The sequence below is a fragment of the Pseudomonas sp. CHM02 genome, assembly GCF_000612585.1.
In the GTDB taxonomy this organism is placed as follows: domain Bacteria; phylum Pseudomonadota; class Gammaproteobacteria; order Pseudomonadales; family Pseudomonadaceae; genus Aquipseudomonas.
On the sequence record NZ_JFCA01000031.1, the window covers coordinates 1 to 55,433 of the forward strand.

The 55,433-nt window shown below is 60.9% G+C and carries 55 protein-coding genes, 1 other RNA gene and 1 pseudogene (1 of these 57 running past the window's edge); 25 read left to right on the top strand and 32 right to left on the bottom strand.

Going from position 1 to position 55,433, the window contains the following annotated elements:
- Window positions 1–12 precede the first annotated feature (12 nt).
- The 6 genes from BM70_RS0118605 to ssuE all read right to left on the bottom strand — a co-directional run bounded on the left by BM70_RS0118605 (window position 13) and on the right by ssuE (window position 4,688).
- A complete protein-coding gene (locus tag BM70_RS0118605) occupies window positions 13–228 on the bottom strand; it encodes a molybdopterin-binding protein (protein WP_003213899.1) in 216 nt (71 codons plus the stop codon).
- 28 nt (window positions 229–256) lie between these two features.
- Window positions 257–1,063, bottom strand: coding sequence for an aliphatic sulfonates ABC transporter ATP-binding protein (gene ssuB, locus BM70_RS0118610; protein WP_025857375.1), 807 nt, complete (start codon window positions 1,061–1,063; stop codon window positions 257–259).
- Window positions 1,060–1,848 carry an aliphatic sulfonate ABC transporter permease SsuC gene (gene ssuC / locus BM70_RS0118615; RefSeq protein WP_025857376.1) on the bottom strand — a complete coding sequence of 263 codons (789 nt, stop codon included), beginning with the start codon at window positions 1,846–1,848 and terminating at the stop codon, window positions 1,060–1,062. The genes ssuB and ssuC overlap by 4 nt, the downstream gene beginning before the upstream one ends.
- A gap of 9 nt (window positions 1,849–1,857) precedes the next feature.
- Window positions 1,858–3,006, bottom strand: coding sequence for an FMNH2-dependent alkanesulfonate monooxygenase (ssuD, locus tag BM70_RS0118620; protein ID WP_025857377.1), 1,149 nt, complete (start codon window positions 3,004–3,006; stop codon window positions 1,858–1,860).
- A 25-nt stretch (window positions 3,007–3,031) separates the two neighbouring features.
- Complete coding sequence (locus tag BM70_RS0118625; protein ID WP_025857378.1) at window positions 3,032–4,000, bottom strand: sulfonate ABC transporter substrate-binding protein; 969 nt, start codon at window positions 3,998–4,000, stop codon at window positions 3,032–3,034.
- A gap of 94 nt (window positions 4,001–4,094) precedes the next feature.
- Window positions 4,095–4,688 carry an NADPH-dependent FMN reductase gene (gene ssuE, locus BM70_RS0118630; RefSeq protein WP_015886424.1) on the bottom strand — a complete coding sequence of 198 codons (594 nt, stop codon included), beginning with the start codon at window positions 4,686–4,688 and terminating at the stop codon, window positions 4,095–4,097.
- On the opposite strand from ssuE, the gene BM70_RS33135 reads away from it, so the two are divergent.
- Window positions 4,687–4,884 (top strand): hypothetical protein, encoded by a 198-nt coding sequence (locus BM70_RS33135; protein WP_155952172.1) that lies wholly within the window; start codon window positions 4,687–4,689, stop codon window positions 4,882–4,884. The genes ssuE and BM70_RS33135 overlap by 2 nt on opposite strands.
- Before the next feature lie 96 nt (window positions 4,885–4,980).
- Here the strand turns inward: BM70_RS33135 and BM70_RS0118635 are convergent, their stop codons facing one another.
- Window positions 4,981–5,619 carry a peroxiredoxin gene (locus BM70_RS0118635; RefSeq protein WP_025857379.1) on the bottom strand — a complete coding sequence of 213 codons (639 nt, stop codon included), beginning with the start codon at window positions 5,617–5,619 and terminating at the stop codon, window positions 4,981–4,983.
- A 291-nt stretch (window positions 5,620–5,910) separates the two neighbouring features.
- Window positions 5,911–7,266: an OprD family porin gene (locus tag BM70_RS0118640; RefSeq protein WP_025857380.1), complete on the bottom strand. Its 1,356-nt coding sequence runs from the start codon at window positions 7,264–7,266 to the stop codon at window positions 5,911–5,913.
- Between the two features lie 370 nt (window positions 7,267–7,636).
- On the opposite strand from BM70_RS0118640, the gene tauA reads away from it, so the two are divergent.
- Complete coding sequence (tauA, locus tag BM70_RS0118645) at window positions 7,637–8,623, top strand: taurine ABC transporter substrate-binding protein (protein WP_025857381.1); 987 nt, start codon at window positions 7,637–7,639, stop codon at window positions 8,621–8,623.
- Between the two features lie 88 nt (window positions 8,624–8,711).
- On the opposite strand, the gene argA is transcribed toward tauA, so the two are convergent.
- Together argA and argE are read right to left on the bottom strand one after the other, a co-directional pair.
- On the bottom strand, window positions 8,712–10,013 hold the full coding sequence (argA, locus tag BM70_RS0118650) for an amino-acid N-acetyltransferase (protein WP_025857382.1): 1,302 nt from the start codon (window positions 10,011–10,013) through the stop codon (window positions 8,712–8,714).
- 135 nt (window positions 10,014–10,148) lie between these two features.
- The gene (argE, locus tag BM70_RS0118655) at window positions 10,149–11,297 is read right to left on the bottom strand and encodes an acetylornithine deacetylase (RefSeq protein WP_025857383.1); all 1,149 of its coding nucleotides are present in this window, start codon (window positions 11,295–11,297) and stop codon (window positions 10,149–10,151) included.
- A 158-nt stretch (window positions 11,298–11,455) separates the two neighbouring features.
- Between argE and BM70_RS0118660 the strand changes: the two genes are divergently transcribed.
- The gene (locus BM70_RS0118660; RefSeq protein ID WP_025857384.1) at window positions 11,456–12,823 is read left to right on the top strand and encodes an inorganic triphosphatase; all 1,368 of its coding nucleotides are present in this window, start codon (window positions 11,456–11,458) and stop codon (window positions 12,821–12,823) included.
- 110 nt (window positions 12,824–12,933) lie between these two features.
- Here BM70_RS0118660 and BM70_RS0118665 read toward each other — a convergent pair whose 3' ends face one another.
- The gene (locus BM70_RS0118665; protein WP_025857385.1) at window positions 12,934–13,404 is read right to left on the bottom strand and encodes an Lrp/AsnC family transcriptional regulator; all 471 of its coding nucleotides are present in this window, start codon (window positions 13,402–13,404) and stop codon (window positions 12,934–12,936) included.
- A gap of 127 nt (window positions 13,405–13,531) precedes the next feature.
- Here BM70_RS0118665 and BM70_RS0118670 point away from each other — a divergent pair, with 127 nt between their 5' ends.
- The 7 genes from BM70_RS0118670 (at window position 13,532) to BM70_RS0118700 (ending at window position 19,629) form a co-directional block, all read left to right on the top strand.
- Window positions 13,532–13,870, top strand: coding sequence for a hypothetical protein (locus BM70_RS0118670; RefSeq protein ID WP_025857386.1), 339 nt, complete (start codon window positions 13,532–13,534; stop codon window positions 13,868–13,870).
- A gap of 84 nt (window positions 13,871–13,954) precedes the next feature.
- Window positions 13,955–15,634 (top strand): GspE/PulE family protein, encoded by a 1,680-nt coding sequence (locus tag BM70_RS0118675; protein ID WP_025857387.1) that lies wholly within the window; start codon window positions 13,955–13,957, stop codon window positions 15,632–15,634.
- 77 nt (window positions 15,635–15,711) lie between these two features.
- Entirely contained in the window at window positions 15,712–16,632 is a 921-nt protein-coding gene (locus BM70_RS0118680; protein WP_010207363.1) for an SPFH domain-containing protein, read from the top strand.
- Between the two features lie 10 nt (window positions 16,633–16,642).
- The gene (locus BM70_RS0118685; RefSeq protein ID WP_025857388.1) at window positions 16,643–17,089 is read left to right on the top strand and encodes an NfeD family protein; all 447 of its coding nucleotides are present in this window, start codon (window positions 16,643–16,645) and stop codon (window positions 17,087–17,089) included.
- Window positions 17,090–17,158: 69 nt separating this feature from the next.
- Window positions 17,159–17,473: a DUF2388 domain-containing protein gene (locus BM70_RS0118690; protein WP_003176799.1), complete on the top strand. Its 315-nt coding sequence runs from the start codon at window positions 17,159–17,161 to the stop codon at window positions 17,471–17,473.
- A 188-nt stretch (window positions 17,474–17,661) separates the two neighbouring features.
- Window positions 17,662–18,327: an outer membrane protein gene (locus BM70_RS0118695; RefSeq protein ID WP_025857389.1), complete on the top strand. Its 666-nt coding sequence runs from the start codon at window positions 17,662–17,664 to the stop codon at window positions 18,325–18,327.
- Between the two features lie 159 nt (window positions 18,328–18,486).
- Entirely contained in the window at window positions 18,487–19,629 is a 1,143-nt protein-coding gene (locus BM70_RS0118700) for a DegT/DnrJ/EryC1/StrS aminotransferase family protein (RefSeq protein ID WP_025857390.1), read from the top strand.
- Between the two features lie 122 nt (window positions 19,630–19,751).
- Here BM70_RS0118700 and gcvH read toward each other — a convergent pair whose 3' ends face one another.
- From gcvH to BM70_RS0118745, 9 genes are all read right to left on the bottom strand, one after another.
- Entirely contained in the window at window positions 19,752–20,135 is a 384-nt protein-coding gene (gene gcvH, locus BM70_RS0118705) for a glycine cleavage system protein GcvH (RefSeq protein WP_025857391.1), read from the bottom strand.
- A 53-nt stretch (window positions 20,136–20,188) separates the two neighbouring features.
- Window positions 20,189–21,271, bottom strand: a complete 1,083-nt coding sequence (gene gcvT / locus BM70_RS0118710) for a glycine cleavage system aminomethyltransferase GcvT (RefSeq protein ID WP_025857392.1) — start codon at window positions 21,269–21,271, stop codon at window positions 20,189–20,191.
- Between the two features lie 156 nt (window positions 21,272–21,427).
- Window positions 21,428–23,044 carry an iron ABC transporter permease gene (locus tag BM70_RS0118715; RefSeq protein ID WP_025857393.1) on the bottom strand — a complete coding sequence of 539 codons (1,617 nt, stop codon included), beginning with the start codon at window positions 23,042–23,044 and terminating at the stop codon, window positions 21,428–21,430.
- A gap of 224 nt (window positions 23,045–23,268) precedes the next feature.
- Entirely contained in the window at window positions 23,269–24,273 is a 1,005-nt protein-coding gene (locus BM70_RS0118720; protein ID WP_025857394.1) for an extracellular solute-binding protein, read from the bottom strand.
- A gap of 161 nt (window positions 24,274–24,434) precedes the next feature.
- The gene (locus BM70_RS0118725) at window positions 24,435–25,652 is read right to left on the bottom strand and encodes a 2-octaprenyl-3-methyl-6-methoxy-1,4-benzoquinol hydroxylase (protein WP_177326566.1); all 1,218 of its coding nucleotides are present in this window, start codon (window positions 25,650–25,652) and stop codon (window positions 24,435–24,437) included.
- Window positions 25,653–25,661: 9 nt separating this feature from the next.
- Entirely contained in the window at window positions 25,662–26,147 is a 486-nt protein-coding gene (locus BM70_RS0118730; protein WP_025857396.1) for a DUF4442 domain-containing protein, read from the bottom strand.
- A complete protein-coding gene (ubiH, locus tag BM70_RS0118735; RefSeq protein WP_025857398.1) occupies window positions 26,140–27,327 on the bottom strand; it encodes a 2-octaprenyl-6-methoxyphenyl hydroxylase in 1,188 nt (395 codons plus the stop codon). The genes BM70_RS0118730 and ubiH overlap by 8 nt, the downstream gene beginning before the upstream one ends.
- The gene (pepP, locus tag BM70_RS0118740) at window positions 27,324–28,646 is read right to left on the bottom strand and encodes a Xaa-Pro aminopeptidase (RefSeq protein ID WP_025857399.1); all 1,323 of its coding nucleotides are present in this window, start codon (window positions 28,644–28,646) and stop codon (window positions 27,324–27,326) included. The genes ubiH and pepP overlap by 4 nt, the downstream gene beginning before the upstream one ends.
- Window positions 28,647–28,666: 20 nt before the next feature.
- Entirely contained in the window at window positions 28,667–29,224 is a 558-nt protein-coding gene (locus BM70_RS0118745; protein WP_025857400.1) for a YecA family protein, read from the bottom strand.
- A 138-nt stretch (window positions 29,225–29,362) separates the two neighbouring features.
- Here BM70_RS0118745 and BM70_RS0118750 point away from each other — a divergent pair, with 138 nt between their 5' ends.
- From BM70_RS0118750 to BM70_RS0118760, 4 genes are all read left to right on the top strand, one after another.
- Complete coding sequence (locus BM70_RS0118750; RefSeq protein WP_007982902.1) at window positions 29,363–29,572, top strand: TIGR02449 family protein; 210 nt, start codon at window positions 29,363–29,365, stop codon at window positions 29,570–29,572.
- Window positions 29,569–29,886, top strand: coding sequence for a cell division protein ZapA (locus BM70_RS0118755; protein WP_010207385.1), 318 nt, complete (start codon window positions 29,569–29,571; stop codon window positions 29,884–29,886). The genes BM70_RS0118750 and BM70_RS0118755 overlap by 4 nt, the downstream gene beginning before the upstream one ends.
- 30 nt (window positions 29,887–29,916) lie before the next feature.
- Window positions 29,917–30,095, top strand: a non-coding RNA gene (gene ssrS, locus BM70_RS32525) — 6S RNA.
- 56 nt (window positions 30,096–30,151) lie between these two features.
- On the top strand, window positions 30,152–30,781 hold the full coding sequence (locus BM70_RS0118760) for a 5-formyltetrahydrofolate cyclo-ligase (protein WP_025857401.1): 630 nt from the start codon (window positions 30,152–30,154) through the stop codon (window positions 30,779–30,781).
- Window positions 30,782–30,788: 7 nt separating this feature from the next.
- Here the strand turns inward: BM70_RS0118760 and BM70_RS33355 are convergent, their stop codons facing one another.
- Complete coding sequence (locus BM70_RS33355) at window positions 30,789–30,938, bottom strand: hypothetical protein (RefSeq protein ID WP_010207387.1); 150 nt, start codon at window positions 30,936–30,938, stop codon at window positions 30,789–30,791.
- Window positions 30,939–31,133: 195 nt separating this feature from the next.
- On the opposite strand from BM70_RS33355, the gene BM70_RS0118770 reads away from it, so the two are divergent.
- The 4 genes from BM70_RS0118770 (at window position 31,134) to BM70_RS0118785 (ending at window position 36,450) form a co-directional block, all read left to right on the top strand.
- Window positions 31,134–31,583, top strand: coding sequence for an EVE domain-containing protein (locus tag BM70_RS0118770; protein WP_025857402.1), 450 nt, complete (start codon window positions 31,134–31,136; stop codon window positions 31,581–31,583).
- 69 nt (window positions 31,584–31,652) lie between these two features.
- A complete protein-coding gene (locus BM70_RS0118775; RefSeq protein WP_025857403.1) occupies window positions 31,653–32,618 on the top strand; it encodes an HlyD family secretion protein in 966 nt (321 codons plus the stop codon).
- Window positions 32,615–35,332, top strand: a complete 2,718-nt coding sequence (gene rbbA / locus BM70_RS0118780) for a ribosome-associated ATPase/putative transporter RbbA (RefSeq protein ID WP_025857404.1) — start codon at window positions 32,615–32,617, stop codon at window positions 35,330–35,332. Before BM70_RS0118775 ends, rbbA begins: the two co-directional genes overlap by 4 nt.
- Window positions 35,332–36,450, top strand: coding sequence for an ABC transporter permease (locus tag BM70_RS0118785; protein WP_025857405.1), 1,119 nt, complete (start codon window positions 35,332–35,334; stop codon window positions 36,448–36,450). The genes rbbA and BM70_RS0118785 overlap by 1 nt, the downstream gene beginning before the upstream one ends.
- A 179-nt stretch (window positions 36,451–36,629) precedes the next feature.
- Here the strand turns inward: BM70_RS0118785 and BM70_RS0118790 are convergent, their stop codons facing one another.
- A complete protein-coding gene (locus BM70_RS0118790; protein WP_025857406.1) occupies window positions 36,630–37,037 on the bottom strand; it encodes a flagellar basal body-associated protein FliL in 408 nt (135 codons plus the stop codon).
- A gap of 150 nt (window positions 37,038–37,187) precedes the next feature.
- Between BM70_RS0118790 and BM70_RS0118795 the strand changes: the two genes are divergently transcribed.
- Both BM70_RS0118795 and glpT read left to right on the top strand, forming a co-directional pair.
- On the top strand, window positions 37,188–38,165 hold the full coding sequence (locus BM70_RS0118795; RefSeq protein WP_025857407.1) for an NADPH:quinone oxidoreductase family protein: 978 nt from the start codon (window positions 37,188–37,190) through the stop codon (window positions 38,163–38,165).
- Window positions 38,166–38,432: 267 nt separating this feature from the next.
- Entirely contained in the window at window positions 38,433–39,770 is a 1,338-nt protein-coding gene (gene glpT / locus BM70_RS0118800) for a glycerol-3-phosphate transporter (RefSeq protein ID WP_025857408.1), read from the top strand.
- On the opposite strand, the gene BM70_RS0118805 is transcribed toward glpT, so the two are convergent.
- Window positions 39,767–40,420: a gamma-glutamylcyclotransferase gene (locus BM70_RS0118805; RefSeq protein WP_025857409.1), complete on the bottom strand. Its 654-nt coding sequence runs from the start codon at window positions 40,418–40,420 to the stop codon at window positions 39,767–39,769. The two genes, glpT and BM70_RS0118805, sit on opposite strands and share 4 nt — an antisense overlap.
- Window positions 40,421–40,446: 26 nt before the next feature.
- A complete protein-coding gene (locus tag BM70_RS0118810; protein ID WP_025857410.1) occupies window positions 40,447–42,834 on the bottom strand; it encodes a TonB-dependent siderophore receptor in 2,388 nt (795 codons plus the stop codon).
- A gap of 327 nt (window positions 42,835–43,161) precedes the next feature.
- Here BM70_RS0118810 and BM70_RS0118815 point away from each other — a divergent pair, with 327 nt between their 5' ends.
- Entirely contained in the window at window positions 43,162–43,644 is a 483-nt protein-coding gene (locus BM70_RS0118815; protein ID WP_025857411.1) for a hypothetical protein, read from the top strand.
- A gap of 106 nt (window positions 43,645–43,750) precedes the next feature.
- Here the strand turns inward: BM70_RS0118815 and BM70_RS0118820 are convergent, their stop codons facing one another.
- The 6 genes and pseudogenes from BM70_RS0118820 to BM70_RS31395 all read right to left on the bottom strand — a co-directional run bounded on the left by BM70_RS0118820 (window position 43,751) and on the right by BM70_RS31395 (window position 51,024).
- Complete coding sequence (locus BM70_RS0118820) at window positions 43,751–44,719, bottom strand: CDP-6-deoxy-delta-3,4-glucoseen reductase (RefSeq protein ID WP_025857413.1); 969 nt, start codon at window positions 44,717–44,719, stop codon at window positions 43,751–43,753.
- Complete coding sequence (ubiD, locus tag BM70_RS0118825; RefSeq protein WP_025857414.1) at window positions 44,719–46,185, bottom strand: 4-hydroxy-3-polyprenylbenzoate decarboxylase; 1,467 nt, start codon at window positions 46,183–46,185, stop codon at window positions 44,719–44,721. The genes BM70_RS0118820 and ubiD overlap by 1 nt, the downstream gene beginning before the upstream one ends.
- 59 nt (window positions 46,186–46,244) lie before the next feature.
- Window positions 46,245–48,227, bottom strand: coding sequence for an acyltransferase family protein (locus tag BM70_RS0118830; RefSeq protein ID WP_025857415.1), 1,983 nt, complete (start codon window positions 48,225–48,227; stop codon window positions 46,245–46,247).
- A gap of 155 nt (window positions 48,228–48,382) precedes the next feature.
- Complete coding sequence (rho, locus tag BM70_RS0118835; protein ID WP_016973082.1) at window positions 48,383–49,642, bottom strand: transcription termination factor Rho; 1,260 nt, start codon at window positions 49,640–49,642, stop codon at window positions 48,383–48,385.
- Window positions 49,643–49,876: 234 nt separating this feature from the next.
- On the bottom strand, window positions 49,877–50,206 hold the full coding sequence (gene trxA / locus BM70_RS0118840) for a thioredoxin TrxA (RefSeq protein WP_025857416.1): 330 nt from the start codon (window positions 50,204–50,206) through the stop codon (window positions 49,877–49,879).
- 121 nt (window positions 50,207–50,327) lie between these two features.
- Window positions 50,328–51,024, bottom strand: a pseudogene (locus BM70_RS31395) (FadR/GntR family transcriptional regulator).
- Between the two features lie 264 nt (window positions 51,025–51,288).
- Between BM70_RS31395 and BM70_RS0118850 the strand changes: the two are divergent.
- The 4 genes from BM70_RS0118850 to BM70_RS0118865 are packed head-to-tail and all read left to right on the top strand — an operon-like array spanning window position 51,289 to window position 54,131.
- Complete coding sequence (locus BM70_RS0118850; RefSeq protein ID WP_025857417.1) at window positions 51,289–52,074, top strand: transporter substrate-binding domain-containing protein; 786 nt, start codon at window positions 51,289–51,291, stop codon at window positions 52,072–52,074.
- Window positions 52,075–52,091: 17 nt separating this feature from the next.
- Window positions 52,092–52,760: an amino acid ABC transporter permease gene (locus BM70_RS0118855; protein ID WP_017736949.1), complete on the top strand. Its 669-nt coding sequence runs from the start codon at window positions 52,092–52,094 to the stop codon at window positions 52,758–52,760.
- The gene (locus BM70_RS0118860) at window positions 52,757–53,407 is read left to right on the top strand and encodes an amino acid ABC transporter permease (protein ID WP_025857418.1); all 651 of its coding nucleotides are present in this window, start codon (window positions 52,757–52,759) and stop codon (window positions 53,405–53,407) included. The genes BM70_RS0118855 and BM70_RS0118860 overlap by 4 nt, the downstream gene beginning before the upstream one ends.
- Complete coding sequence (locus BM70_RS0118865) at window positions 53,394–54,131, top strand: amino acid ABC transporter ATP-binding protein (RefSeq protein WP_025857419.1); 738 nt, start codon at window positions 53,394–53,396, stop codon at window positions 54,129–54,131. The genes BM70_RS0118860 and BM70_RS0118865 overlap by 14 nt, the downstream gene beginning before the upstream one ends.
- On the opposite strand, the gene BM70_RS0118870 is transcribed toward BM70_RS0118865, so the two are convergent.
- The gene (locus BM70_RS0118870) at window positions 54,112–54,642 is read right to left on the bottom strand and encodes a hypothetical protein (protein WP_025857420.1); all 531 of its coding nucleotides are present in this window, start codon (window positions 54,640–54,642) and stop codon (window positions 54,112–54,114) included. The two genes, BM70_RS0118865 and BM70_RS0118870, sit on opposite strands and share 20 nt — an antisense overlap.
- On the bottom strand, window positions 54,632–55,433 hold the end of the coding sequence (locus tag BM70_RS0118875) for a fimbria/pilus outer membrane usher protein (protein ID WP_256220915.1). 1,715 nt of this gene lie beyond the right edge of the window; the window shows 802 of its 2,517 coding nt (coding positions 1,716–2,517); its start codon lies beyond the right edge, outside the window; it ends in the stop codon at window positions 54,632–54,634. The genes BM70_RS0118870 and BM70_RS0118875 overlap by 11 nt, the downstream gene beginning before the upstream one ends.

Below are 55,433 nucleotides of genomic sequence, written 5' to 3' on the forward strand. Positions count from 1 at the left end.
CGGCTTGTGCAATCACAACTTGGCGATCGACACCTCGGTGGACTTCACGAAGGCAATCACTTCGCTGCCAATCACCAGTTCCAGCTCTTTGACCGAACGGGTGGTGATCACGGACGTGACGATACCGGATGCAGTCTGCACATCGATTTCCGACAGCACGTCGCCTTCGACGATTTCCTTGATGGTGCCTTTGAACTGGTTACGCACGTTGATGGCTTTAATAGTCATGTTGTTCTTCCTTCATGGGACAAGTGAGTTATTGAGCCCAACGCAATTGCGTAGGCAGCGGTGAAACAGGTTCGGGTTCCGGCGGTGTGCCGGGCAACGACAGCACACGGTTGAGCACTTCGGCTTCCAGCGCGGCCAGGCGATGTGAGCCCCGGGCGCGTGGGCGCGGCAGGTCGACGATCAGGTCGAGGCCGATTTCGCCGTCTTCGATCAGGATGACGCGGTCGGCAATCGCCACGGCTTCGCTGACATCGTGGGTTACCAGCAACACGGTGAAGCCGTGCTTCTGCCACAGGTTTTCGATCAGTTGCTGCATCTCGATGCGGGTCAGGGCATCCAGTGCGCCCAACGGCTCATCCAGCAGCAGCAAGCGCGGTTGGTGGATCAGCGCACGGGCCAGGGCCACGCGTTGCTTCTGCCCACCGGACAGCGCCGCCGGCCATTCATTGGCACGCTCAGCCAGGCCGACCGCTTCCAGGGCTTCCAACGCTTTGGGGCGCCAGTTGCCTTTAAGGCCCAGGCCGACGTTGTCGATGATCTTTTTCCACGGCAGCAAGCGCGCTTCCTGGAACATCAGCCGCGTGTCTTCAATCGCTTCGCTCAGCGGTGCAGAACCGGCCAGCAGCTCACCGCCGCTGGCTTTGTCCAGGCCGGCCAGCAGGCGTAGCAAGGTACTTTTACCGCAACCACTGCGACCGACCACCGCGACGAATTGGCCGGCGGGGATATGCAGGTCGATTTCCTTGAGCACTTCGCGTGCGCCAAAGGCCTTGCGCAACTTGCGTACTGCGAGGGGAATGCCCTTGAGCAGGCGCGGGGGTTGTTGAGCTGTCATGCCGCACCTCCCTTATGCACTTGATACGCCGGGTGCCAACGCAGCCACACACGCTCCAGGCCGCGAGCGGCCAGGTCAGCAAGCTTGCCGAGGATGGCGTACATGACGATGGCCAATACCACCACGTCGGTTTGCAGGAATTCACGGGCGTTCATCGCCAGGTAGCCAATGCCCGAGCTGGCGGAGATGGTTTCCGCCACGATCAGCGTCAGCCACATGAAGCCCAAGGCAAAGCGCACGCCCACCAGGATCGACGGCAGCGCGCCCGGCAGGATCACCTGGCGGAACAGGCTGAACCCGGACAAGCCATAGCTGCGGGACATTTCCACCAGCGCCGGGTCGACGTTGCGAATGCCGTGATAGGTGTTGAGGTAGATCGGGAACAGCGTGCCAAGGGCGACCAGGAAAATCTTCGCGGTTTCGTCAATGCCGAACCACAGGATCACCAGCGGGATCAGCGCCAAATGCGGCACGTTACGGATCATCTGCACCGAGCTGTCCAGCAGGCGCTCGCCCCACTTCGACAAGCCGGTGATAAAGCCCAGGGCCAGGCCGATGCTGCCGCCGATCAGGAAGCCCAGGCCGGCACGCCAGCCGCTGATGGCCAGGTGGGTCCAGATTTCGCCGCTGGCGACCAGGTTGACGCCGGCTTCAATCACGGCGCTGGGAGCCGGCAGGATACGGGTCGACAACCAGCCCGCCGACACCGACAACTGCCACACCGCCAGCAATAGAATCGGCAGTACCCAGGGCGCCACACGGTGGCTCAGTTTTTCATAGTTCATGGCGCTGCCTCAGCTCTGTGACGCAGCTTTGGGAAGGATGTCGTTGGCGACCATTTCGCCGAACGGGCTCACGTAGCCGGCGCTTTTCGGCAGCTCGGGACGTTCGATATCCAGGTGGGGGAACAGCAGCTCAGCGACACGATACGACTCTTCCAGGTGTGGATAACCGGAGAAGATAAACGTGTCGATGCCCAGCGCTGCGTATTCCTTCACGCGTTCCGCCACGGTGGGGCCATCGCCCACCAGCGCGGTGCCCGCACCGCCACGCACCAGGCCGACGCCGGCCCACAGGTTGGGGCTGACTTCGAGGTTGTCGCGGTTGCCACCATGCAAGGCCGCCATGCGTTGCTGGCCGACGGAATCGAAACGCGCCAGGGAGGCCTGGGCACGGGCGATGGTGTCGTCGTCCAGGTGAGAGATCAGTTTGTCGGCGGCTTTCCACGCCTCTTCGTTGGTTTCACGCACGATCACATGCAGGCGAATGCCGAAGCGCACGGTGCGACCCAGCTTCGCGGCCTTGGCCCGTACCTGTTCGATTTTTTCCGCGACAGCCGCTGGCGGCTCGCCCCAGGTCAGCACCATTTCTACCTGTTCGGCTGCCAGGTCCTGGGCCGCTTCGGAAGAGCCACCAAAGTACAGCGGCGGACGCGGTTGCTGGATCGGCGGGTAAAGCAGCTTGGCGCCTTTGACACTGATGTGTTCGCCGTCGTAATCCACGGTTTCGCCTTCCAGCACACGACGCCAGATGCGGGTGAATTCCACCGAGGCCTGGTAGCGCTCTTCGTGGCTGAGGAACAAGCCATCGCCGGCCAATTCTTCCGGGTCACCGCCAGTCACCAGGTTGAACAACGCACGGCCACCGGACAGTCGGTCCAGGGTCGCGGCCTGACGCGCAGCCACTGTCGGGGAAATGATCCCGGGGCGCAGCGCGACAAGGAATTTCAAGCGCTGGGTCACGGGGATCAGCGAAGCCGCCACCAGCCACGAATCTTCGCAGGAGCGTCCGGTAGGGATCAGCACCCCGCCGAAACCCAGGCGGTCAGCGGCCTGGGCCACTTGCTGCAGATAACCGTGATCAACGGCGCGAGCGCCTTCGGCGGTGCCAAGGTAATGGCCGTCGCCGTGGGTAGGCAGGAACCAGAAAATATTGAGGCTCATGGAGTTGTCTCCTGAAGAAGTCGGATTACGGCGCTTTGGCCACGGCGGCAGGTGGCGTCCAGATCACGTCCTTGATGTTCAAGGGTTTGGGGATCAATTTGAGTTGGTAGAAGCTGTCGGCAATCTTCTGCTGGGCGGCGACCACTTCAGGGGTCAGGAACAGTGCGCCGTAGCCCTGGCGTTTCACCGAGGTCAGGGTGATGTCTGTCGGCAGGCCCAACAGCGGAGCCACTTGTTCGGTCACTTCCTGTGGGTTGGCCTTGGACCATTCGCCCACGGCGCGCACTTCTTCGATCAGGGCCTTGACCACTTCAGGGTGTTTTTCGGCGTAAGGCTTGGTCGCCAGGTAGAACTGGTGGTTGTCGGCGATGCCGGTACCGTCACGCAGGGTGCGGGCTTGCAGTTGTTTCTCGGCAGCGGCCTGGTACGGGTCCCAGATTACCCAGGCGTCCACGCTGCCACGCTCGAAGGCGGCACGGGCGTCGGCAGGCGGCAGGAACACGGTCTGCACGTCGGTGTATTTCAGGCCGGCATCCTCCAGGGCACGCACCAGCAGGTAGTGCACGTTGGAACCTTTGTTGAGCACGACTTTCTTGCCCTTGAGTTCGGCCACGGACTTGATCGACGAATCTTTCGGCACCAGGATCGCTTCGCTGGTCGGCGCTGGCGGCTCGTAGGCTACGTAGACCAGATCGGCACCGGCTGCCTGGGCGAAGACCGGTGGAGTTTCGCCGGTCACGCCGAAGTCGATGGAACCGACGTTCAGGCCTTCAAGCAGTTGCGGGCCGCCAGGGAACTCGGTCCATTGGACGTTGACGCCCTGGGCCGCCAGGCGTTTTTCCAGGGTGCCCTTGGCCTTGAGCAGCACCAGCGTGCCGTACTTCTGATAACCGATACGCAGGGTCTCGGCGGCTTGAGCTTGAACTATGGCGCCGAAGGACACAGCCGCAGCAAACAGTGCGACCAGACCACGACGCAAGATGACAGTGCGCATGGCGCTCTCTCCAAATAATGCGATGAGGGGGTTGGCTGCACCTGCTTGGCCGTTGGCGGCTGAGTAAGGTGAGTACTACAAAATCCGGTAAGGCTCAGATGCTCCAGCGAGCACTCAACAAACGTTCATTCAACACATGAGGGTCCAGCGGTTTCGGGCGACGGGCCATGGCGCCGTAAAGCGTTTCCAGGGCCTCGTGCAGACGGTGTTCGAGCACCGGCACCAGTTGTGCCTGGGCGCTGCCTTCGCCGTAAGCGATCTGGCTGTCTTCGGCAAAGATGCCGTGCAGCAATTCCTGGGCTTTGAGCGCCGACAGCACCGGCTTCAAGGCGTAGTCCACCGCCAGCATGTGGGCGATGCTGCCGCCGGTCGCCATCGGCAACACGATCTTGTGGGCCAGGGCGCGCTCGGGCAGCAGGTCCAGCACTGTCTTCAGCGCGCCGGAGAACGACGCCTTGTACACCGGCGTGGCGATCACCAGGCCATCGGCGTTAGCCACTTGTTGCAGCAGGTCGATGACCTTGGGGCTGTCGAAGCGCGCGTGCAGCAAGTCCTCCGCCGGGAAGTCCCGTATCTGGTAACTCACCACTTCTACGCCTTTGTCTTGCAACCACTGACGGGTTTTATCCAGCAACACCCCGGAGCGGGAACGCTGGCTGGGACTGCCTCCAAGTGTTACGACCAACATGCAGGAATTCCTTGAGCAGGTGTCGGCGGTTCGCTGTGTGGCGATGGCGCCAAGATGGAACAGACCTTATCAGCAGATTTATATATCTTTAAATCTTATTTTTTCATGTGTTTATTCTTTAAATGCATATGAGAGCGATCAAATCCCAGGCGAAAAAAAAGGCCGTGAAAACGGCCTGAAAACCCCTGCTATGTGATTCGTCAGAACTATCGCCATCGCCGGCAAGCCGGCTCCTACAATTGGAATGTGATCACCTGTAGGAGCCGGCTTGCCGGCGATAGCGACATCAGCATCAACGGTTGGGCTGAGGGGTGAGCCGCAGGTACGGCTTCACCGCCCGGTAACCCTTCGGAAAGCGTTTCTTGATCTCGTCCTCATCCTTGAGCGACGGCACGATCACCACCTCGTCACCGTCCTGCCAGTTGGCGGGCGTGGCGACCTTGTAGTTATCGGTCAACTGCAGCGAGTCGATGACCCGCAGGATTTCGTGAAAGTTGCGCCCGGTGCTGGCCGGGTAGGTGATGGTCAGGCGGATCTTCTTGTTCGGGTCGATCACAAACAAGGAACGCACGGTGAGGGTGTCACTGGCGTTGGGGTGGATCAGGTCATACAGGTCAGACACCTTGCGATCGGCGTCGGCCAGGATCGGGAAGTTGACGAGGGTGTTCTGGGTTTCATTGATGTCTTCGATCCACTTGTGGTGCGAGTCCACCGGGTCTACCGACAGTGCGATGGCCTTGACGCCACGCTTGGCGAATTCGTCCTTGAGCTTGGCAGTGAAGCCCAGCTCGGTGGTGCACACCGGGGTGAAGTCCGCCGGGTGGGAAAACAACACACCCCAGCTATCGCCCAGCCATTCGTGGAAACGAATCTTGCCGGCGCTGGAATCCTGTTCGAAGTCGGGGGCGATATCGCCCAGTCTTAGGCTCATGGTGTGGCTCCTGGTGAGTGCTTATGGAGCCCACTGTGCATGCATTGTGGATTATTTAAAAAGAATAAATATCGATTTATCTAGACGATAAAGGAATATTAAAAATCTGTTCATTGGACGCGGACAAAGGCGAGGAGCAACATCGCTTCCAAGGTTCGAGAAGGCCTTGAGACGCTGTACACAGAGGGGTTCAGGAAGGGCTTGCGGGGGTTTGGCCCGACTTGAAAGCAAGACACCTTGCCCGGCGTCGCGCCGGGCAAGGCTTTACACACTTACAACCGCTTCACGCTACTAGAACAGTGGCAGCGAGTAGCTGACGATCAGACGGTTTTCGTCCTGGGAACGGGTGTTCGCCAGATCGGTACGCCACATAGCGTTTTTCCAGGCGAAGCCGAGGTTTTTCAGCGGGCCTTCTGGAATCACGTAGGCAACGGTGATGTCGCGTTCCCACTCGGACTGGCCGGTGGTTTCAGCACGACCAGCGTTGTTGGCGATGGTGTCGATGTCGGTACCCTTGAGGTAGACAACACCGGCCGTCAGGCCAGGTACGCCAACCTTGGCGAAGTCGTAGGCGTAACGTGCTTGCCAGGTGCGCTCGCCGGCACGGGCGAACTTCTGGATTTGCATGTCGGTCGTGATGTAAGCCGACGAGCCATCACCCTGGTTCAACCAAGGGAAGTCGCTGCTGCCATTGCTGACTTGGTAACCACCACCGAAGGTGTGACCGCCAACGGTGTACAGGAACAAGCCGCTGTACAGGTTGTTGTCGACCTTGCCTTTACCGGCGTTGAAATTGTTGTAGTTACCGCTGGAGAAGTAAGCAGCGGTGTCGCTGTTCTTACCGTCGTCAGAGCTGTTGAAATAACGCAGGTCAGACTTCAATACGCCCGGGCCGATTGCCCAGTTGTGGGTCAGACCCAGGAAGTGCTGCTTGTAGAAGTCTTCCAGATTGCCGTAGTAGTACTGGGCAGTCAGGTCTTTGGTCAGTTTGTAGTCACCACCAGCGTAGTAGAACTTGTTCGAGAACTTGCCAGCGTTGTAGTTCGAGCCACCGTTGGCACCGCCGATCGACAGGTTTTCGTTGTTGCTGGAGTTACGGCCCTTGGCTTTTTCGATCTGGCCGGCAACCAGCGTCAAATCCTTGATGTCGTTGGTAGTGATCTGGCCACCCTGGAAGGTTTGCGGCAGCATACGACCATCGTTGGTCACGATAACTGGCAGCTTAGGCTGCAGGGTGCCCAGCTTCAGTTCGGTTTGGGAGATTTTGACCTTACCGGTTACGCCCAGGCTCGCGAAATCGTTGACCGCGCGGTTGCCGTCGCTCGGGAACACAGTACCGCCGGACGAAGTGCCGGTGATGTTACCGCTGGTGCCACGGCCAGAATCGAGACGCACGCCGTACAGGCCGATTGCGTCAACGCCGAACTGAACGGTGCCTTGGGTATAGCCCGAAATGAAGCGCAGATCGAAGCCTTGGCCCCACTCTTCGTTCTTGGACGGCTTTGCAGCGCCATCACGGTTATCGGTGTTGATGTAAAAGTTACGCAGCCCCAGTGTTGCCTTGCTGTCTTCGATGAAACCGGCGGAGTTTGCCTGTTGGGCAATCGCAGCTACAGCCACGGCCAACGCCAATGTTGACTTCTTCATGTACCGCTCCTCTCATTTCTAATTTTTGTATTTCTTTGGTCTCGGGTCTGACGCCCTCGATCCACAGATGCGCGATTAGCGCCAGATAGTGACTACCAAGTCAATCGTAACCTTGTATGTCTACTACCTTCGTCTAATCGCAGTTGATTTGGTCCCTGCAGGGTAATGAGTTTTTCATACACCCAAAAAGAATTGTTTCATTCTTTTTCATACGATTCGGGAATAAGGCTTTCCATGACGCGGACAAGTCAGGGTAGACGAACCGCTCCATAAGCTAATTCCTAAAGGGTATTTGTTGGCGCTTTTTTAGATCGTTTAGTGTGGCCGTACTGTTGCATACGTCACCCACGATCAAAAAGGCGACGCCATCATGGCCAAACGCACATCCTCCCGTCAATTTGTTACAGTTTTTGTGTCACTAATACTTTCTTTTGGTGTCAAAGCGGCCGATTTAACCGTCGGTTACCAGACCGGCATCGATCCCAGCAAAGTCCCACAGGCCGACGGCCTCTATGAGAAAGCCATTGGCGAGAAAATCGCCTGGCGCCGGTTCAACAGTGGGCCGGAAGTCGTCACCGCCATCGCCTCCGGCGACGTGCAAATCGGCAACCTCGGCTCCAGCCCCCTCGCCGCAGCGGCTTCGCGCAATCTCCCCATCGTCGCGTTCATCGTATCGGCCCAGATCAATACTTCTGAAGCATTGGTGGTGCGTAACGGCAGCCACATTGACACCCCCCAGGATCTGATCGGCAAAACCATCGCCACACCGTTTGTCTCAACCTCTCATTACAGCCTGCTGGGCGCGCTGAAGCACTGGGGCCTGGACACCAAGCAAGTCAAAGTGGTGAACCTGCAACCGGCCGAAATTGCCGCCGCGTGGAAACGTGGCGATATCGACGGTGCATTCGTGTGGTCACCGGCCCTGGGCGAAATCCGCAAGACCGGCAAGACCCTGACAGACGCGGCCCAGGTGGGTCAGTGGGGCGCGCCGACGTTCGAAGTGTGGGTAGCGCGCAAGGACTTTGCGGAAAAACATCCTGACGTAGTGGCCAAGTTTTCCAAGGTCACGCTGGATTCGTTTGCCGACTATGCGGCCCATAAAGACCAGTGGACGGTGGACTCCGAGCCGGTACAGAAAATCGCCAAATTGACAGGTTCAAATGCTGCCGACATTCCTGAACTGTTGGCCGGCACCACGTTCCCCGATGCCCAGGCACAGCAAACCGACGCGCTGCTCAAAGGCGGCACGGCGAAGGCGATTGGGGAGACGGCGAAGTTCTTGAAGGAGCAAGGCAAGGTCGAGGCGGTGCTGCCGGACTATTCGGCCTATGTGACCGACAAATTCGTCAAGCCCTAGAACAACGCCCACTGTAGGAGCTGGCTTGCCGGCGATGGCGTCCCTGAAATCGCCATCGCCGGCAAGCCGGGTTCCTACAGGATTGGGGTTACAGCGCTTTTTCGAAAATCTTCGAATTACGCTGATAGTTGTACAGCGAAGCCCGCGCCGACGGCAGACGATCCACGCTGCTCGGCACAAACCCCCGCTCACGGAACCAGTGGGCGGTGCGGGTGGTGAGCACAAACAAAGTCTTCAACCCCTGCGCACGAGCGCGGGCCTGGATGCGCTCCAACAACACATCGCCCCGCGCGCCATGACGGTATTCCGGATTCACCGCCAGGCACGCCAGCTCACCTGCGTCCGAATCTGCGATCTGATACAGCGCCGCGCAGGCGATGATCATGCCTTCGCGCTCCACCACGCTGAACTGCTCGATCTCACGTTCCAGTACTTCCCGCGAACGGCGCACCAGGATGCCCTGCTCTTCCAGCGGGCTGATCAGGTCGAGCAAACCACCGACATCTTCAATCGCCGCTTCGCGTACCAGTTCGAATTGCTCCTGAGCCACCAGCGTACCGCCGCCGTCGCGGGTGAACAGTTCGGTGAGCAGGGCGCCGTCTTCGGCGTAGCTGACAATATGGCTGCGCCCTACTCCGCCACGGCACGCCTCGGCGGCCGCATCCAGCAATTCGGCCTGGTAGTTGCTGCTGCCCAGGCGTTGCAGATGAGCCGGCACTTGTTGGGGGCGCAGTTCGCGCACAAGGCGACCATTTTCATCGATCAGGCCCATCTCTGCGCCGAACAACAGCAGCTTGTCCGCGCCCAGGTCGATGGCGGCACGGGTGGCGACGTCTTCGCAGGCCAGGTTGAAGATCTCTCCGGTCGGTGAATACCCCAGCGGCGACAGCAACACGATAGAGCGCTCGTCCAGCAGGCGGTTGATGCCTTTGCGGTCGACGCGGCGCACTTCACCGGTGTGGTGATAGTCCACACCTTCCAATACGCCGATAGGGCGCGCAGTCACCAGGTTGCCACTGGCGACTCGCAGGCGCGAACCCTGCATCGGTGACGAAGCCATGTCCATGGACAGGCGCGCTTCAATGGCGATACGCAGGTGACCGACCGCGTCGATCACACACTCCAGCGTCGCGGCATCGGTGATGCGCAAGCCTTCGTGGTAGGCCGGGGTCAGGCCACGCGCTTCAAGGCGTGCCTCGATCTGTGGGCGCGAACCGTGGACCAGTACCAGCCGCACGCCCAGGCTGTGAAGCAGCACCAGGTCGTGGACGATATTGCCGAAGTTGGGATGTTCCACACCATCGCCGGGCAGCATCACAACAAACGTGCAGTCCCGGTGGGCGTTGATGTAGGGCGAAGCGTGACGAAGCCAATTAACGTAGTCGGGCATTGAACCTGGGCCTGTAATAAAAAGCAGCCGAAAAAGGATGAGTCGTGAAAACGCACAGCGGGCTGATGGTTATCGTCGGAACAGGCTTGGCGACACGCTCACTCTCCTTCTATGTACGAACAGGCAGGGGTTAATTTATGCGGGTTTCAGGCAGTAATGTTCGATCAGTTCCCGCAATAGACGCACTGTAGGCGTCAAGCGTGACATTTCGAGGTACTCGCCCGGCTGGTGGGCACAGGCAATGTCGCCGGGGCCGAGCACCAGGGTTTCACAACCAAGGCGCTGAAGATAAGGCGCTTCGGTGCCGAACGCTACTGCTTCGGCACGATGGCCAGTCAAACGTTCCGCGACCCGAACCAACTCGGCATCTTCCGGCTGCTCGAAGGGCGGCACTTCGGGGAACAGTGGCGCGTAGTCAATCTTGACCTGATGGCGCTCGGCCAAAGGCTGCAGCTTCTGGCGGATGGCATCGCGCAGCGCCTGCGGGTCCATGCCCGGCAGAGGACGCAGGTCGAACTCCAGGGAACACTGGCCGCAGATGCGGTTCGGGTTGTCACCGCCATGGATGCAGCCGAAGTTCATGGTTGGCTGCGGCACACTGAATTGCGGGTTGCGGTACTCGCGCTGCCAGGCCAGGCGCAGGCCGCGCAGCTCACCGATGGCGTCATGCATGGCTTCGAGGGCGCTGTGTCCCAGGCTTGGGTCCGACGAATGGCCACTTTGGCCCAGAATATCGATGCGCTCCATCATCACACCTTTATGCAGCCGGATCGGCTTGAGCCCGGTCGGCTCGCCGATCACCGCGGCACGGCCCAGCGGGCGCCCCGCCTCGGCCAATGCGCGGGCGCCGGACATGGAGCTTTCTTCGTCGCAGGTCGCGAGGATCAGCAGCGGCTGCTTGAACGGTTGATCCAGCAGCGGCAACACCGCTTCAATGGCCAGGGCGAAAAAGCCCTTCATGTCGCAGCTGCCCAATCCTACCCAGCGGCCGTCGACTTCCGTCAGCTTGAGCGGATCGGTCTTCCACAGCGCGGCGTCATAGGGGACGGTATCGCTATGGCCTGCCAACACCAGCCCACCGGGACCGCTGCCGAAGCTGGCCAGCAAGTTGAACTTGCCAGGGCTGACTGGCTGGATATCGATGGCGAAACCCAGGTCCCCCAGCCAACTGGCGAGCAAATCGATGACTGGGCGGTTGGTCTGGTCGAGAGACGCTTGGGTACAACTGACCGAAGGCGCGGCGATCAATGCGGCGAACTGCTCTTTCATGGACGGTAACGGCATGCGCGGTCTCTCAACTTCCCGGATGAACCTCACTATAGAGCCATCTGCACGACACAATAAACCGTTGCGGCACGTTGCCGGGCTCAGTCCTGTACACTGCACGACCTTGGCAGCCACTCTTTTCCCCGGCTGCGCTCCCGATCCTGGATTTTCCGGCCATGCAGAAAGAAACCGAAATCAAGCTCCGCGTCAGCCGCGAAACACTCGCCGCGCTGCGTGAGCACCCGCTACTGAAAAAACGCAACAAAAGTGGCTGGGAACGCCGTGAGTTGATGAACCAGTATTTCGACACCCCCGAACGCGACCTGGCCCAAGCCAAAGTCGCCCTGCGCTTGCGCAAGGACGGTGACGACATCATCCAGACCCTCAAGACCCGCGGCCAGAGTGTCGCCGGCTTGTCGGAACGTAACGAATACAACTGGGAACTGCCCAAAGCCAAGCTCGACGTGAAGAAGCTCGACGGCGAATGCTGGCCCGAGCAACTGGCCGAGCTGGACAAAAAGACCCTCAAGCCGATCTTCACCACCGACTTCGTGCGTGAACGCGCCGAAATCGCCTGGGGCCGTGGCAAGGCCAAGGTGGTGATCGAAGCAGCCCTGGACCTGGGCCACGTAGTCGTCGGCAAGCAGAAAGAAGAAATCTGCGAGCTGGAACTGGAACTGCGCGAAGGTGAACCGGCCGCGCTGCTGGAACTGGCCGCCGAACTGGCCGCCACCCTGGCGCTGATGCCGTGCGACATCAGCAAAGCCGAGCGTGGCTACCGCTTGTACGACGCCAGCAGCTATTCCCTGAGCTTGCCAGCGCCACAGCTGCACGCCGAAATGCCATTGGACGATGCCTTCGCCGCGATCATGTGGCACCTGCTGGGCAGCAGCCAGCGCCTGGCCGAGCAATACCGTTTCAATGGCCACTGGCGCCTGCTGCAAGACTGGGTCGACAACCTCGGCGAACTGCGTGCCCTGGTCGGCAGCCTCGGTCAGGCGGCACCGCGTCAATCCACCAGCGAACTGCGCAGCGCACTGGATGCACTGCTGGAAGACTGGCGCCCACTGGTGCAAGCCGGTGACGACGATGAAGACATTCGCAAAGCGGCGCCGGAGCAGTTCATCGAAGAACTGGACGACGTCCGCTGGGGCCTGTTCTCACTGAACGCTTCGCGCTGGCTCCTGGCCCGCACCTGGACTGCCGACCGCAACGTACGTGGCAACCGCCAGGGCGCTGCGCAAATCACCAACTGGCTGCCGCGCCTGCTGGCCGACGATGCCGTCGCCCTGCAACTGCCGCGCTACCAGCAACAGCCGGAAGACCTGGCTGAGCAACTGCCGCGTATCGAGCGAATCCAGGCCTGGCTGCACCATGCGCGTCAGGTGGTGGACATCCCGGAACTCGACCGTCTGTATGGCGAGCTGAACAAGCTGGCACAACTGGCCAACCAGCCGATCACCGATGAGTCGCTGGATGCGCGGATGCATCAGGCGATTGCGGTGTATCAGAACCGGGCGTGGAAGACCTTGCTGCGCCTGTAAGGACGCTTTCGCGGGCAAGCCCGCTCCCACACTGACTGGGTTCACACATAGAAATCTGTGAACCCAATCCAATGTGGGAGCCGGGCTTGCCCGCGATGACGCCATCCCTGTCAGCGCAATACTGGCAGGCTGGTCGTGGACTTGATCTCGGACAACGCCACAATCGAATTGACCTCCTGAATCCCCGGCACCATCGACAGCTTCTCAAAGAAAAACCGCTCATAAGCCTCGATGTCCGAGGTGACGATACGCAGCAGAAAATCCACCGATCCCATCAGCACATAACACTCCAACACTTCCGGGAAGCCGCGAATCGCGTCGGTGAATTCGGTGAAGTTGGAGCGGCCGTGGGCGTTGAGTTTCACCTCGGCGAAAATCTGCGTGTTGAGGCCGATCTTCTTGCGATCCAGCAAGGTGACCTGGCCGCGAATCACGCCCTCTTCCTTGAGCCGCTGGATTCGCCGCCAGCATGGCGACTGGGACAGGCCAACCTGTTCGGCGATCTGCGCGCTGGAAAGCGAGGCGTCCTCTTGCAACAGGGCCAGGATACGGCGATCGTAGACATCCAGCTCGCTGTGCATATAAATACCTTCTATGGTGCTTTTCTTGAATTACACGATTCGATTAGTCGAAAAACTGGCTCATCTTAGATAAGAAATCTCCCAGAGCGCATGCAAAAATTTCTTCAATCGAATCTGGAGAGTCAGCATGCACGCCGTCGAAACCACCCACCCAGCTACCCGCGTTGATGCGTGGGCCGTCAACAGCGCCCATTGCCAGGCGCATTACCAGATCGTCGCCGAAGCGGAACCGGATGTGGTGTGCCGGGTACTCAACTATTTCGCCCTGCAATTCCTCACGCCGCGCCAGGTCACGGTGAACCGGGAAGGTGGCCTGCTGAATATCGATATCGTGATGGATGGCTTGAGCTGGCACCGCGCCCAGGTGATCGGTGAAAAGATTCGAAACCTGATCAGCGTGTGCGCGCTGGACGTGTGGTCGGCTGATGCGGCGGGGCCTCAGGCGGTGGTGGCCGTCGCCCAGTAAAAACCTGCAATACACCCTGGGAGGAGAATATTCGGGGGCTGGCTAGCCTGGGACCTACACCCATTGCGACCCAGGAAAACCTTCATGCCTGTCGATCAACGATTGGAACTGCATCGGCTGTTGCCGGCTTTGGTCGAAGGGCGACTGATCACACCCGACATTGCGCAGCGCTTGTCGGCGCTGCCGGCCAGCAATACCCAACATCCACTGGAGAGCATCGCCGCCCAGGGCCCCGACCTGGAAACCCTGACGGCGTGGCTCGCCCAGCATGCCGGGCAACCTTATCTGCGTATCGATCCGTTGAAGATCGATGTGGCAGCGGTGGTCCCGCTGATGTCCCACGCGTTCGCCCAACGCCATGCCATCCTCGCGGTGGCGGTGGACGCGCAGACGGTGACCATTGCCAGCGCCCAGCCCTATGTCACCGGTTGGGAAGCCGGGCTGGCGCAGGTGCTCAAGCGCTCGATCAAGCGCGTGGTCGCCAACCCTCAGGACATTGCGCGCTGTGTCAGCGAGTTCTACCGGCTGACGAAGTCCGTCAGCGGCGCCGATCAAAAGGTCGCGGCGCCTGGCAATGTCGAATGGCTCCACCTCGGTGCCAGCGAGCAGGAGCCGGATGCCAATGACGCGCATATCGTCAACATCGTCGACTGGTTGCTGCAGTACGCCTTCGGCCAGCGTGCCAGTGATATCCACATTGAACCGTGCCGTGAACAGGGCCGCGTACGCTTTCGCATCGATGGGCTGCTGCATGACGTCTATCAGTTTCCGCCCCAGGTCACGATGGCGGTGGTCAGCCGCCTCAAGAGCCTGGGCCGCATGAATGTGGCGGAAAAGCGCAGGCCCCAGGACGGTCGAGTCAAGACCAAGAGCCCTGCGGGAGCGGAGGTGGAACTGCGCCTTTCCACCCTGCCCACGGCGTTTGGCGAAAAACTGGTGATGCGGATTTTCGACCCGCAGGTGCTGTTCAAGGGCTTTGACCAGTTGGGTTTGTCGGTGGATGACCAGCAGCGCTGGCACGCCATGACGAGCCAGACCGCCGGCATCATCCTGGTCACCGGCCCTACCGGTTCGGGCAAGACCAGCACCCTCTACACCACGCTCAGGCACCTGGCGACCCGCGAGGTCAACCTGTGCACGGTAGAAGACCCGGTCGAGATGGTCGAGCCGGCGTTCAACCAGATGCAAGTGCAGCACAATATCGACCTGACCTTTGCAGCGGGCATCCGCGCCCTGCTGCGCCAGGACCCGGACATCATCATGGTCGGCGAAATCCGCGACCAGGAGACCGCCGAAATGGCGATCCAGGCCGCGTTGACCGGACACCTGGTGCTGTCGACCCTGCATACCAACGATGCACCCAGCGCTATCAGCCGGCTGCAGGAGCTGGGCATAGCTCATTATTTGATCAAGGCCACGCTACTGGGCGTGATGGCGCAGCGATTGGTGCGGGTTCTGTGCCCTCACTGCAAGCAGGCGCAGGGTGATGTCCACGAGGCGGTCGGGTGCGTTGAATGTCGCAACAGCGGTTACCGGGGGCGAGCCGGCGTTCACGAAATCATGGTGTTGAACGAAGCACTCAAGGCGCTGATCACGCCCGGCGCCGACGTACAGGCCCTGCGCCAGGCGGCGGTGGCACAAGGCATGTGCAGCCTGCGCAGGGCCGGTCTGCAAAAAGTCGAGGCAGGGCTGACCACGATGGCGGAGGTAGTGCGGGTGACGCCTGGAGATTCGGTAACAAATCCTTTGTTTGTTACGCGGTGAAACCGTTCTTATCGGTGACAACACCGTTACAATCGGCTGAACGTCGTTTCACTGACACCATCAGATAGGGAATCGCTATGCAGATCGGAACCGTACTGCTTCTTTTCGTGGGCTTGGCCATCGCCATCCTGTTCATGGGCTTCAAGGTCGTCCCCCAGGGTTACCAATGGACGGTCGAACGTTTCGGCCGCTACACCAACACCCTCAAGCCTGGCCTGAACATCATCATCCCGGTCATGGACCGCATCGGTCGCAAGATCAACGTGATGGAAAGTGTGCTGGATATCCCGCCCCAGGAAGTCATCACCGCCGACAACGCCACCGTGCAGATCGACGCCGTGTGCTTCTTCCAGGTGGTCAACACTGCCCAGGCCGCCTATGAGGTCAACAACCTCGAACATGCCATCCGCAACCTGCTGCAAACCAACATCCGTACCGTGCTTGGCTCCATGGAGCTGGATGCGATGCTCAGCCAGCGCGACGGCATCAACGAAAAACTCCTGAAAACCGTGGACGAAGCCACCGCGCCGTGGGGCATCAAGATCACCCGTATCGAGATCAAGGACATCAGCCCACCCGCCGACCTGATGGCCGCCATGTCCGGCCAGATGAAAGCCGAACGGATCAAGCGCGCGCAAATCCTCGAAGCCGAAGGCCTGCGTGCCTCGGCGATCCTGACGGCCGAAGGCAAGAAACAGGCACAGATCCTTGAGGCCGAAGGTAGCCGGCAGGCGGCGTTCCTTGAGTCGGAAGCCCGTGAGCGTCAGGCCGAAGCAGAAGCCCGCGCTACACAGGTCGTGTCGGAAGCAATTGCGTCGGGCAACGTGCAGGCGGTCAACTATTTCGTCGCGCAGAAATACATCGACGCCCTGGGCAAGCTGGCCTCGGCCAACAACAGCAAGGTGATCCTGATGCCGCTGGAGGCCAGCCAGGTGATCGGCGCGGTCGGCGGTATCGGCGAGATCGTCAAGGCGACGTTCGACAACAAGAAAGGCTGAGGCCAGCGCCATGTGGGATTTCCTGCAGCATCTGTCGTTCTGGGATTGGCTGGCACTGGGCACCGTGCTGTTGATTCTTGAGGTATTTGGCGCCGGCGGTTACCTGCTGTGGATGGGTATCGCAGCGGCTGCCGTGGGCGTGATCAAGTTTCTGGTGCCGCCCCTGGGGTTGGAATGGCAACTCCTGCTGTTTGCCGTGCTGTCGATCCTGACGGCGGTGTACTGGTGGAAGCGCCAGCGCAGCAGCGCCAAGGCCAGTGACCAACCGAGGCTGAACGAGCGTGGCTCTGAGCTGATCGGCCGCACCTTCGTGGTGCACCAGGCGATTGTGGAGGGCCGCGGCAAGGTAAAGGTCGGCGATGGCGTGTGGATGGTGACCGGCCCGGATAGCCCTGTAGGCGCTCAAGTACGGGTGGTTGGCCAGGAAGGCGTGATTTTGAAGGTTGAAACTGTTTAGTCAGCGATGGAACTCGGCTGAGCTAACTACAATCATAAAGTACAGATAACCCACCCGGAGTCACCCATCATGCGTCTCAAATATGCTGTCGCAACCCTTGCTGTGCTTTCCTTACCTGTCGGTTCAGCCATGGCCGACAGCTTCTGGCGCAATGTCATCTCGTCGGGCGCCACTACCGGCTCGACGTACCTGACCTTCAAGGACCACAAGCTGGTGGTCGCCGCACAAGACGACGCCGGCAGCTTCGTTGCCAGCGACGGCGGCATCCGTGGCCCATACCTGGAAGCTGCGATGCAGAAAGTCCGCGCCGACAACCCTGGCCTGCAGGCCACGGACATGGAATTGGCCAACGCCATCCTGGCGAAAAACGCAGTTACCGAATAACTCGGGCCGGATAAAAAATGCCGCTTTAAACAGCGGCATTTTTTTGTCTTCAATTCCTACGGTCATCGCGGCTGAGCACTACGTAAGCATTCCTGCTTTCACAGCTGACTAAAGATAAGTCCTGTCGAGCCTCATCCTGCCAGGCAACAAGCTAAAGATTCCTTTTTAAATAAAGCGAATCACTGCCCATGCACAAGATTGCCTACGCACTGCTGCTCTCTGTCTTTGCTACCGCCTACGCCCAGGCAGAAAGCTGGTACGGATCAGCCAAATTCAACAACGCTCGCCAGAACCTCTCCAGCTCACTGCTCACCAGCCCTCGCGTGACTGAACGGGTGGACGCGCCGGATAGCAGCAAGTCATTCGTGGCCTCTTTCGCCGCTGGTTATGCCTTTGAGAATGGCTGGCGCATGGAGGGGGAATACACAATGCCGAACAACTCGACATTCAAATCCTACTGGGCCCCCTTCAATGCCAACGTCAACAGCCTGCATGTCCAGAGCCAACGCTTGATGCTCAATGGCTATAAAGACATCCCTATAAACCAGTGGTTGTCGTTTTACGGTATGGCCGGTGTGGGTGTCGCTCGCATTGAAGCCGAAGGCTATCAAACCAACGAGACCCGTCGCTTTGCCAATAATCGCCAACACAACTTTGCCTACAGTGTAGGCATGGGGCTGGAAGCCAAGGTCAGTGAGCAAATCACACTGGGGGCTGGTTATCGTTACATCGCCATGGGCGATATTGAAACCGGCTACAACACCTTCGCAAACCGGGTGAACGCGCGGGATGAGCAGCTCAAGGGCAAACTCAAGGAACAAAATGTGTTCCTGGAAGCGCGCTACACCTTCTAAAGCCCGGTAGAGAATGCCGCTGTTGAAGCGGCATTTTTTTGCCCGGTCGGTGACGATTCATTCACAGACGACAGGCTATATTCAGTCAAGCCGTGCAACCATGCCGGTACTGATACCTCGCCTACTCATCGCCAATCTGAAACGGATGCCTTCGTCGTCATGAGCCAACAGCCCTTCCTGCCGTTCTCCAAACCCACCATTGATGAAGCCACCATCTCGGCGGTCGGCGATGTACTGCGCTCAGGCTGGATCACCAGCGGGCCGAAAGTGCAGGCATTCGAAGCTCAGTTGTCGGAATACTTTGGCGGCCGGCCGGTGCGCACCTTCAACTCGGGGACCTGCACCATGGAGATTGCCTTGCGCATTGCCGGCATCGGGCCGGGCGATGAGGTCATCACCACACCGATCTCCTGGGTGGCCACGGCCAACGTGATCCTGGAAGTCGGCGCCACGCCGGTGTTTGCCGATATCGACCCGATCACCCGCAACATCGACCTGGCTCAGGTGGAAGCCGCGATTACCCCGCGCACCAAGGCGATCATCCCGGTTTACCTGGCCGGCCTGCCACTGGATATGCCGATGCTGTATGCACTGGCGAACAAGTACAACCTGCGCATCGTCGAGGACGCTGCCCAGGCGCTGGGTTCCAGCTGGGATGGCGAGCGTATCGGCGCCACGGGGGATTTTGTCTCGTTCAGCTTCCAGGCCAACAAGAACATCACCTCTTCCGAGGGCGGTTGCCTGGTCTTGAACAACGCAGAAGAAGCGCGGCTGGCAGAAAAATATCGCCTGCAAGGCGTTACGCGTACCGGTTTCGACGGCTTGGACGTGGATGTGCTGGGCGGCAAATTCAACATGACCGACATCGCCGCCGCCATTGGCCTGGGGCAATTTGCCCATATCGAGAAGATCACCGCTCATCGCCAGAACCTGGCGCGGCACTACTTCAAATGTTTTGGCAGTGACTTTGAAGCGCAATACGGCGCGCAACTGCCGCCGGACGACTTCGAAAACAGCAACTGGCACCTGTTCCAGCTGGTGTTGCCGGAGCGCCAGGACGGCCTGCCCGCCCGCGCCACCTTCATGGAGCAGATGCAGGCCCACGGCGTCGGCATTGGCTATCACTACCCGCCGATCCACCTGCTGAGCCTTTATCGGGCACAGGGGTTCAAGGAAGGCATGTTCCCGGTGGCGGAGAGAGTTGGACGTTTGATCGTGTCGTTGCCGATGTTCACGGCGATGACAGAGGCGGATGTGGAGCGGTCGGTGGCCGCGGTCAAAGCGGTCCTGAAAGCCCGCTAACCACAATCGACTGTGGGAGCTGGCTTGCCTGCGATTGCATCACCTGGATATCACTGATACACCGAGGTGCCCGCATCGCAGGCAAGCCAGCTCCCACATTGTTTCCGTTCCAGCTTTGGCGTTTACTCGCCGATGGCGGCTTTGTAGCCGGCAGCATCCAGCAGGTTTTCCAGGTCAGCCGGGTTGCTTGGCTTGAGCTTGAAGATCCACGCGCCGTAAGGGTCGGAGTTCAGCAGCTCTGGTTCGCCGCTCAAGGCTTCGTTCACCGCGATGACTTCGCCAGCAATCGGCGAATAGATATCCGAAGCGGCTTTCACCGACTCAACCACACCCGCCTGGTCCGCCGCGGCAAATACGTTGCCCACTTCAGTCAGCTCAACAAACACCACATCACCCAACGCTTCCTGAGCATGGTCGGAAATACCGACGGTCACGGTGCCGTCAGCTTCCAGGCGCGCCCATTCGTGGCTTTCGGCAAAACGCAGGTCGGCAGGGATATCGCTCATAGTCTGTGTCCTCAAGAAGAAATGTCAGCGGCCTTCGGCCTGCCGGAAATAGGTTAGATCAAGGTTTTACCATGGCGCACGAAGGTCGGTTTGACCACTCGAACCGGGTACCACTTACCGCGGATTTCCACTTCGGCCCGATCGGCGGTTGCCATCGGTACACGCGCCAGGGCAATGGATTTGCTCAGCGTAGGAGAGAAACTACCACTGGTGATCTCCCCTTCGCCAATATTGGCGATACGAACCACCTGATGAGCGCGTAAAACCCCGCGTTCTTCGAGTACCAGCCCGACCAGCTTGAACTGCACGCCGGCGGCTTTTTCCGCTTCCAGCGCGGCGCGGCCAATAAAATTACGCTCGGCGGGCTCCCAGGCGATGCTCCAGGCCATGTTCGACGCCAAGGGCGAAACATCCTGGTGGATATCCTGGCCGTACAGGTTCATGCCAGCCTCCAGGCGCAGGGTATCGCGGGCGCCGAGGCCGATGGGTGAAATGCCAGCACCCACCAGGTCGTTGAAAAAGCCCGGGGCCTGATCGGCCGGCAAGACAATCTCCAGGCCATCTTCGCCGGTGTAACCCGTGCGCGCGATGAACCAATCGCCATCGGCCTGGCCTTCAAAGGGCTTGAGCTGGTGAATCAGGGTGCCGCGAGACTGGGTGACCAGCTCGGCAATCTTCTGCCGGGCGTGGGGACCTTGAATGGCGAGCATGGCCAACTTGGGCCGTTCATGCAGTTGCACCTGATAGTTGCCCAGTTGCGCCTGCATCCAGGCCATGTCTTGATCGCGGGTGGCGGCATTGACCACCAGCCGATAAGCCGCCTCAGTGCGGTAGACAATCATGTCGTCCACCACGCCGCCCTTTTCGTTGAGCATGGCGCTGTACAACGCACGGCCGCAGCCGTGCAGACGTTCGACATCATTGGCCAGCAGGTGCTGGAGCCATTCCTTGGCCTGGGGGCCGGTGACATCGATCACGGTCATATGAGATACATCGAACACCCCGCAGTCACGTCGCACCTGATGGTGCTCTTCAACTTGCGAGCCGTAGTGCAAAGGCATATCCCAACCGCCAAAATCGACCATTTTCGCGCCGAGGGCGAGATGCAGGTCATACAGAGGCGTACGCTGTCCCATGGGTTTCTCCTTCCGGGCTTGGCGAAGGTGCGCAGCGTCGCTGTTCGTGCCGGGCACCTTGAATTACAAGGCCTGCAGCCACGTCCAGCGACTCGATCCGAAAGACGGACCGCACCGAATGCCGCGCATTGTAGCCGCAAGCCGTAGGACTGGCACCTAACCGATTTGTCGGGCAGAGCGTCGAATCAGCCCGATCACGGGCAAGAGCCCCACCAGAACCAGGGTCAACGCCGGCAAAGAAGCCCGCGCCCACTCGCCTTCGCTGGTCATTTCAAAGATCCGCACCGCCAGGGTGTCCCAACCGAATGGGCGCATCAGCAGGGTAGCCGGCATTTCCTTGAGCACATCGACGAACACCAGCAGCGCTGCGCTCAAGGTCCCCGGCAGCAATAACGGCAGATACACTTTGCAAAACAGTCGTGGGCCACTCACACCCAGACTGCGTGCAGCTTCCGGCAAGGAGGGGCGGATGCGCGCCAGGCTGTTTTCCAGCGGCCCATGGGCCACCGCCAGGAAACGCACCAAGTACGCCAGCACCAGAGCCGACAGGCTGCCCAACAGCAACGGCTTGCCCGCACCACCGAGCCAGCCGGACAGCGGCACCACCAGTTCACGGTCCAGGTAGCTGAACGCCAACATGATCGACACTGCCAGCACTGAACCCGGCAGGGCATAGCCGACATTGGCCAGGCTGATGCCGGAGCGGATCGCCCGTGTCGGTGCCAACCGGTTGGCGAACGCCAGCACCAACGCCACGCTGACCGTGATCAAGGCGGCAATGCCGCCCAGGTACAAGGTGTGGATGATCAGGCCGGAATAACGCTCATCCAGGTCGAAGCGCCCGCGCTGCCAGAACCAGGCGACCAGTTGCAGCATCGGGATGACAAAGGCGCAGGCGAACACCAACACACACCAGCTACTGGCCGCTGCCGCCTTGAACCCGCGCAGGTGGTACAGCGCCTTGCCCCGCGGGCGCTCATTGCTCGGTCGGCTGGCGCCCCGGGCGCGACGCTCGCCATACAGCACCAGCATCACCACCAGCAGCAACAGGCTGGCCAACTGCGCGGCGCTGGAAAGGCTGAAAAAGCCGTACCAGGTCTTGTAGATGGCGGTGGTGAACGTGTCGAAGTTGAACACCGAAACCGCACCGAAATCCGCCAGGGTTTCCATCAACGCCAGCGCGACCCCGGCACCAATCGCCGGCCGGGCCATGGGCAAGGCCACGTGCCAGAACGCCCGCCATGGCGATTGCCCAAGCACCCGCGCCGCTTCCATCAGCCCTTTGCCCTGGGCCAGGAATGCAGTGCGCGCCAGCAAGTAGACGTAGGGGTAGAACACCAGCACCAGGACAATGATCACACCGCTGGTGGAGCGCACCCGTGGCAGACGCAGCCCGGTGCCGAACCATTCGCGCAGCAGGGTTTGCACCGGGCCGGAAAAGTCCAGCAGGCCCACAAACACGAACGCCAGCACATAGGCCGGGATGGCGAAGGGCAGCATCAGTGCCCAGTCGAGCCAGCGCCGGCCAGGGAATTCGCACAGGCTGGTCAGCCAGGCCAGGCTGACACCCAGCACGGTTACGCCAACACCGACACCCAATACCAGGGTGAGGGTGTTACCCAGCAGGCGCGGCATCTGGGTTTCCCAGAGGTGCGACCAGATCTGGTTGTCGATGCTTTGCCAGGACAGCAACAGCACGCTCAGCGGCAGCAGCACCAAGGCGGCGACGGTGAAGACCGGCAGGTACCAGCGGCGTTGGGCGGGGTGGGCCAAGGAGAAGCTCTCAGAATAATAAAGACTTTCAAGGCGTCGCTAACCAATATGGGAGCGGGCTTGCTGTGGTGAGGGGGCTTGCCCCCCGACGGGTTCACCGCAGAACCATTGGGGCTGCTGCGCAGCCCAGCGCGGGGCAAGCCCGCTCACCACAGCAAACCCACTCACCACAGCAAGTCCGCTCACCACAGCAAGCCCCCTCACACATTTTGACCAGTAGTGTGTCAGTTCCAGCCAGCCCGATCCATCAACCGAATCGCCTCGGCCTGGCGCTTGCCCGCCACTTCCACCGGCAAGGTGTCTGCCACGAACTTGCCCCAGGTCGCCACTTCGGCCGACGGCGGTACTGCCGGGTTGGCCGGGAATTCCTGGTTCACATCGGCGAAGATCTTCTGCGCCTCAGGCGTGGTCATCCACTCCACCAGTGCCTTGGCCGCTTCCGGGTGCGGCGCGTGCTTGGTCAGGCCGATGCCCGACAGGTTCACATGCACGCCACGGTCGCCCTGGTTCGGCCAGAACAGCTTCACCGCCAGGTCTGGCTTCTGCTTGTGCAGGCGACCGTAATAATAGGTATTGACGATCCCCACGTCGCACTGCCCGGCGTTGATGGCTTCGAGCACGGCGATGTCATCGGAGAACACATCGGTAGAGAGGTTGTTGACCCAACCCTTGACGATTTCCTCGGCCTTGGCCGCACCGTGGGTTTCGATCAGGGTAGCGGTCAGCGACTGGTTGTAGACCTTTTTCGCTGTACGCAGGCACAAGCGGCCTTCCCACTGTTTGTCGGCCAGGGCTTCGTAAGTGGTGAGGTCAGCCGGTTTTACCCGGTCGGTGGAATAGGCGATGGTCCGCGCGCGCAGGCTCAAACCGGTCCAGGCATGTGCCGATGAGCGATATTGCAGGGGAATGTTCTTGTCGATCACTGCGGAGGTGAACGGTTGCAGGATGCCCATTTGCTCGGCTTGCCAGAGGTTGCCGGCGTCAACGGTGAGCAGCAGGTCGGCGGTGGCGTTTTCGCCCTCGGCCTTGATGCGCTGCATCAGCGGGGCTTCCTTGTCGGTGATGAACTTCACCTGCACGCCGGTCTTCTTGGTGTAGGCGTCGAACACCGGCTTGATCAGTTCGTCGATGCGCGAGGAGTAGACCACCACTTCGTCGGCAGCCTGCACGGTGGTGCTGCCGATCAGGGTGAATGCCAGAGCAGTCAGTAGGCGCTTGGATGCCAACATGGGGGCGGTCTCTCATTTGCAAAAAGAGGGCAAATGATAAGGACTCACATTTGGTAGCGCTTGGTGGAGGCGTTACCAGATGTTGCATGACCGGGATTTGCAGTGCGGCTTATAGCCTCATCGCGGACAAGCCCAGCTCCCACAGGGATCGTATTTCAATGTCAGGGTTTCGCAAGGTCCGGGAGATCACCGGTCAGTCCTAGAGCCTGGCGTACGAACACGGCCTTGGCTTCCGGCATCTGGTCGACCAGCTTCAGCCCGGCATTGCGCAACCAGCGCAGCGGCAGTTGATCGGCCTGGAACAGGCGTTCGAAACCCTCCATCGCCGCCATCAACGCCAGGTTGTGCGGCATGCGCCGACGCTCATAACGGCTCAGCACTTTCACATCCGCCAGGCGCTCGCCACGCTCGGTGGCCGCCAACAGCACTTCGGCCAGCACCGCCGCATCGAGGAAACCCAGGTTCACACCCTGCCCCGCCAACGGGTGGATGACGTGGGCCGCGTCGCCGATCAACGCCAGGCCTTCAGCCACATAGCGCTTGGCGTGACGCTGACGCAATGGGACACACACGCGTGGGTCGGCGCTGATAACGTTGCCGAGCCGCCCTTCAAAGGCGCGCTCCAGTTCACCGCAGAAACGTTCATCATCCAGCGCCATCAGGCGCTCGGACTCGGCCGGCGTGGTCGACCAGACGATCGAACACCAATCCTCCTGCCCATCCCGCTCCAGCGGCAGGAACGCCAGCGGGCCGGTATCGGTAAAGCGTTGCCACGCCGTGCGCTGGTGCGGCTGGCTGCTGCGCACGCTGGTAACGATGGCGTTATGCAAGTAATCCCATTCGCGGGTCGCGGTGCCGGTCAGCCGGCGCACGGCGGAGTTGGCGCCATCGGCGGCCACCACCAGCGGCGCGCGCAGCTTGCGGCCATCGGCCAACGTCAGCAGCCAGTCATCACCAGAGCGGCGCATCTGTTCCAGGCGTGCATTGGCCAGCAGGCCCAGGTCGCAGTCGTGCAGACGGTCGAGCAAGGCATCCTGGACCACGCGGTTCTCGACGATATGCCCAAGCACCTCGGCATGCACGCTGGCCGCCGAGAAGTGGATCTGCCCGGTGCCGCTGCCGTCCCACACCTGCATCTCACCGTAAGGACTGGCGCGCCGCGAGACAATGCCGTCCCACACGCCCAGGCGCTCGAGAATGCGCTGGCTGGCAGCCGACAAGGCGCTCACCCGTGGCTCGAAGGCCGCGTCGCGGTCGAACGGCTTGACGCTCAGCGGGCTGCCGTCGAGCAGCAGCACCTGCAGACCACTGCCCTGCAACGCCAGCGCCAGGGCGCTTCCGACCATTCCGGCCCCGACAATCAGCACATCTGCGCGCATGTCCATGCTTTAAGCCTGTCTCACTGGCGGCTTGCGCCGCACGTAAAGGGTTTTGTCGACCCGCGCCACCAGGGTGCCGGAGCCGTCATGAATCTGCACCTTGAGGTGGGGCAGGTACTTCTCGCCACCTTCGGTGTGTCGACGGATCTCGTCCAGCAAGGCCTCGTCGATGGAAAATTCGGCATACACCGGGCCTTTGCCCGGCGAGATAAAGTCGATGCTCGCGGCCTTGTCCCACACGATGTAGTCGCGGCCCAGGTTCTCCATCAGCATCAGCATGTAGAACGGATCAACCATCGAATACAGGCTGCCGCCGAATTGCGTGCCGACATAGTTGCGGTTGTACCAGCCCAGGCCCATGCGCACTTTGACCTGACGAAAATCGGCGCTCATGTACCGCACGCTGACCCCCGCGCCCAGGTAGGGCGGATACAGAGTCATGAACCAACGCAACAACCGCGCCTTGCCCAGGCGCTCGATCAACCACTTACGCATCGGGACGCGTGCCCAGGCCCATGGCCTGACGGGCGAACCAGCGCTTGGCCGGTGGCAACAGGTCCAGGCCCAGCAGGCCCATGTTACGGCCCAGCGCGACCAGCGGCTGCGCGCTGCCAAACAGGCGCGTGACCTGGTCGGAGAAGCCCACGGTGAGTTTCTGGTCCAGGCGCTGACGCTCGCGATAGCCCTGCAAGGTTGCCAGGTCACCCGGCACGTGCGGCCCGGCCAGCAAGGCCTCGGCCAAGGCATTTGCATCGCGCAGGGATAGGTTGAAGCCTTGCCCGGCAATCGGATGCAGGCTGTGGGCGGCGTTGCCGAGGACCGCCAGGTGGGAGCGCACTTGTTCCTCGGCTTCCACCAGTGTCAACGGATACAGGTGACGCGCCCCAACCTGCTTGAGGGTGCCCAGGCGGTAGCCGAACACGCCCTGCAACTCACTCAAGAAGCTGCGTTCGTCGAGGTTGGCCAGGCGCTGCGCATCCATGCCGATGCGGGTCCAGACCAACGCGCAGCGGTTGTCCGGCAGTGGCAACAGGGCCATCGGGCCTTCATCGGTGAAGCGCTCGAACGCTTCGCCATTATGGGATTCGCTCGGGGTGATGTTGGCGATCAGCGCGCTCTGGTTGTACGGGCGGGTTTTCACGCCGATGCCCAGCTGTTCGCGCAGTCCGGAGCGACCACCATCGGCCAGTACGGCGAGGTCGCACTCCAGCACGGTTTCATCGTTGAGGGTCAGGCGATAGCCATCGGGCAGCGGCTCCATGCGCGTGACTTCCGCCGGGCAACGCCAGCTGACCACGTCTTTGTCCAGGCCTTGCCACAGGCATTGGCCCAGCCAGGCGTTTTCCACTACGTAACCGAGGGCCGGCACGCCCTCCTCCATGGCAGACAGGCGTGCGGTGGAAAAACGCCCGCGGTCCGACACGTGGATCTGCTTGATCGGCTCGGCGCGACGGGAAATATCCTGCCAGATGCCCAGGCGCTGATAGATCTGCCGGGCGCCGAAGGACAGCGCCGAAGAACGCGCATCGTAGCTCGGCTGGTAGCTGTCACCCGGTGCGAAGGGTTCGATCAATACGATCTTCCAGCCACGCGCCTTGGCCCCGGCCTGCAATGCCAGCGCCAGGCTGGCGCCCACCAGGCCGCCACCGATGATCGCCAGGTTGACCCGGCTCATCGGGCAGCCGCCATCAACGCTTCGATGTCGGCGACGGTCTTGGGCACGCCGCCGGTCAGGATTTCACAGCCTTGCTTGGTCACTACCACGTCGTCCTCGATGCGTACGCCAATGCCACGCCATTTCTTTGCCACGTTCTGGTTGTCCGGCGAGATGTAGATCCCCGGCTCCACGGTCAACGCCATGCCGACTTCCAGCACACGCCATTCACCGCCCACTTTGTACTCGCCCACATCATGCACATCCATGCCCAGCCAATGGCCGGCGCGGTGCATGTAGAAGGCTTTATACGCCTCGCTGGCGATCAACTCGTCGACGTCACCCTGCAACAAACCAAGCTTTACCAGCCCGGCGGTAATCACTTGCACCGTCGCCTCGTGGGCCTGGTTCCAGTGTTTGTTCGGCGCGATTTCGGCAAAAGCGGCTTCCTGGGAGGCCAGCACGATCTCGTAGATCGCCTTCTGTTCCGGCGAAAACCGGCCATTCACCGGCCAGGTGCGCGTGATGTCGCTGGCGTAGCAGTCGATCTCGCAGCCGGCGTCGATCAGCACCAGGTCGCCGTCCTTGAGCACTGCGTCATTCTGCTGGTAATGCAGGATGCAGCTGTTGCGCCCGGCGGCGACGATGGAACCATAGGCCGGCATCTTCGCGCCGCCCTTGCGGAACTCATAATCCAGCTCGGCTTCCAGGCTGAACTCGTGCAAGCCCGCACGGCTGGCCTGCATCGCCTTCACGTGGGCCGCGCAGGAGATGCGCGCGGCCTCGCGCATCACCTTCACTTCTGCCGCCGATTTATACAGGCGCATGTCGTGGAGCAGATGATCCAGGGCAACGAATTCGTTCGGCGGCTGGGCGCCCAGGTGCGCTTTGGAGCGGATCACGTTGATCCACTCCATCAGGTGCCGGTCGAATTCAGCGTTGCTGCCCATGGCCGAATACACCCGGTCGCGGCCTTCGATGAGGCCGGGCAAGATGTCGTCGATATCGGTGATGGGGAAAGCATCGTCGGCGCCAAAGTCACGGATCGCGCCTTCGGTGCCGGCGCGCAAGCCGTCCCACAGTTCGCGTTCGGCATTGCGCTCGCGGCAGAACAGCACGTACTCGCCATGCTGGCGGCCAGGCATCAGCACGATCACCGCTTCCGGTTCGGGGAAGCCGCTCAGGTACTGGAAGTCGCTGTCCTGGCGGTATACATGTTCGACATCACGGTTGCGGATCGCCACGGCGGCGGCCGGCAGGATCGCGATGCTGTTGGGTTCCATCTGCGCCATGAGCGCCTTGCGGCGTCGGGTGTATTCCGCTCTGGGGATATGGATCATGGGCAGATAGGCTTCCTTTCTTAGTGCAGCGACGGCTTGGGGGCTGCAGGCTCAGCGGACTTCTTGGTCTCGGTGAACAGCAGCAGCGGCGCGACGCGCAGGTATTCCATCACTTCCATATAGTCGCTTTCGCCATCTTCGGACTCTTCCAGGGCATCTTGCACCTGAGAGATGGCCGCCAGATCCTGCAACACTTCCTGGGCGTCTGTGCTCAGTTCCAGGCCGCCGGCGTTGACGCCGAAACCGTGGAGGAAACCTTGGCACCATTGGCCCAGGGCGGCGGCGCGCTCGGTGAGCGGCGCATCGTCGGTCGGCAGCAGCAGGACCACGGTGACGTCGTCACCGGTCAACTCGCCCTTGACCATTTCTTGCAGGCCGATCAGCGCGTTACGCACGTTCTCGGTCGGTTCGGTTTCCAGCAGCTCGGCCACATCGGCCAGCCAGTTGTCGGCATCAAAGCCAACGCCGGTGCAGCTGCGGCCCAATAGCACGCCGTGCAGTTCGGCAGGCGAGCAAGGATGGCCGCTGGCGCTCAGCAGTTTGGAAAAAGCATCGTACGGGGAGTTCTGAATGGGCATGGTGAGCTAGGCGCCAGACGGCGCAATGTCTAGAATGGAGCGCTGTATCCTAGCACCGGCAGACGTACCAAGACTATCAAGGGCGTCAGATCGTTTATCCTGCAGTTGCCATTCATCAGACAAATCCAGTGGAACCCAATGGAAGACACCGACCTGCAAGCGCTGATGGCCAGACTCGAACTGCTAATTACTCGGGTCGAGCAACTTAAGAGTCAAAACGGACTCCTATTAGCTCAGGAAAAGACCTGGCGCGAGGAACGCGCTCACCTCATTGAAAAAAACGAAATCGCCCGGCGTAAGGTCGAATCGATGATTTCGCGCCTGAAGGCCCTGGAGCAAGACTCATGAGTTCAAGCAATAGCGTCACCGTGCAGATCCTCGATAAAGAATATTCGATCATCTGTCCCCAGGAAGAGCGCAGCAACCTGGTGAGCGCCGCACGCTACCTGGATGGCAAGATGCGTGAGATCCGCAGCAGTGGCAAAGTGATCGGCGCCGATCGCATCGCCGTGATGGCCGCACTGAATATCACCCACGATTTGCTGCATAAGCAGGAACGCCCTGACGTGCAGGCCAGCGGCTCGACGCGTGAGCAGGTGCGTGACCTGCTGGAACGCGTTGATCTGGTGCTTTCCAGCGACTCAGACGCACCCAAGGGCTGATTGCCGCGACCGTTTAAGGTATACTCGCCCGACTCCCTGGCGTGTTTGCCAGTCGGCGATGTCCCTGAGCCGATTCGCACTACCCTGGAAGTTGCACGTTGGGCTGGTGTGCATGTCCGCTAGACGGAAAGCCTTAAAGCCTACTGCATCTTCCACCTTGAACTTTCGGGTTCAAGGGCTAAGTCGACAGCGGCTCTGTCGGGGAGCCTGAATTCCCAAACTCAATGCCAGTCCTCGGACTGGCATTGTTTTATGAGCCCAAACCATGACCGAACCTGCGCCGCTTTCCCGTCCGCAACTTCGACGCATGTTGCGCAAAGCACGCCGCGCCCTCACGCCGAGCGAACAGCGCAAGGCCGCCCAAGGCCTGTATCGGCAACTGGCACAGCACCCGCTGTTTCGCCGGGCCAAACATATCTCTTTGTATCTACCGACGGACGGTGAAATCGATCCGCGCCTGCTGCTGCGCGCGGCTCAGCGCCGGGGCAAGGCCACCTACCTGCCGGTGCTCAGCGCGTGGCCGCGGACCAAGATGGTGTTCCAGCGCGTAAGGCCTGGGGAAAAGCTGCTGCCCAATCGCTTTCGCATCCTGGAACCACGGGTGAATATCAGCCGACAACGCAAGGTCTGGGCGCTGGACCTGGTGCTGCTGCCATTGGTGGGGTTCGATGATGCCGGGGGCCGCCTGGGCATGGGCGGTGGGTTCTACGATCGCAGCCTGGCTTACCTGGCGCGTCGTCAGAGCTGGCGCAAGCCGACGCTGCTGGGCCTGGCCCATGAATGTCAGAAGGTAGAACGCTTGGCACAGGCAAGCTGGGATGTGCCGTTGGCGGGCACCGTCACCGATAAGCATTGGTATATTGCGAAGACGCCACTGGAGTCAGCGGCGCCTTGAAGAAGGGTCAGCGCTTGAACGGTTGTGGCTGCTGCTGAGCGAGTTCAACGGGAGCATCGGTCTTGTTCGACCACAAGCTTTGCGCATACCCGGTGGTCACGACGCCCAGACCAAACAAAATCACCAAAATCCATAGTAAATCCGGTTTACGTTGCATCGATTGCCCCCCTTCAGGCACCTCGTACACGATGACAACAACGTTCCAAAGTAGTCCGTTGCAGCTGCGTCAAGCTTTAAAAGCCGGCATTCTGCGGTAACGTGAACCAACACGCAAACCTTGGCGTCAACCGACTGTCGGTTTGTCATCAAATTGCCAGACAACTTGCCCACGCCCTTTTTCAGGAGCCCAAAAATGGCCTATTGGCTGATGAAATCCGAGCCCGACGAACTCTCCATCAAAGGCCTGGAAAAGCTCGGCGAAGCCCGCTGGGATGGGGTGCGCAACTACCAGGCGCGCAACTTCCTGCGCGCCATGGCGGTAGGTGACACGTTTTTCTTCTATCACTCCAGTTGCCCGGAGCCGGGTATTGCCGGCATCGGAAAAATCGTCGAGGCGGCCTACCCGGACCCTACCGCGCTCGAACCAGAAAGCCATTACTTCGACGCCAAGGCCACCCCGGAGAAAAACCCGTGGAGTGCGATCAATGTGGCGCACGTGCAGACCTTCCCCAAGGTGCTCGGCCTTGGCTACCTGAAGCAGCAGACTGCCCTTGCCGAGCTGCCCCTGGTGCAAAAAGGCAGCCGGCTATCGGTGATGGCCGTCACGCCAGAGCAATGGGCTGCCGTGCTCAATTTGCTTTAACTGACCGGTATCAAGGCCCCGCCGGGGCAAACCGTTCAAACTAGGACGCTAATGCCGCAGGAAGCAGCCATGTCTACGAACCACCACACCTCCCGCCTTTTCGCCGTCGCACTCATCGTCCTGTTACTGGGCGCCGGCGCTTTCGGTTACTGGCGTTCCACCCAGGACCGCCTGCCCGAAGGCCTGAGCATGGGCAACGGCCGCCTGGAATCCACCGAAGTGCAGATTGCCGCGAAGATCCCCGGCCGCCTGGCCGAAGTGCGCGTGGACGAAGGCGACAAGGTGCTCAAGGGCCAACTGCTCGCACGCATGGACACCCGCACCCTCGAAGCCCAGCGCGCCCAGGCCGAAGCCGAGGTGCTGCGTGCCAAGGAAAACTTCGCCGCCGCCGAAGCCAACGTGCAACTGCGCCAGAGCGAACAACTGTTGGCCAACCAGGAACTCAAGCGCACCCAGGAGCTGTACAAGCGTGGCTTCGCCAGCAGCCAACTGATTGACCAGCAGCAGGCACGGCAAAATACCGGCAATGCCGCTGTGATTGCCGCGCAAGCCCAGGTCAACTCCGTGAAGGCCGCCATCGGCGCCGCCGAGGCCCAGGTGGCCCAGCTCACCAGCGAGATCGACGACAGCAGCCTGCGCGCGCCTATCGACGGCATTATCCAATTGCGCCTGGCCGAGCCGGGTGAAGTGCTGGGCGCGGGTGGCCGTGTACTACTGTTGATTGACCCCAATGATCAATACATGAACCTCTACCTGCCCGCCTCCGTCACCGGTCGCCTGACCGTCGGCAGCGACGCGCGCATCCTGCTCGACGCCCTGCCCGACCAGCCACTGCCGGCCAAGATCAGTTTTGTCGCCGCCAAATCCCAGTTCACGCCCAAGGAAGTGGAAACCCGCGACGAACGCCAGAAACTGGTGTTCCGCGTCAAACTGCGCCTGACCCAACCCAGCGCCGTGCCTCAAGCCAAACCGGGCATGCCCGGCGCAGGCTATGTGCGCACGGCTGACATTGACTGGCCGGCCAACCTGCAATGACCGCCCTGGCGCTGCAGGCGACGGGGATCAACCACCACTACGGCAAGCAGCAGGCACTGGTCGACATCGTCTTCAGCCTGCCGGCCGGTACACGCTGCGGGTTGATTGGCCCGGATGGCGCGGGCAAGTCGAGCCTGCTGGGTTTGATCGCCGGGGTCAAAAAGCTCCAGGATGGCCAGTTGCAGGTGCTCGGCGGCGCCATCGACGACCGCCGCCACCGCAACAGCCTGTACCCGCGCATTGCCTTTATGCCCCAGGGTCTGGGCGGCAACCTGTACCCCGAGCTGTCCATCAGCGAAAACATCCGTTTCTTTGCCACGTTGTTCGGCCTGTCGAAAGCCGATTGCGATCAGCGCATGCACAACCTGCTGCTGGCCACCGACCTCGCGCGCTTCGCCGATCGGCCGGCCGGCAAGCTGTCCGGTGGGATGAAACAGAAGCTTGGACTGTGCTGCGCGTTGATCCACGACCCGGACCTGTTGATCCTCGACGAACCCACCACCGGCGTCGACCCGCTGTCACGCCGGCGCTTCTGGGAACTGGTCGAAAGCGTACGCAGCGAACGCCCGCAACTGACGCTGCTGGTGGCCACGGCCTACATGGAAGAAGCCGAGCAGTTCGAACACTGCCTGATGCTCGATCGCGGCAAGCTGATCGCGGACGGCCTGAGCAGTGAACTGGCCGGCGCAACATCCAGCGGCAAATTAGACGAGGCGTTCACTCACTTCCAGGGCGACAGCGCCCACGACAACCAGCCGCTGGTGATCCCGCCGAGGGAAAGCGCCCACGCCGATATCGCCATCGAAGCTCATGACCTGACCCTGCGTTTCGGCGATTTCACTGCCGTGAACAAGGTCAGCTTCGCCATTGGCCGCGGCGAGATTTTCGGTTTCCTCGGCTCCAATGGTTGCGGCAAGACCACCACCATGAAGGTCCTCACGGGACTGATGCCGGCCACTGAGGGCAGCGCCACGCTGCTGGGCAACCCGGTGAACGCCAAGGACCTCGCCACCCGCAAGCGTGTGGGCTTCATGTCGCAAAGCTTTTCGCTGTATGGCGAGCTCAGCGTGCGTCAGAACCTGGTGCTGCATGCGCAATTGTTCGACTTGCCCAAGGCCGAGAGTGGCCCGCGCATCGATGAGCTGATCCAGCGCTTCGACCTTGGAGGCGTCGCCGAGCAGCCGTCCGGCGAACTGCCCCTCGGCCTGCGCCAGCGCTTGTCACTGGCCGTGGCGGTGCTGCATCGCCCGGAAGTGCTGATCCTCGATGAGCCCACCTCGGGTGTCGACCCGGCCGCACGAGATGACTTCTGGCGGTTGCTGATCGAGCTGTCCCGCGAACAAGGCGTGACCATCTTTCTGTCCACCCATTTCATGAACGAAGCACAGCGCTGCGACCGCATCTCCCTGATGCACGCGGGCAAGGTGCTGGCCTGCGATACGCCAGACGCACTGCAACGGCAATTCCATGGCGATACCCTGGAGGCCGCGTTCGTCAGTTGCCTGGAACAGGCCCAGGGCGAAGCCGAGCCCGCTGCACCCACCGCAACCGTCAGCGAAACCAGCGCGCCGCCTGTGAGCAAACGCGGTTTCAGCCTGGCTCGCCTGCTGGCCGTGGCCAGCCGCGAAGGCAAGGAACTGCTGCGCGACAAAGTGCGCATGGCCTTCGCGCTGCTGGGCGCGATGTTCATGATGGTGATCTTCGGCTACGGCATTTCCCTGGATGTGGAAAACCTCGCCTTCGCGGTCTACGACCAGGACCAGACACCCCAAAGCCGCGCCTACCTGGAGGCCTTCCGCAGTTCACGCTATTTCGCCGAGCAGTCGCCCATTCAGGACCCGAATGAACTGCACCGGCGACTGCAACGTTCGGAAATAAAACTGGCCCTGGAGATCCCGCCCGGTTTTGGCCGCGACCTCTATGCCGGTCGCCAACCCACCGTGGCCGCGTGGCTCGATGGCGGCATGCCGTTTCGCGCGGAAACCAGCCGCAACTACGTCGAGGCCGTGCACCAGGGCAACCTCGCGCAACTGGCCGAACTGAGCAGCCTGCCACACGGCAAGCCGGCGGCCGCCAAGCTGGAAACACGCTTTCGCTACAACCAGGACGTGGTCAGCGTAAACGCCATCGGCCCCGGCGTGATGGCGCTGATCCTGGCGTTCATCCCGGCGATGCTCACCGCCCTCGGCATTGTGCGCGAGAAGGAGCTGGGCTCGATCACCAACTTCTACGCCACGCCGCTGACCCGCCTGGAGTTCCTGCTCGGCAAACAGGCGCCGTACCTGGCCGTGAGCCTGGTCAACCTGGCGGTATTGGTGGCGATGAACCGCTGGCTGTTCGGCGTGCCGTTCAAGGGCAGCGCCCTCACACTGGCGTTCGGTGGCCTGTTGTATGTGCTGGCGACCACCAGCATGGGCCTGCTGATTTCTGCGTTCACCCGTACGCAGATCGCAGCGATCCTCGGCACCATGATCATCACCAGCCTGCCGACGATCCAGTTCTCCGGGCTGATCGTGCCACGCTCGTCGCTGGAAGGTGCGGCGGCCTTGATGGGCATGCTGTTTCCGGCCGGGCATTTCCTGGATATTGCCGTGGGCACCTTTACCAAGGCCCTGGACCTGCGCCAATTGTGGCCACAATGCCTGGCGCTGTTCGGGTTCTTCGTCGGGTTTACCGGGCTGAGCCTGATCATGCTCAAGAAGCAGGAGGCCTGATGCATAAGTTCGCGCACATCCTGCGCCTGGGGATCAAGGAACTGACCAGCCTGCGACACGACAGCGTATTGCTGCTGTTTCTGTTCTACGCCTTCACCGTCGCCATCTATATGCCCGCCGCCGGTTCGGTGATCGGCGTGCACAACGCCAGCGTCGCGTTTGTCGATGAAGATCACAGCTCGCTCTCGCGCCAGATGGCCGAGGCGCTGCAACCGCCCGAATTCCAGGCACCGGCGCCGCTGGCCTACGACCAATTGGACAAGGTGATGGACAGCGGTGAATACACCTTCGTGATCAATGTGCCGGCGAATTTCCAGGCCGACCTGTTGGCGGGGCGCCAGCCGGGCGTGCAGGTGAATGTGGATGCCACGGCAATGAGCCAGGCGTTCATGGGCGCGGGCTATATCGGGCGAATTTTCCAGCGCGAACTGCTGACCTACAGCGGACAAGCCGATGTCGCCAGCCAGGCGCCCGCGCTGCTTACCACTCGAGCGCTGTTCAACACCAACCTGGAAGGCGGCTGGTTCCTGGCGGTGATCCAGATCGTCAACAACATCACCATTCTCGCCATTATCCTGACCGGCACCGCCCTGCTGCGCGAACGCGAGCACGGCACCCTCGACCACCTGCTGGTGCTGCCGCTGACTGCACTGGAGATCATGCTGGCGAAAATCTGGAGCAACATGCTGGTGGTGGTGCTGTGCACCTGGCTGTCGCTGGAAGTGGTGGTCAAAGGTTTGCTCGACGTGCCGTTGGCCGGGTCGCTGAGTTTGTTTCTGTTGGTGACGGCGCTCTACCTGTTTGCCAGCACCGCGCTGGGCATCTTCCTCGCCACCCTCGCCCGCTCGACGCCGCAGTTCGGCCTGCTGGCAATCCCGGTGATCATCCCAATGCTGCTGCTCTCGGGCGGCAGCACGCCGCTGGACAGCATGCCTGAGTGGTTGCAGTGGGTGATGCAGGGCTCACCGTCGACGCATTTTGTGAGCTTGAGCGCGGCGATCCTGTTCCGCGATGCGGGCATGAGCGTGGTGTGGCCGGACTTGCTGGCGCTGGTGGGGATTGGGTTGCTGTTTTTTGCGGTGGCGTTGGCGAGGTTCCGTAAAAGCCTTGCCTCATAAGCCAGGAGCCGGCTTGTTGTGGTGAGCCGGCTTGCCCCGCGCAGGGCTGCGCAGCAGCCCCATCAGACTCACCACACTTCTTCAGGCACACCGGGGTGTATGGTTTTGGGGCGGCTTCGCCGCCCAGCGCGGGGCAAGCCCGCTCACCACAGAAGCCAGGCCCATAATACTTAGGTGGCTTACTGGATGATCAGGTTGTTGAACAACAGGTCTTCCACCACCGGCTTGCCCGTCTCGTCATTCATCACTTGCTGGGTCTGCTTCAGGGCTTCCTGGCGCAGTTTTTCCTTGCCTTCAACGGTGCTCATGGCCTCGTTGGTCTGCTGGGTGAACAGCGCCACCAGCTGGTTGCGGATCAATGGATCGTTGGCTTTGACCAATGCGGCGGCTTCGGGCCCGGTCACGCGCAAGGCGATGTCGGCCTTGAACACCTTGAGTTTCGCCGTACCATCCAGGCCATAGTTACCCACGAACGGCGGGCTCAGGCTGATATAGCTGACCTTCGGCGCCTCGCCTTCTTTGGCTTCTTCGGCCTGGGCTGCCATTGGCAACGTCAGGGCCAGCATCAACAGGATCCACGCTTTCACAGTTCATTCCTCACATTCGGTTGCCAGGTAGCATAACGCTAGCAAGGCAGAGCACAAGCTTATGGCGGCTTATCAGGCCCGGGCATACTCGTTGACCCACGGGCGTAGCCTCCTACACTTATCGGCCACGACGCCAAAAGGAATAGTCCGATGAAAGCTGTGCTGTGCAAAGCCTTCGGCCCCGCCGAAACCCTGGTGCTGGAAGAGATCGCCAGCCCGGCGATCAAGAAGAACGAAATCCTGCTGGACGTGCATGCCGCCGGGGTCAATTTCCCGGACACGCTGATCATCGAGGGCAAGTACCAGTTCAAGCCGCCCTTCCCGTTCTCGCCGGGTGGCGAAGCGGCAGGCGTGGTGAGTGAAGTGGGGGAAAAGGTCAGCCACCTGAAGGCCGGTGACCGGGTCATGGCGCTGACCGGCTGGGGCAGCTTTGCCGAACAGGTTGCGGTGCCGAGCTACAACGTGCTGCCGATCCCGCCGAGCATGGACTTCAACACCGCCGCCGCGTTCAGCATGACTTACGGCACTTCGATGCACGCGCTGAAACAACGCGCCAACCTGCAACCCGGCGAAACCCTGCTGGTGCTCGGCGCCTCCGGTGGCGTTGGCCTGGCCGCCGTGGAAATCGGCAAGGCCATGGGCGCCCGGGTGATCGCCGCCGCCAGCAGTGCGGACAAACTCGCGGTGGCCAAGGCCGCCGGCGCCGATGAATTGATCAACTACAGCGAAACCAGCCTCAAAGACGAGATCAAGCGCCTCACCGATGGCAACGGTGCCGATGTGATCTACGACCCGGTGGGCGGCGACCTGTTTGACCAGGCCATCCGGGCTATCGCCTGGAACGGTCGCTTGCTGGTGGTAGGGTTTGCCAGCGGGCGCATTCCGGAACTGCCGGTGAACCTGGCACTGCTCAAGGGGGCGGCGGTGGTCGGGGTGTTCTGGGGCTCGTTCGCCCAGCGCCAGCCACAGGACAATGCGGCGAACTTCCAGCAATTGTTCACGTGGTACGGTGAAGGCAAGCTCAAGCCGCTGGTGTCGCAGGTGTATCCACTGGAACAAGCCGCCCAGGCGATCAATGACCTGGGGCAGCGTAAGGCGGTTGGTAAAGTGGTTGTCCAAACCCGATAACACACCTGAAATGCAATCCATGTGGGAGCTGGCTTGCCTGCGATAGCGGTGGGTCAGCTGCTACAGATGAACCTGAAGGACCGCCATCGCCGGCAAGCCGGCTCCAGGTTTATTTACGACTATCACTTATCTATTCGCGACATGTTCATAAGAGAACATGCAATTGCTCTCATTTCCTGTGTTTGCAGATAAGAGGCGATGCTATTTTCGGTAACGAAACTGTAACATTCGCATCCGCAGTCAAAACAAGAAATTTGGAGCTCTTGAATGTTTGCTTTCTTTCGTCCTGCCGCACACCAGGCGCCCCTGCCTGAAGAAAAAATAGACAGCACCTACCGACGGCTGCGCTGGCAGATCTTCGCCGGTATTTTCTTCGGTTACGCCGGGTACTACCTGCTGCGCAAAAACTTCTCCCTGGCCATGCCCTACTTGATCGACGAGGGTTACACCCGCGGCGAACTGGGCCTGGCGATGTCGGCCATCGCGATTGCCTACGGCTTGTCCAAGTTCCTCATGGGCCTGGTGTCCGACCGCTCCAACCCCCGCTACTTCCTGCCCTTCGGCCTGCTGGTTTCAGCCGGTGTGATGTTCATTTTCGGTTTCGCACCTTGGGCCACGTCCAGCGTGACCATGATGTTCATTTTGCTCTTCATCAACGGCTGGGCCCAGGGCATGGGCTGGCCCCCGAGTGGGCGCACCATGGTGCACTGGTGGTCGCAGAAGGAACGCGGCGGCGTGGTGTCGGTGTGGAACGTGGCACACAACGTCGGCGGCGGCCTGATCGGCCCGCTGTTCCTGCTCGGCATGGCCTGGTTCAACGACTGGCATGCCGCGTTCTACGTACCGGCCACCGTGGCCTTGCTGGTGGCGGCGTTTGCCTTCATCACCATGCGCGACACCCCGCAATCGGTGGGCCTGCCCCCGATCGAGCAGTACAAGAACGACTACCCGGAAGGCTACGACGCCAGCCACGAAGACGAATTCAGCGCCAAGGAAATCTTCGTCAAGTACGTGCTGCGCAACAAAATGCTGTGGTACATAGCATTCGCCAACGTCTTCGTCTACCTGCTGCGCTACGGCGTACTCGACTGGGCGCCGACCTACCTGAAAGAAGCCAAGCACTTCACGGTGGATAAATCGTCGTGGGCGTACTTCTTCTACGAGTGGGCCGGTATTCCGGGCACGCTGCTGTGCGGCTGGATGTCGGACAAAATCTTCCGCGGCAACCGTGGCCTGACCGGCATCGTGTTCATGGCCCTGGTGACCGTGGCGACCCTGGTGTACTGGCTCAACCCGCCGGGCAACCCGATGATCGACATGATTGCGCTGTTCTCCATCGGCTTCCTGATCTACGGCCCGGTGATGCTGATCGGCCTGCAGGCGCTGGAGCTGGCACCGAAGAAAGCCGCGGGCACCGCTGCAGGTTTCACCGGTCTGTTCGGTTATCTGGGGGGGTCGGTGGCGGCCAGTGCGGCCATGGGCTACACCGTGGACCATTTCGGCTGGGACGGCGGTTTCGTACTGCTGATCGGCGCGTGCCTGCTGGCGATCGCCTTCCTGATCCCGACACTGTGGCACACCAACAGCGTCAGCTCGGCGCGTTAACCGCCTGGGCAATCCTTTGCACAACGCTTGAGCCGCGCCTCCAGATTCTTATCTGGCATGGCGTGGCTACGCAGGGCGTTGACGGTCTGCTCGACATAATCGCGAGTGGTGCCGTAACGCCCACAAGCGCTTTGCAACACATGGTTCAGCACGATGTCCGGCAAGTTGCCGGCGTAACTGGGCAAGTGCCGCTCCAAGACAAACCCCAATGCCTGCACGGTACTGCCATCTTCCAGACGGCAGCTGAGCCAGTGCGGCCGGTAGGACGGGTAAGGCATCTCGCGCTGCCACAGGGCATACAGCGAGGCCTCCAGCTGATCTTCCGGCAAGCGGTAGGCAAACCCGCTGCAAGAGCCGCCACGATCCAGGCCAAACACCAGCCCCGGCAGCTCCGGCGTACCCCGGTGCTCGTGCGACCACAGGTACAGGCCCCGGTGATAACCGTGGACCCGTGCCCGCACCCGCTCGGTCGAAGAGCATTCAGGGCGCCAGATCAGCGAACCATAAGCGAATAACCAGACCGGCCCACCCTTATGCCGCGCCATCGTGGCCTGCATCGAGCTCATCAACTGTTCGTGAGTGAGTTGCGGCCCAAGATCGAGCCGCGGAGGGTAAGCCAATTGCAAAAGATCAGATTCAATGACGGTCATGGCAAATCGCTTAGGTCTCCTGTGCTTTACCAGTTGTAGGCAACTTTACCGTAATAGAACGCGCCGCTGTAACCGTACGGCGAAAAAGTGCTATAGGCCAAATTGCCACCACTGCTGGCGAACGCATTGACCTTTTCCGGGTATTTATCGGTGACGTTGTCGCCGCCCAAGGTGAAGGTCCAGTTCTTCAGCTTGTAGTCTGCCGACAGATCCAGCACCCACGCAGCCTTGAAGGTCTGGTCATTGACCTTGTCGGCCTGGTAGCTGGTGAACTCACCATAGCGCACCAGATTGCTGTGCAGCGCCCAGTTGCCAAACGTGAAGTCGTTACCCAGGCTCAGCTTGTGCTCGGGCGTGGTATCGCCCAGCAAACCGCTTTTCTCGCGACGGTCCACCCGCAACAGGTTCACACCCAGGCTGTCGAGGATCGCCGGGTTGGCCTTCACGTCGGTGACTTTGGTGTGGTTGTAGTTGTAGCCCACGGTGCTGTTCCAACGAATACCGTTATCGAACTGATAGCGATAGTTGGCCACCAGGTCGACACCGTCGGTACTGGTGTCGGTGGCGTTGGTGAAGTAACGGGCGCTGGTGTAGTTGATATTGCCCACGCCATTGGCTTGCAGGTAGGCAATCGCCGCCGGGTTGAGGTTCAGGTTTGACGACAGGCTGATGCGGTCGCGGATGTCGATACGGTACACATCGAGTGTCACGGTCAGGTCATCGGCGGGCTCCAGCACTAGGCCGAGGCTGTAGTTGCGCGATTTTTCAGCCTTGAGGTCTTCGGCCCCGAGCAAGCGCGCCACCTGGCTGTTGGCCGGGAAGGTGCCCGCTTCCTGGATGGTACTGCCGATCAGCTGCGACGAGGTGTAGGCGAAGTTCTGCTGGGCCAGGGACGGCGCGCGGAAACCATTGGAAATACTGCCGCGCAACGCCACTTGCGGGGTGAAGTCGTAGCGGGCCGACAGCGAGCCACTGACGTTGGAACCGAAGTCACTGTAGTCCTCATGGCGCACGGCGGCCGAAGCGCTGAGTTTTTCGGTGAAGTTGGTTTCCAGGTCCAGGTACTGCGCCCAGTTATGCCGTGTGCTGGTGCCGGCGTCGGCATCGCGGAAGCCGCCCAGGCCGGAGCTGCCGGTCTGGTAGTAAGACGCCGGCTCACCTGCCTCGATCTCATACCCCTGGTGCAGGTATTCGCCACCAAAGGCCACGGACACCGGATAGGGCAGGAAGCCCACGTCGAATTCACGGGACAGGTCCAGGCTGACTTGCTTCTGGTCGTTGCTCAGAGTGCCGTTGTTGAACTTGCGCGGCGTGGCCAGGCCCAGTGAGGTGTTGATGGTTTCAGTGCCCAGCTCGTACTGGTTCTTGCCGTAGTTGGCCGACAGGTCGTAATGCCAGTCATAAGCCAGTAAGCCGCGCAGGCCCACTACCAGCGAGGTGTCTTCCAGGTTGCCCTTGATCAGCGGCAGGTAGCCATTGGGGTTGAGCGCCGGGATGTTGTTGGAGGCGTTGCTCGCCCGGTAGAACGCCGCCGTCTCGCCGCGGCGCTTGCTATAGCCACCGAAGGTGTAGAACTCGGCCGCATCGTTGAAGGAATACTCCGAGTTGAACTGGAATTTTCCTTCATTGGTGGCCGGTTCGCCCTGGCGGAACACACGCTGGCCGTAGGTGGTGGAGCCAATACTGGCCGGGCGGTAATCATTGCCGGCACGGTTGGTGTAATCGTTATCGGCGCCTTCGGCCGACAGGTTGATGAAGCCGTTATCGCCCAACGCCAGGCCGGTATTGCCGCTGACATTACGCTGGATTCCGTCGCCCTTCTTGTATTCGCCGAACTTGGTGGAGATCGAGCCGCCATGGTCGGCGTGCTTGAGGATGACGTTGATCACCCCGGCAATCGCATCAGAGCCATAGCGGGCGGACGCGCCGTCACGCAGTACTTCGATATGGTCCACCGCCGACAGCGGGATCGCGTTCAAATCCGCCGGGGCCGACCCACGGCCCACCGCGCCGCCAAGGTTGACGAAAGCACTGGTGTGGCGACGCTTGCCATTGACGAGCACCAGCACCTGATCCGGCGACAGACCGCGCAACTGCGCAGGGCGCACCAGTTCAGCGCCGTCCACCAGGCTTGGACGCGGGAAGTTGATCGACGGAATCAGCCGCGCCAACACCGCGCCCAGTTCATCGGAGCCGGAACTGCGCAAGGAGTCGCCGGAAATCACATCGATCGGAGACAGCGACGCACTGGCGGTACGCTCTTGGGCGCGGGTGCCGGTGACGATCACGGTGTCGAGTTTAGGTGCATCGGTGGCGGACGTTTCGGCCGCGAAGACTGGATTGAATCCCACGGAGGTCAGCAAATTGGCCGACAAAATCGCCGTGTACAGCGCGTGTTTCTTGTAGCTCCCCATACCGCTCCCCTTGGATTCCAAACCCAGAACCTCGTGCTCTGGGCTCATACGATCGATCCGGCTGGCGGGCGGTGGCGGTCAGTTGTTGGTTGTTGTGAATGAGTCGGTAGTCCGTTGAGATATAGCTTAATGATATTTATGTAACAAATTAAATACCTTTAAAGAATAAGCAAAAGCATAAGCAACCCGCCCACTCGTCAGGATTGGGCGCGCCAATCCCGCTACTTTCAGCCCCGGTTCAGCCTGGGAGCGCGCCAAGCCGTCAAAATGACGCCTACCTCACGACCCACCTAGCCGCCCACCAAACCGACTATCGAGGTCGCACCCATGAAGAAATTCCGACTGCCTGGCCTGCTGTTCCTGGCCCAGGCCACCACCGCCCTGGCGGGCGAAGCGCCAGCGACTGAAGACGACAAAGGCTTCTGGTACGCGCAGACCAGCGTCTACACCCGGCACTTCGCGCCGGACCCGGAGCACAACAACAACCAGGACCTGATCGGCCTGGAGCGCAATGAAGCCTCAGGTTTTGTGTATGGCGGGGCAACGTTTCGCAACTCGTTCCGCCAGCGTTCGTACTACGCCTACGCGGGCAAACGCTATGACATGGCGGACTATCCGGTGTATTTGAAGCTGACAGGCGGAGCGATCCAGGGCTATCGCGGCAAGTACCGCGACAAAATCCCGTTGAACCGTTATGGCGTGGCGCCGGTGATCATTCCGTCGGTGGGCACGCATTACGGGCCGGTGGCGGCGGAGTTGGTGTTGCTGGGGTTCAATGCGGCAATGGTGACGACCGGCGTACGGTTCTAGAACTGTCCCTGTAGGAGCCGGCTTGCCGGCAATGAGGCCAGTGGGAATTGCGCAACTCGTCAGGACGCAATCGCCGGCAAGCCGGCGCCTACAGAGGGGCTCGGCGTCAGGGACGCGGAGCGTAGGCAAACACGTCGGCGCGCATCTGATGTGCATCCATGCCGGCGTCGACCAGTGCGTCCAGAGTGCCATAGATCATCGCCGGTGAGCCGCTGGCGTAGACGTGCACCGACTTGAGGTCGCTGATGTCTTCGCACACTGCTTCATGCAGCAACCCGCAGCGCCCTTCCCAGCCGCACAGGTCGCTGACGACCTTGTGCAGGAACAGGTTGGGCAGTTGCAGCCACTGGTCCCAGTGTTCGATCTCGTAGAAGTCTTCCGGGCGACGCACGCCCCAGTACAGGTGCACCGGGTGCTTGAAGCCGGAGGCGCGGCAATGTTCGATCAGGCTGTGCATCTGCGCCATGCCGGTGCCGGCGGCGATCAGCACCAGCGGCCCATTCGGCAGCTCGGCCAGGTGGGTGTCGCCGAACGGGAGTTCGACACGCGCCATCTGGTTGCGCTGCAGTTGCTCCAGCAGGCTGCGCGCACTGTCTTCACGGACCAGCACATGCAGCTCCAGCTCGCGTCCGGCGTGGGGCGCCGACGCCAGGGAGAATGCCGACTTTTCGCCGCTCTCCCGCTCGATCATCAGGTATTGCCCGGCGTGGTAACGCACCGCCTTGCCGGCTGGCGCACGCAGGCGGACCCGCCACACATCGCCCCCGACCTCTACGCATTCACTCAATTGGCACGACAACTTGCGCAACGGCAACTCTCCCGGCGCCAGCACGCCATCCCACAACACAACGCAATCTTCCAGCGGCTCGGCGATGCAGGTGTAGAACTCACCATGGTCACGCACCTCGCCGGCTTGCTGCACCCGGCCCTCCACCAGCAGCGCCGCACACACATGGCATACGCCATTACGACAGGCCTGGGGGCATTCGTAGCCCAGGCGGCGTGCGCCTTCGAGGATTCGCTCGCCGGGGACCAGCTCCAGCACGGCGCCGGAAGGTTGCAGGGTTACACGCATCAATCTATTCCCAATTCTTTCCAGATCGCATCGACACGCGCCGTGACGGCTTCATCCTTGACGATCACCCGGCCCCACTCGCGGGTGGTTTCACCCGGCCATTTGTGGGTGGCGTCCAGGCCCATCTTCGAACCCAGGCCCGATACGGGAGAGGCGAAATCGAGGTAGTCGATCGGCGTGTTGTCGATCATCACCGTGTCGCGCTTGGGGTCCATGCGCGTGGTGATGGCCCAGATCACGTCGTTCCAGTCGCGGGCATTGATGTCGTCGTCGGTGACGATAACGAACTTGGTGTACATGAACTGTCGCAAAAACGACCACACACCGAGCATTACCCGCTTGGCATGGCCCGGGTACGACTTCTTCATGGTCACGATGGCCATGCGATACGAGCAGCCTTCCGGCGGCAGGTAGAAGTCGGTGATCTCCGGGAATTGCTTCTGCAGGATCGGCACGAACACTTCGTTGAGCGCCACGCCCAGGATAGCCGGCTCATCCGGCGGACGACCGGTGTAGGTGCTGTGGTAGATCGGCTTGATCCGATGGGTGATGCGCTCGACGGTGAACACCGGGAAGCTGTCGACTTCGTTGTAGTAGCCGGTGTGGTCGCCGTAAGGGCCTTCATCGGCCATTTCGCCCGGATGAATCACCCCTTCGAGGATGATTTCAGCGGTGGCCGGCACTTGCAGCTCGTTGCCACGGCATTTCACCAGCTCGGTGCGGTTACCGCGCAACAGGCCGGCGAAGGCGTATTCGGACAGGCTGTCAGGCACCGGGGTCACAGCACCGAGGATGGTGGCCGGGTCGGCGCCCAGGGCCACGGAGACCGGGAACGGCTTGCCAGGGTGTTTCTCGCACCACTCGCGGAAATCCAGCGCGCCGCCACGGTGGCTCAGCCAGCGCATGATCACCTTGTTGCGGCCGATCACTTGCTGTCGGTAGATACCGAGGTTCTGGCGGTCTTTGTTCGGGCCCTTGGTGACGGTCAGGCCCCAGGTGATCAGCGGGCCGACATCGCCGGGCCAGCAGGTCTGCACGGGCAGCATGGCGAGGTCGACGTCATCGCCTTCGATGACCACTTCCTGGCACACCGCGTCCTTGACCACTTTGGGGGCCATGGCAATGATCTTGCGGAAGATCGGCAGCTTCGACCAGGCATCCTTGAGCCCCTTGGGCGGCTCGGGCTCCTTGAGGAAGGCCAGCAGCTTGCCGATCTCGCGCAACTCGCTGACCGACTCGGCGCCCATGCCAAAGGCCACGCGCTCGGGGGTGCCGAACAGGTTGCCAAGCACCGGGATATCAAAGCCGGTCGGATTCTCGAACAGCAGCGCCGGGCCCTTGTTGCGCAAGGTACGGTCGCAAATCTCAGTCATCTCCAGCACCGGGGAAATCGGCATCTGGATACGTTTCAACTCTCCGCGCTGCTCAAGTTGCTGCACGAAATCCCGAAGATCCTTGAATTTCATTAACCATGCCACCCGTAAAATAGGCGTACATCCTACCTGCTCTGACGGCGGCTGGCAGCTTAATTGGCCGTCAGCCCCCGTGATTGCAGAGAACGGAACAGCGGTTCCAGAAAGGCCTCGATGTGCCGCGCGCCCACATCAGAGAGATGGTTGTCGTCGGTGTAGAGCGCGCGGCCATTGAGTTCGACCCGACACAGGCCATCGGCGCCACACAGCAGGGGGGCGGGGTCCAGTACGCCGACGCCGCTGTCGGCGGCCGCCAATTCGTCGAAAAGTCGAGTGATAAAGGCCTGGCGCTCCACGTGTTCCTCCAAGGGCAGCCCTTCCCTGTCCACCGGGCGGTGCATCATCGTCAGGCGACTGAGGCGGTACGGCACAATGATTTCCTGCAACGGCACTTCCTTGACCAGCCATACCCGATGCCCGGCGGCGCGCAACCCGCTGATGCGCTCGCGCAGGCCCTGGGCGAACCGCTGTTCAGCCACGGCACGCACGTACTTGCCAGTGCCAGGCTCTTTTAGCGCGTGCTCTTTGTCCCCTGACATTTGCCCATAGAGGTACAGGCTCCAACGTGCCGCCAAAACCACATCGCTGAACGACTGTTCGGCCAAGGCTTTCTCGACGCGCTGGTTGAAATGCGCACAACGGGCGATATTTTCCAGACCATCCAGCGGCATACAGCCGGCGAAACTGGCCTGGACCAGGCTGATATCGTGTCGATTGGCAGCGTCCTCCAGGGCCGGAATCAACGCGGTGGCATGGCTGTCACCCCAAACCAGCGCGGACACCGAGCGGCCTTTGGGGCCGAAGTGGCAGAACAGGCGGTCATCCGGCGTGTCCTTGTCGGCCATGCAGGCCATCAACGCCGGGCTCCATGTCTTTGCCTGGGCATAACGCAGCGCCTGCTCGGACAAGCGCCAAGGCACACCGTCGGCTTCGCGCAACGCCAAGCCGGTAAAACCGAGGCCCAGGATGCCGGCGAGGCCGGCTGCCAGGATTGCCTTGCGCCCGGCCAGCAAGCGCTTTTCGCGAAACGGTGCTTCCACGAATCGCCAGGACAGATAACCCAGCACCAGGCTCAGCAGCAGAAGGCCGGCCAGCTCAAGCGTGCTCAAGCCATCCACCGCGGCATAGTTGGCGTACACGAACACCGGCCAGTGCCACAGGTACCAGGAATATGAAATAAGCCCAATACCCACCATCACCCGCGAGCTCATCAGGCGCCCGACCCAAGTGTGTTGCTGTCCGTTGGCCCAGATCAACCCGACCACGCCCAGCACCGGCAGCAGCGCGGCCGCACCAGGGAACGGTGTGTGTCGATCAAAACCGAACACGGCAATCAGGATCAGGCCCATGGACACCAGGCTGACCCCTTGGGCCACGGCCGGCGAGGCGCGCCAGTTACGCATGGGCAGTACCGCCAGCATGGCCCCGGCGAGTAATTCCCAGGCACGCAGGTGCAACAGATAGAAGGCTTTTTGCGGCTGATGCGTGACCGCCCAGACACTCATGCCGAAAGACACCAGCAGCACGCCGAACAGCGCCAGGCGCCAATACTTCAAACGGCTTGAAAGCAGTGTCAGCAAAAGCGGGAAGACGATGTAGAACTGTTCCTCCACCGCCAGCGACCAGGTATGCAATAACGGCTTGATATCAGAGGCGGCGTCAAAATAACCGTGCTGGCGTGCAAACAACAGATTGGAACTGAATGTCGCCTGGTAGTGCACCGAGCGCCCCAACGCTGCGTAGTCCTTGGGCGCCAGCAGGAACCAGCCCGCCACCAGCGTCGTCGCCATCATCACGAACAGTGGCGGCAGGATACGCCGGGCGCGGCGCGCCCAGAAATCAACAAAACTGAAACGCCCGGCCTGGCGTTCTCGCCAGATGATCGAGGTGATCAGGAAACCGGAAATCACAAAAAACACATCTACGCCGACGAAGCCGCCCGAGACGCCCGGTACACCAAAATGGAACAGCACAACAGCCAGGACAGCAATGGCACGCAGGCCGTCGATGTCTCTCCGATAAGCAAGAGTGGTCATAAATCAATGGTCAGCCAGATACGAATGGGGATGAGCGTAGCTGCACCCATCTTTTTGTTTCTTAACTGACACTCAAGGTGAGTAAACCTCCCCTTTTCGACACAAAAAAAATGGCGCCCCTGAGGGCGCCATTTTTTCGGACCTGAAACGTCGTATTACTTGCGCTTCATCGACAGGAAGAACTCGTCGTTGGTCTTGGTGGTTTTCAGCTTGTCGACCAGGAACTCGATGGCAGCGACTTCGTCCATCGGGTGCAGCAGCTTGCGCAGGATCCACATGCGCTGCAGTTCGTCGTCGGCGGTCAGCAACTCTTCGCGGCGGGTGCCGGAGCGGTTGATGTTGATGGCTGGGAATACGCGTTTTTCCGCGATGCGACGGTCCAGGGGCAGTTCCATGTTGCCGGTACCCTTGAACTCTTCGTAGATCACTTCGTCCATCTTCGAACCGGTTTCAACCAGTGCGGTGGCGATAATGGTCAGCGAGCCGCCTTCTTCGATGTTCCGCGCGGCGCCGAAGAAACGCTTCGGTTTCTCCAGGGCATGGGCATCGACACCACCGGTCAATACCTTGCCGGAGCTCGGGATCACGGTGTTGTAGGCACGGGCCAGACGGGTGATGGAGTCGAGCAGGATCACCACGTCCTTCTTGTGTTCGACCAGGCGCTTGGCCTTCTCGATCACCATTTCGGCAACCTGTACGTGGCGGGTTGGCGGCTCATCGAACGTAGAGGCAACCACTTCGCCGCGCACGGTACGCTGCATTTCGGTCACTTCTTCCGGACGCTCATCGATCAACAGCACGATCAGGTGAACTTCGGGGTTGTTACGCGCGATGTTCGCTGCAATGTTCTGCAGCATGATGGTCTTACCGGCTTTCGGCGGTGCGACGATCAGGCCACGCTGGCCTTTGCCGATCGGGGCGCACAGGTCGATCACACGACCGGTCAAGTCCTCGGTGGAACCGTTACCGGCTTCCATCTTCATGCGCACGGTCGGGAACAGCGGGGTCAGGTTCTCGAAGAGAATCTTGTTTTTCGCGTTCTCCGGACGATCAAAGTTGATCGTGTCGACCTTGAGCAGGGCGAAATAACGCTCGCCTTCCTTCGGAGGGCGGATCTTGCCAACGATGGTGTCACCGGTGCGCAAGTTGAAGCGACGGATCTGGCTCGGCGAGACGTAGATGTCGTCTGGGCCGGCAAGATAGGAGGCGTCTGCAGAGCGGAGGAAGCCGAAGCCGTCCTGGAGAATCTCCAGCACGCCATCACCGGAGATTTCCTCGCCGCTTTTCGCGTGCTTTTTGAGCAGGGAGAAAATCACGTCCTGCTTGCGCGAACGGGCCATATTTTCTATGCCCATTTCTTCGGCCAATTGGAGCAGGTCGGTAATCGGCTTTTGCTTGAGTTCAGTCAGATTCATATAGGAATGACGTAATCATTTATGGAGGGGGGAAATTAAGCTTTTGGCTTAATGAGGCCGCGCCGCAGAGAAGGCGACAGGATCGCGTACTAATCGAAAAGGAATGCGTCGGCGACGGCTTGCAGGGGGCAGTGGAGAAACCAGTGCGGGGCCGAATGTACCACCTGAGTTTCAGAGCGTCTAGCCCTGTTTCACGAAAAAGCCCCGCTATTTGCGGGGCTTTTTTGATGACGCTTAGATGTTCGCGTCGAGGAAAGCTTGCAGCTGAGACTTCGACAGCGCGCCGACCTTGGTCGCCTCGACGTTGCCGTTCTTGAACAACATCAGCGTAGGAATACCACGCACGCCATGCTTGGCCGGGGTTTCCTGGTTCTCGTCGATGTTCAGCTTGGCAATGATCAGCTTGCCTTCGTAGGTAGTCGCAATGTCGTCCAGGACTGGAGCGATCATTTTGCAAGGGCCACACCATTCAGCCCAGTAGTCAACCAGCACCGGGCCTTCAGCCTTGAGTACTTCGGCCTCAAAGGTCGCGTCGGTGACGTGCTTGATAAGATCGTTGCTCATGGATGTCTCCGGATTGTAAGCAAAAAAAACGTGGCCCATCATAGCCGCCCTTCCCCCGTTCAGGAAGCCGCCTCTGATTGAGTCTTCCTATGATGGCGCATGAGTTTGGGTATAGCCCGACTCACGGCGTTACGGGCGTCACGAAGGCAATGCCCGTACGCAGCGCCGCGTTGCGCACGTGTTCCTGCATGGTTTTCTGCGCTGCCGCACTGGCACGCCGGGCCAGGGCGCGCAGGATCCTGCGGTGCTCCTGCCAGGTTTCCATGGCCCGCTCCGGCCGGATGAACGGTAGTTTCTGGCTCTCCAGGAATACCTCGGCACTCGCGCTGAGGATGCTCACCATCGCCTGGTTACCACTGGCCAGCAGAAGGCGCTGGTGGAATTCGAAATCGAGCCGGGCAGCCGCTTCGAAGTCGCCAGCCTTGAGCACCTTGCGCATGGCCTCGACATTATCTTCCAGACTGTCCAGCTCATCGATGCTCAGCGTCACTGCCGCCAGCCCCGCCGCGAACCCTTCCAGGGCGTAGCGCAACTGGAAGATATCCAGCGGCGTGGCCTGGGCCGCAAAGGGCCAGGCAAACCCCGGCGACTCCTCGGCCGCCTGCACGAACACGCCCTTGCCGGGCTGCACACTGACCACGCCCAAGGCACACAGGGGACGACAGCGCCTCGCGCAATGACGCCCGGCTGACCCCCAGTTGTACCGCCAGGTCGCGCTGGGACGGCAAGGCATCGCCTGGCCCGAAGCCTTGCTCCTTGATCAGTTTGCGGATGGCCTGCAGGGCCGCTTCCGGTACGGCTTGGGCGATGGAATTCATAAAAAACTCAAGGTTCCAGTCAATGGATCGGCTAGTTGTAAAGCTATTCGAAGCCGCCGGCAAGCCACGCCCCAAAGGGGCTCGCGCAGTTTTGTCGACGCTCGAAAAGGGTGCGAAAACGCCGAGCACTGTTCAGACCAGTCCGACCACACCAGCTCAACAAATCCCGGCCTTGCAGACGATTCGCAAGGTAATGGCATGGGCTGTGCAATCACGGCATGCACCCAATGCAGAAAATTCCTTCGCCCTTCTCGGAGAGTTGCCATGACCAAACGCTACAGCGCCCTGCTTACTGCCCTGTTTGCCAGCCTGATGCTGAGCCAGGCACCCGCCCAGGCCAATGGTCTGGACGACATCGTTGCTCGTGGCACCCTCAAGGTCGCCGTGCCCCAGGACTTCCCGCCGTTCGGCTCGGTAGGCCCCGACATGAAGCCCCGCGGCCTCGACATCGACACCGCCAAGCTGCTGGCCGACCAGCTCAAGGTCAAGCTGGAACTGACCCCGGTCAACAGCACCAACCGTATTCCGTTCCTCACCACCGGCAAGGTCGACCTGGTGATTTCCAGCCTGGGCAAGAACGCCGAGCGCGAGAAAGTCATCGACTTCTCCAAGGCTTATGCACCGTTCTACCTGGCGGTGTTCGGCCCGCCTGAAGCCGCCATCAGCAGCACCGACGACCTCAAGGGCAAGACCATCAGCGTGACCCGTGGCGCCATCGAAGACATCGAACTGACCGCCGTCGCGCCCAAGGAAGCCACGATCAAACGCTTCGAAGACAACAACTCGACCATCGCCGCCTACCTGGCCGGCCAGGTCGACCTGATCGCCAGTGGCAACGTGGTGATGGTGGCGATCAGCGAACGCAACCCTAAACGTGTGCCGGCGCTGAAAGTGAAGCTCAAGGACTCGCCGGTGTACGTGGGCGTGAACAAGAACGAGCCGGCGCTGCTGGACAAGGTCAACCAGATCCTGGTTGCGGCCAAGGCCGATGGCAGCCTGGAAAAGAACGCTATGCAATGGCTGAAAGAGCCGCTGCCCGCCGATCTGTGAAGCGACGGAGCTGACTTATGGCGTATCAATTTGACTTTGTACCGGTGCTGGCCAACACCGACCTGTTGTTGCGCGGCGCGCTGTTCACCCTTGAGCTGACCGCTATCGGCGCCATCCTGGGCGTAGCGCTGGGCACCGTCGGCGCCGTGGTGCGGGCGTGGAAGATCCAGCCGTTCGCCTGGTTCTTTGGCGTTTATGTCGAGTTGATCCGCAACACGCCGTTCCTGGTGCAGCTGTTCTTCATCTTCTTCGGCCTGCCGTCCCTGGGGCTGAAGATCACCGAATGGCAAGCCGCCGTGCTGGCGATGGTGATCAACCTGGGCGCTTACTCCACGGAAATCATCCGCGCCGGTATCCAGGCCATTCCGCGTGGGCAACTGGAAGCCGCGGCGGCGCTGGCCATGACACGCTTCGAAGCTTTCCGCCACGTGGTGCTGCTACCGGCGCTGGGCAAGGTGTGGCCGGCCCTGAGCAGCCAGATCATCATCGTGATGCTCGGTTCGGCGGTGTGCTCGCAGATCGCCACCGAAGAGCTGAGCTTTGCCGCCAACTTTATCCAGTCGCGCAATTTCCGCGCATTCGAAACCTATGCCCTGACCACTTTGGTGTACCTGTGCATGGCACTGATGATTCGCCAGTTGCTCAATTGGATCGGCCGCCGCTTCGTGATGAGGAACAGCCGATGAGTGATTTCTCCTTCTGGGACATCGTGCGCAACCTGGCCACCGGCCTGCAATGGACCTTGCTGCTTTCACTGGTGGCGTTTGTCGGTGGCGGCGTGATCGGTTTGCTGGTGATGACGATGCGCATCAGCCGCAAAGCCTTCCCGCGCAACCTTGCACGTGCCTACATCGAACTGTTCCAGGGCACGCCGCTGCTGATGCAGCTGTTCCTGGTGTTTTTCGGCATTGCCCTGCTGGGTGTGGATATCTCGCCCTGGCTGGCAGCGGCGATTGCCCTGACCCTGTTTACCAGCGCCTACCTCGCCGAAATCTGGCGCGGCTGCGTCGACTCCATTGCCCATGGGCAATGGGAAGCGTCGGCCAGCCTGGCGCTTAACCCGCTTGAGCAATTGCGCTACGTGATCCTGCCCCAGGCGCTGCGCATTGCCGTGGCGCCGACGGTGGGTTTCTCGGTGCAAGTGGTCAAAGGCACCGCCGTGACCTCGATCATCGGCTTCACCGAACTGACCAAGACCGGCGGCATGCTCGCCAACGCCACCTTCGAACCCTTCATGGTCTACGGCCTGGTGGCCCTTGGTTACTTTTTGCTCTGCTACCCCTTGTCCCTCAGCGCGCGCTACCTGGAAAGGAGACTGCATGCCTCTGCTTAGAATTTCCGCCCTGCATAAGTATTACGGCGATCACCATGTACTCAAGGGCATCGACCTGACCGTTGAAGAAGGTCAGGTAGTGGCGATCATCGGTCGCAGCGGCTCGGGCAAATCCACCCTGCTGCGGACTCTCAACGGCCTGGAATCCATCAATGATGGCGTGATCGAGGTCGATGGCGAATACCTCGACGCCGCACGCGCTGACCTGCGCAGCCTGCGGCAGAAAGTCGGCATGGTGTTCCAGCAGTTCAACCTGTTCCCGCACCTGACCGTCGGCGAAAACGTGATGCTCGCGCCGCAAGTGGTGCAAAAAGTGCCCAAGGCCAAGGCCGCTCAGTTGGCCAGGCAAATGCTCGAGCGGGTTGGGTTGGGTGAGAAGTTCGACGCCTTCCCCGATCGCCTGTCCGGCGGCCAGCAACAACGTGTGGCGATTGCCCGCGCCCTGGCCATGTCGCCCAAGGTGTTGCTGTGCGACGAAATCACCTCGGCCCTCGACCCGGAGCTGGTCAACGAAGTGCTCAGCGTGGTGCGCCAATTAGCCAAGGACGGCATGACCCTGATCATGGTGACTCACGAGATGCGTTTCGCCCGGGAAGTCGGCGACAAGCTGGTGTTCATGCACCAGGGCAAGGTACATGAAGTGGGTGACCCTAAAGTGTTGTTCGCTAGCCCGCAAACCGCCGAGCTGGCCAACTTCATTGGCTCTACGGAACACTCGGACTGACCAGTTCGAACTGGCCATGCCCTTCCAGCAATACCTCTCGACGTACCGAGAGAGCATCAGCCGGCAATTGAACCGCTATTTCCACCTGGGCCGTCAGCCGATGGCCCGTCACCGGCACGCCGCCAGTGCTTGCATACAACGCATGACCCGGTAACAGCTGCCCGCTGGAGGCTTCATCGGGCTGCCATGATACCGGCCTGCCGTCGACCTGAACCTGCCTCAGGTTCAAGGTAAAACGCCCTTGCCGCCCGAACTTAAAGCCTTGGGCATCGGCGGCGACACCACTGAAACGCAGCGCCATCGTCGAGGCATTCGTGCAAAGCACGCTCAGGTGCAGCGTACGTGGCGTGTCCAGCGTCACTATCGCCCTGCCGGAGGACGCTTGCGAAGGACGAATCACCCCATAGTCGACCCGAGGATCGCTCAAGGTCATCCGGCAGTTGTCGGCCTGTGCCTGGCTCGCCACAAGGGCCACCCACAACAGCCACAGGCTCCTGCGCTTAGCGAACATGGCAGACCACCGGTGCGGTTTCGTAGAGTTTATGATCGTCAGGCTCTTGCTCAGGGTTGATTTGCAGCCGGCAGGATTTGGAATCCGGCAGTGAAACCGTCAGGGTTTGCGGCCCATCGATATTGCTCAGGAACACCATGCCCTCACCCACTACGCTGGTCACAAAGCTGTTGCCTTCACCGAACACCGCGGCACCTTGAGGCAGTGGTCGGCCCTGTTCGTCCTGGGCTTCAAGCAACAGACGACGGACTTTCACCACATCAAAGTTGAGAATATTGACTGAACCCCGACCGGCAGCGAGCACCTTGGTCCCATTCTTCAAGTCGACGCGCTTGGGCAGCGATTGGGTCTGCACCTGCAGATGGTTGTGACTGTAGGCCTGCAGCCCGGGAATCACTGCCTGGCCGCTGAAATCGGTCCATACCGGCCCTTGGGGCGTCGAGACCTTGGCCGCTCCGATATCGCCCACGGAGACAATGCCAAACGTGTCCTGCACCGCATACGGCGAGAAGGTCACGCCGTGCTCATGGGCCACGATGCCGCCTTGCAGTTGGCCGGAATAGTGGGTGTTCGACGGATCACGGTCGACGCCCAAGCTCACGCGGGTATACAGCGGCAGGACGTCCACACGACCGCGCACGCTTTGCTCTCGCTCTTTCACGTCCCGATCAACACCGACCTCGTAGTTCACATAGTCGTTGACCCGCTCGCTGAGGGCGGCGCCGGCATCCAGCCGGTCACCTCGACGACTGACGTAAGTGCTCATACTCCGATCAGTCCCGAGGGGCACC

Excerpts from the sequence above, each read along its gene's own strand:
- BM70_RS0118605 (WP_003213899.1), bottom strand. The coding sequence starts at position 228 with ATGACTATTAAAGCCATCAACGTGCGTAACCAGTTCAAAGGCACCATC.
- ssuB (WP_025857375.1), bottom strand. The coding sequence starts at position 1,063 with ATGACAGCTCAACAACCCCCGCGCCTGCTCAAGGGCATTCCCCTCGCA.
- ssuC (WP_025857376.1), bottom strand. The coding sequence starts at position 1,848 with ATGAACTATGAAAAACTGAGCCACCGTGTGGCGCCCTGGGTACTGCCG.
- ssuD (WP_025857377.1), bottom strand. The coding sequence starts at position 3,006 with ATGAGCCTCAATATTTTCTGGTTCCTGCCTACCCACGGCGACGGCCAT.
- BM70_RS0118625 (WP_025857378.1), bottom strand. The coding sequence starts at position 4,000 with ATGCGCACTGTCATCTTGCGTCGTGGTCTGGTCGCACTGTTTGCTGCG.
- BM70_RS33135 (WP_155952172.1), top strand. The coding sequence starts at position 4,687 with ATGCAGGAATTCCTTGAGCAGGTGTCGGCGGTTCGCTGTGTGGCGATG.
- ssuE (WP_015886424.1), bottom strand. The coding sequence starts at position 4,688 with ATGTTGGTCGTAACACTTGGAGGCAGTCCCAGCCAGCGTTCCCGCTCC.
- BM70_RS0118635 (WP_025857379.1), bottom strand. The coding sequence starts at position 5,619 with ATGAGCCTAAGACTGGGCGATATCGCCCCCGACTTCGAACAGGATTCC.
- BM70_RS0118640 (WP_025857380.1), bottom strand. The coding sequence starts at position 7,266 with ATGAAGAAGTCAACATTGGCGTTGGCCGTGGCTGTAGCTGCGATTGCC.
- tauA (WP_025857381.1), top strand. The coding sequence starts at position 7,637 with ATGGCCAAACGCACATCCTCCCGTCAATTTGTTACAGTTTTTGTGTCA.
- argA (WP_025857382.1), bottom strand. The coding sequence starts at position 10,013 with ATGCCCGACTACGTTAATTGGCTTCGTCACGCTTCGCCCTACATCAAC.
- argE (WP_025857383.1), bottom strand. The coding sequence starts at position 11,297 with ATGCCGTTACCGTCCATGAAAGAGCAGTTCGCCGCATTGATCGCCGCG.
- BM70_RS0118660 (WP_025857384.1), top strand. The coding sequence starts at position 11,456 with ATGCAGAAAGAAACCGAAATCAAGCTCCGCGTCAGCCGCGAAACACTC.
- BM70_RS0118665 (WP_025857385.1), bottom strand. The coding sequence starts at position 13,404 with ATGCACAGCGAGCTGGATGTCTACGATCGCCGTATCCTGGCCCTGTTG.
- BM70_RS0118670 (WP_025857386.1), top strand. The coding sequence starts at position 13,532 with ATGCACGCCGTCGAAACCACCCACCCAGCTACCCGCGTTGATGCGTGG.
- BM70_RS0118675 (WP_025857387.1), top strand. The coding sequence starts at position 13,955 with ATGCCTGTCGATCAACGATTGGAACTGCATCGGCTGTTGCCGGCTTTG.
- BM70_RS0118680 (WP_010207363.1), top strand. The coding sequence starts at position 15,712 with ATGCAGATCGGAACCGTACTGCTTCTTTTCGTGGGCTTGGCCATCGCC.
- BM70_RS0118685 (WP_025857388.1), top strand. The coding sequence starts at position 16,643 with ATGTGGGATTTCCTGCAGCATCTGTCGTTCTGGGATTGGCTGGCACTG.
- BM70_RS0118690 (WP_003176799.1), top strand. The coding sequence starts at position 17,159 with ATGCGTCTCAAATATGCTGTCGCAACCCTTGCTGTGCTTTCCTTACCT.
- BM70_RS0118695 (WP_025857389.1), top strand. The coding sequence starts at position 17,662 with ATGCACAAGATTGCCTACGCACTGCTGCTCTCTGTCTTTGCTACCGCC.
- BM70_RS0118700 (WP_025857390.1), top strand. The coding sequence starts at position 18,487 with ATGAGCCAACAGCCCTTCCTGCCGTTCTCCAAACCCACCATTGATGAA.
- gcvH (WP_025857391.1), bottom strand. The coding sequence starts at position 20,135 with ATGAGCGATATCCCTGCCGACCTGCGTTTTGCCGAAAGCCACGAATGG.
- gcvT (WP_025857392.1), bottom strand. The coding sequence starts at position 21,271 with ATGGGACAGCGTACGCCTCTGTATGACCTGCATCTCGCCCTCGGCGCG.
- BM70_RS0118720 (WP_025857394.1), bottom strand. The coding sequence starts at position 24,273 with ATGTTGGCATCCAAGCGCCTACTGACTGCTCTGGCATTCACCCTGATC.
- BM70_RS0118725 (WP_177326566.1), bottom strand. The coding sequence starts at position 25,652 with ATGCGCGCAGATGTGCTGATTGTCGGGGCCGGAATGGTCGGAAGCGCC.
- BM70_RS0118730 (WP_025857396.1), bottom strand. The coding sequence starts at position 26,147 with ATGCGTAAGTGGTTGATCGAGCGCCTGGGCAAGGCGCGGTTGTTGCGT.
- ubiH (WP_025857398.1), bottom strand. The coding sequence starts at position 27,327 with ATGAGCCGGGTCAACCTGGCGATCATCGGTGGCGGCCTGGTGGGCGCC.
- pepP (WP_025857399.1), bottom strand. The coding sequence starts at position 28,646 with ATGATCCATATCCCCAGAGCGGAATACACCCGACGCCGCAAGGCGCTC.
- BM70_RS0118745 (WP_025857400.1), bottom strand. The coding sequence starts at position 29,224 with ATGCCCATTCAGAACTCCCCGTACGATGCTTTTTCCAAACTGCTGAGC.
- BM70_RS0118750 (WP_007982902.1), top strand. The coding sequence starts at position 29,363 with ATGGAAGACACCGACCTGCAAGCGCTGATGGCCAGACTCGAACTGCTA.
- BM70_RS0118755 (WP_010207385.1), top strand. The coding sequence starts at position 29,569 with ATGAGTTCAAGCAATAGCGTCACCGTGCAGATCCTCGATAAAGAATAT.
- BM70_RS0118760 (WP_025857401.1), top strand. The coding sequence starts at position 30,152 with ATGACCGAACCTGCGCCGCTTTCCCGTCCGCAACTTCGACGCATGTTG.
- BM70_RS33355 (WP_010207387.1), bottom strand. The coding sequence starts at position 30,938 with ATGCAACGTAAACCGGATTTACTATGGATTTTGGTGATTTTGTTTGGT.
- BM70_RS0118770 (WP_025857402.1), top strand. The coding sequence starts at position 31,134 with ATGGCCTATTGGCTGATGAAATCCGAGCCCGACGAACTCTCCATCAAA.
- BM70_RS0118775 (WP_025857403.1), top strand. The coding sequence starts at position 31,653 with ATGTCTACGAACCACCACACCTCCCGCCTTTTCGCCGTCGCACTCATC.
- rbbA (WP_025857404.1), top strand. The coding sequence starts at position 32,615 with ATGACCGCCCTGGCGCTGCAGGCGACGGGGATCAACCACCACTACGGC.
- BM70_RS0118785 (WP_025857405.1), top strand. The coding sequence starts at position 35,332 with ATGCATAAGTTCGCGCACATCCTGCGCCTGGGGATCAAGGAACTGACC.
- BM70_RS0118795 (WP_025857407.1), top strand. The coding sequence starts at position 37,188 with ATGAAAGCTGTGCTGTGCAAAGCCTTCGGCCCCGCCGAAACCCTGGTG.
- glpT (WP_025857408.1), top strand. The coding sequence starts at position 38,433 with ATGTTTGCTTTCTTTCGTCCTGCCGCACACCAGGCGCCCCTGCCTGAA.
- BM70_RS0118805 (WP_025857409.1), bottom strand. The coding sequence starts at position 40,420 with ATGACCGTCATTGAATCTGATCTTTTGCAATTGGCTTACCCTCCGCGG.
- BM70_RS0118810 (WP_025857410.1), bottom strand. The coding sequence starts at position 42,834 with ATGGGGAGCTACAAGAAACACGCGCTGTACACGGCGATTTTGTCGGCC.
- BM70_RS0118815 (WP_025857411.1), top strand. The coding sequence starts at position 43,162 with ATGAAGAAATTCCGACTGCCTGGCCTGCTGTTCCTGGCCCAGGCCACC.
- BM70_RS0118820 (WP_025857413.1), bottom strand. The coding sequence starts at position 44,719 with ATGCGTGTAACCCTGCAACCTTCCGGCGCCGTGCTGGAGCTGGTCCCC.
- ubiD (WP_025857414.1), bottom strand. The coding sequence starts at position 46,185 with ATGAAATTCAAGGATCTTCGGGATTTCGTGCAGCAACTTGAGCAGCGC.
- BM70_RS0118830 (WP_025857415.1), bottom strand. The coding sequence starts at position 48,227 with ATGACCACTCTTGCTTATCGGAGAGACATCGACGGCCTGCGTGCCATT.
- rho (WP_016973082.1), bottom strand. The coding sequence starts at position 49,642 with ATGAATCTGACTGAACTCAAGCAAAAGCCGATTACCGACCTGCTCCAA.
- trxA (WP_025857416.1), bottom strand. The coding sequence starts at position 50,206 with ATGAGCAACGATCTTATCAAGCACGTCACCGACGCGACCTTTGAGGCC.
- BM70_RS0118850 (WP_025857417.1), top strand. The coding sequence starts at position 51,289 with ATGACCAAACGCTACAGCGCCCTGCTTACTGCCCTGTTTGCCAGCCTG.
- BM70_RS0118855 (WP_017736949.1), top strand. The coding sequence starts at position 52,092 with ATGGCGTATCAATTTGACTTTGTACCGGTGCTGGCCAACACCGACCTG.
- BM70_RS0118860 (WP_025857418.1), top strand. The coding sequence starts at position 52,757 with ATGAGTGATTTCTCCTTCTGGGACATCGTGCGCAACCTGGCCACCGGC.
- BM70_RS0118865 (WP_025857419.1), top strand. The coding sequence starts at position 53,394 with ATGCCTCTGCTTAGAATTTCCGCCCTGCATAAGTATTACGGCGATCAC.
- BM70_RS0118870 (WP_025857420.1), bottom strand. The coding sequence starts at position 54,642 with ATGTTCGCTAAGCGCAGGAGCCTGTGGCTGTTGTGGGTGGCCCTTGTG.